Below are 44,062 nucleotides of genomic sequence, written 5' to 3'. Positions count from 1 at the left end.
TTGTAATCGTTAAAAGTCTTTGGAAGGGGGGCCCGGGGGGAAACTTTTCTACAGAAAAGTTTCCCCCCGGTTTCCTTTTCAAAGCTCTTTTTGCAGTAAGCGCAGCAGGAGGCCGTCGAGGGTGTCGGTCAGCGCGGCGCACAGGCCGCCGCCGCCCGGTCCCTGGCCGAAGAGTTCCCGGCGTTCGGCCACGAGGTCGGGATCGGCCGTGGCCGGGCCGTCGACCAGGGACAGGGTGATTTCGAGGCGTCGGGCCGGGAAGAACGTCTCCAGCCGCGTGGCGAAGTCCTGCATATGCGCGGCGAAATCACCGCCGACCTCGCGCCAGTAGGCGAGGGCTGCCTCGGTCGGGGGCAGGGCGGCCGCGCCGGCCAGCATGGCGGCCAGGTTGGACAGGGGAAAGCCGGGCATACCCGGTCGCCAGCCGAGCAGCCAGGTGTTTCGCGCAAAAAGGAACCGTGCCTGCCGGCCGGCCAGGATGGCGGCGGCCATGGCCTGCCTGGCCTCGGTCAGGTGCTGGTCATCGAAGCGCGCCGGAGCGGCTGCCGGGTCCCAGGCCGGCACGACGCGGCCAAAGGCGTCGCCGCAGGTGAAAACCGTGAGCAGATGGGACAGCCAGGCATTGGCCTGGGGCGAATCCGGCGTTTCCAGGTGGGCATGGGACAGGACGTAGCGCCCCTGGCCATAGCGGCCTGAGAGCATGCAGGCCCCGCCCTCGAGAAAAGCCGGGGTGAGGGTGACGCCGAAGCGCTCGCGGCACTGGTCCAAAAGCGCCTCGGACATGCCGCCAAGGGCGATGTCGGCCAAAAGCAGGTCCGCTTCGGCCCCGGCATAGGCGGCGACCACGGCCACGTCCGGGTCCGGGCCGTCTTCCGGCGGACAGAATCCGGCCGGCCACCAGACCGGGGCGGCCAGAGCCGGGGGAACGTCGGGCGGGGTCAGGCGCGAATCCGGGTCCAGGCGCAGCCGCACGTGGCCGCTGACCAGATGGTCGAGGCGGTCGGTGAAGGCCCGGCGCGTCCAGGAGCAAAGGCCCAACCCGTCGGGATGGGACAGGGCCAGCCCGGCCCCGCCGCAAAAGCCGCAGTAGACGCCGCCTTTGGCCACGTAGTCGCGGATGGCCGCCGTGCCGGCCGGACCCAGGGCGGCGAACTTGCGCCGGGCGAATCCGCCGGGGACGAAGAGCGCGGTCGGCCGCTCGCGCCAAAGCGCCCCGGCGGCGACCTGCGCGCAACTGACGGGACGCGCGTCGGCCCCCAGGGCGGCAAGCCCTCGGCATAACAGCAATCCCCACAAGTACGAATGGTCCCACAGGACCAGAAAGCGCGCGGCCATGGGGCAACCTAGCGTCTCGGCGCGTGGGCGGCAAGACGGTCGGCCGGACGCGGGCGCGGGACAGTGACAACAGCGGCGATCTTTTGTATCCAAGGCCGCTTGAGCGGCGCTTTTGCGCCGCCTTTTTCCAAGGAGCGCAGCATGACAAGCGAGGCCCTACCCAAGGGATACGAACCGGCCGATGTCGAGGCCCGGTGGATCAAATATTGGCAGGAAGACAAGACCTTTACCCCAGACCCCGACGGGCCGGGCGAACCGTACAGCATCGTCATCCCGCCGCCCAACGTGACCGGGGCCCTGCACATGGGCCATGCCTTAAACATCACCATCCAGGACATCCTGTGCCGGTATCATCGCCAGCGGGGCCGCAAGGTCCTGTGGGTGCCGGGCACGGACCATGCCGGCATCGCCACGCAAAACGTGGTGGAGCGCTCCCTGGCCGCCAAGGGCGTCTCGCGCGAGGCCATCGGCCGCGAAGCCTTCATCGAGGAAGTCTGGAAGTGGCGCGCGGAATACGGCGGCAAGATCCTCAACCAGATCCGGCGCCTCGGCGCGTCCGTGGACTGGACCCGGGAACGCTTCACCTTCGACGAGGGCCTCTCGCGCGCCGTGCGCGAAGTGTTCGTGCGCCTGTATGAGGAAGGGCTCATCTACCGGGGCGACTACATCATCAACTGGTGTCCGCGCTGCCATACCGCCCTGGCCGACCTGGAAGTGGAGTACGCGCCGCATATCGGCAAACTCTACCACATCCGCTACCCGGTGGAGGAAATGCCCGACACCTTCCTCACCATCGCCACCACCCGCCCCGAAACCCTGCTTGGCGACACGGCCGTGGCCGTGCATCCCGAAGACGAACGCTACAAGGAATTCGTGGGCAAGCACGCCATCCTGCCGCTGGTCGGCCGGCGTTTGCCGATCATCGCCGACGCCTATGTCGAGCGGGAATTCGGCACCGGCTGCCTCAAGGTCACGCCGGCCCACGACATGAACGACTTCGAGCTCGGCCGCAAACACCACCTCGAAGTCATCGCCGTGCAGGACGAGGCCGGCAACATCAACGAGAACGCGCCCGAGAAGTACCGCGGCCTGGACCGCGCCGAGGCGCGCAGGATCATCATCGAGGACCTCAAAGAACAAAAGCTCCTCGACGACATCCGCGACTACGAGCACAACGTGGGCGAGTGCTACCGCTGCCGCACGGTCATCGAGCCGTATGTGTCCAAGCAGTGGTTCGTCAAAACCGGCCCCCTGGCCAGGGCGGCCCGCGAGGCCGTGGAACACGGCCGCACCACCATCCTGCCCGACCAGTGGACCAAGACGTATTACGACTGGCTGGACAACATCCGCGACTGGTGCGTGTCGCGCCAGATCTGGTGGGGGCACCGCATTCCGGCCTGGACCTGCGAGGCCTGCGGCGAGCTGATCGTTGCCCGCGAGGACCCGACAACGTGTCCGAAGTGCGGCGCGACGACCCTTACCCGGGACCCGGACGTGCTGGACACCTGGTTCTCGTCGGCCCTGTGGCCGTTTTCCACCCTGGGCTGGCCCGACCAGACCAAGGAACTGAAGACGTTTTACCCGACCACGGTCCTCAGCACCGCCTTCGACATCCTCTTTTTCTGGGTGGCCCGCATGATGATGATGGGCCTGCATTTCATGAAGGACGTGCCGTTTAAAGAGGTCTACATCCACGCCCTGGTGCGCGACGCCGAGGGCCGCAAGATGAGCAAATCCCTTGGCAACGGCATCGATCCCCTGGCCATGATGGACCGCTACGGCACGGACGCGCTGCGGTTCACCCTGGCCGCCTTTGCCGCCATGGGCCGCGACATCAAGCTGTCCGAGGAGCGCATCGAGGGCTACCGCCATTTCGTCAACAAGATCTGGAACGCAGCCCGGTTCGCGCTCATGCACATCGGCGAAGGCGCGCCGGATATTTCTTTGGAAGAGGCGGCCAAGGCCGGACTGTGCCATGCCGTGATCCTGTCGCGCCTGGAGCGGCTCAAGGCGAAGGTGTCGGCCTCGATCGAGAGCTACCAGTTCAACGATGCGGCCCAGGAGCTCTACGGCTTTTTCTGGCGGGAATTCTGCGACTGGTATCTGGAGATGGCCAAGGTGGACCTTGGCGGCGAGGATGCGGCCAAAAAGGGCGCGGCCAAGCGGGTGCTGTACGCGGTGCTCTCCGAAGTGCTCACCCTCATGCACCCGTTCATGCCCTTCGTCACCCAGGAGATCTGGAGCAAGCTGCCGGGCGTGGCCGATCCCAACCTGGCCCGAATGCCCTATCCCGAGGCGCGGCCGGGGCTGGTTTCCGAGACGGCCGAGGCCGACATGGAGCTTTTGAAGGCCGTTGTGGTCGGGGTGCGCAACATCCGGGCCGAGCTCAACATCAATCCGGGCGTGAAGCTGACGGCCTTGGTCCATGCCGACAGCGACAGCGAGGTCGCTTCGCTTACGGCCAATACGGCCATGATCGTCTTTCTGGCCAAGCTCGAATGCTTCGAGGCCGGGCTTACGATCACCGCGCCCAAGGCGTCGGCCTCCACGGCGGCCGGGACCTGCGCCCTCTACGTGCCGCTTTCCGGGGCGGTGGATTTCGACGTGGAGTTTCTGCGTCTGTCCAAGGAAGAGGTGAAGACGGTCAAGGAACTGACCATCGTGGAGAAAAAGCTCGGCAACGAGGACTTCGTGTCGCGCGCGCCGGCCGAGGTGGTGGCCAAGGAGCGGGAGAAGCAGGAGGCGCTGGGCGAACGGCTGGCGCGGCTGCGGGAGCTCAAGGACCGCATCAGGAAGCTCATGGCCGAATAAATGGCCTTGCAGGATAGCGCAAAAAGCGGGCGGCCCCCGAAAAGGACCGCCCGCTTTTTTGGGGGGGCCGACGGCAGCTACGCTTCCTTGTCGAGCATGCGCTCCACAGCCTCCCCGGCGATGGGCCGCGAGAAAAGAAACCCCTGCCCGGACTCGCAGGCGAAATCGTTGAGCACCGCCGACTGGGTCTCCAATTCGACGCCCTCGGCCACCACGTCGAGGCCCAGGCTGTGGGCCAGGGCCACCACCGCGCCGACGATCTTGCGGTTCTCGTTGGCCTCGATCTCGCTGACGAAGGTGCGGTCGACCTTCAGCGTATCGATGGGAAAGCGCTGAAGATAGGACAGCGACGAGTATCCGGTGCCGAAATCGTCCACCGACAGGCGCACGCCAAGCTCCTTGAGGCGCTTGAGCCGCAGAATCGACACCTCCGGGTTGTCCATAATGACCGTTTCCGTGATTTCGAGCTTGAGCGCGCGTGGATCGAGTCCGGTGCTCCGCAGGATGCGCTCCACGTCCTCGACCAGGGTCGGCTGGGTGAGCTGCTTGGCCGACAGGTTCACGCTCATGGACATGGCCCGCACCTGCGGGAAATTCGTCTGCCAGCCCACCATGGTCCGGCAGGCCTCTTCCAGCACCCACAGCCCCAGCGGCACGATAAGCCCGGTATCCTCGGCTACGGGGATGAAATCCTTTGGCGAAGCCACGCCTTTGCCCGGGCGCTGCCAGCGCACGAGGGCCTCGAAGCCCTGCAGGCTGCGATCACGAAGCGACAGGATCGGCTGGTAGTCGAGGAAGAATTCCCCCCGGTCAAGCGCCAGGCGCAGCGCGCTTTCCAGGTCCATCAGCCGGATGGCGTCTTCGAGCATGCGGGTGTTGAAGACCTTGAAGCGGTTTCTGCCCTCGCCCTTGGCCCGGTGCAGGGCGATGTTGGCGTTGCGCAGGAGCTCCTCGGGCTTGTCGTAGAGGCAGGGGCTGATGACGATGCCCATGGAGCAGGTGACGTGGATGTCGTGGTCGCAAAACTGAAAGACTTCCCCGACGGCGCTGCGGATGCGTTTGACGATGCGCACGATCTCCCGGTAGGAGCCGGTTTCCTCGAGCAGCACCACGAATTCGTCGCCGCCCAGGCGCGAGACCGTGTCGAGCCCGCGCACGCATTCCCGAAGCCGCTTGGACACGCCCTCCAGGAGCCTGTCCCCCATGTGGTGGCCCAGGCTGTCGTTTATGACCTTGAACCGGTCGAGGTCGAGGAAGATCACGGCGTACTGGTAGTTGTCGCGGCGTTTGGAGCGCTCGATGGCCTGCCGGATGCGGTCCAGGCACAGGGAGCGGTTGGGCAGGCCGGTCAGCGGATCGTGGAAGGCCATGTGGGCCAGCTGGCTTTCCAGGCGTTTGCGGTCGGTGATGTCCGTGACGAGTCCGCCGGCCAGGCGCGAATCCTCGTCGTGGCCCATGGGAAAAAGCGCCAGCAGCAGCGTCTTGTCCGCGCCGCCGATGGATACGGTTGCTTCCTTTTTGACCGGCTCGTTCCAGGCAATGACCCGGCTGGCGTCGCGCGACAGGGCGGTGGCCAGCTCCTCGGGCAGGACCTCGGACACGGGCGCGCCATGGGCCGGCGGGCCGCATAGGCCGAAAATGCCCCAGGCGGCGGCATTGGCCGCCAGCAGCCGGTCCTCGGCGTCGAGCACGAAAAAACCATCGGGACAACGTCCCAGCTCCAGGTCCGGCTGGTCCGGCCGCAGGCCCAGGGCGCGGGCGTGACCGGCCTCGAGCAGCAGCCGGGGGCCGTCGCCGGCGGGCAGGGGGACGAAGGTGAGGGCCAGGGGGATGGCGCGGCCGTCCGGCAGACGGCCCAGGACGCGGGCGCGGGTCGTTTCCCCGCCAAGGGCCGCGGGGAGCAGCGGCGATACCTGGCTCCAGGCCTCCGGGCCCAGGACGGCCTCGAGGGACGCGTCGGTCAGGCTTCCGGGCAGGCGGGCAAAGAGCTTTTCCCCGGCCGGATTGGCGTCGAGCAGCCGGCCGTCCGCGTCGAGGAGGAACTGGGCCGTGGTCGCGGCGGCGAACACGGCGCGGCTTTGGGCCTTGCCCTTGGCCAGGGCCCTGTCCAGTCGCTGCCGAGCCAGGCTCGTTTCCACGGCGGCCAGGAGCGTCTGCTCGTCCGGGGGATGGGACAGGAGGAAGGTGACCTGGGCCCGGCGCGCCGGTTCGAGCCGGCAGGCGTCGCCGTTTCGGGCCAGGAGAATAACGGGGATGCCGTGCCCTTCGCGCAGCAGCCCGGCCGCGTCCGCGCCGTCGCAGGCCCCTTCGAGGTCGAGGCGCAGGACGGCCAGATCCGGCCGGTGGGCGTCCGCCTGCTCCAGGGTCTCCCGGCAGGACGCCGTGGGCCCGAGCGGCACGTAGCCGTTTTTATCGAGGAGCCCGGCCAGATATGCGGCCGCGGCACGGTCCTGCTCGCCGATCAGAATGCGGGGAGGCGTCATGAAAACTCCCTGCCACGCAAAAGCAGCGTGTTATGATGCCGCCGGGGAGTCCGGCAACGTCATAACGGCATGGTAGCGCAGGAAGGTTTCTTCACGCAACCGCCATGAAGGGTGTTCGCCGGGCGGTCGCTAATTGGTGGGGTACCACAACTTGATGGACGAGCCCTTGTCCCCTGGCTTTTGGGCCATGCGGAATTCGTACCGGGCCGTGTCGTCGGTGAGCCGGAAGATGGCCGTGCCCACGTTGCCCTTGACCATGCTTTGAAAATGCAGGGACTGGCAGTCGTCGTCGAGGGCTTTGCCCGTGGCGTCGAAGCGGGACATGCAGATGCGAAGCAGCGGGTTGGCCTGGTCGCTTAAAAGCGAATCCATGCTGGAGGGCGGTTTGCGCCGCAGTTCCGCCGTAACGATGACTTCCTTGTACGGCACCTTTTGCAGCGTCACCTTGTCGCCGGTGGGCACGTATTTTTCCTCGGTGCGCACCCGCTCCTCGATGTCCGTCACCTTGACGAAGTCGCTGCGCAACTCCTTGTAACGCGTCAGGTCGGATGCGTCGGCCGGGCGGGGACACAGGGCCGCCGCGAAAAGCAGGGTCAAGACCAGGACGGGCAGGTGACGCAACGGGGTCATGGGGGGACACCTCCGTTTGGCTTGCGACCGGGCGCGCCGTTACGATGCGTCGCGCCGGGGAGCGATGGGGAAAATGGCGAGTTTGAGAAAATCGGTTTCCGTGATGATGCCGACCAGCCGGTCGTTCTCGACCACGGGCAGACAGCCGAACTTGTTGTAGATCATGGTTTCGGCCGCCGCGCGCAGGGCCGTGTCCGGGGAAACGGTCACAAGGTCCGTGTGCATGACGTCCCTAAGCGCCGTGACCGGGTCTTTCCTGTTTTCCAGGGACAGCATGTCGCGCTGGGTCACGAGCCCCACGAGTTGTCCGTCTTCGTCCGTGACCGGGATATGGCGGACGAAAAGCTCCTGCATGAGGGACATGGCGTCGGCCAGACTGTCCGACTCGCGCAGGCAGCGCAATTGGCTGGTCATCAGATCGGCTACAAGCATGGGGTGACTCCGAAAAACGGCGACAGGAACCGTTTTCCGGAATCCTTGCCGAATCAAGGCGGCAAGTCAAGGCGGCCGGCCGCCGCGCTTCGGCAAGGATTCCGGTGAGCCGGCATACGGCATCCGGGAAGGGCCGTACGCGCCCGCGCCCGGCCTAGCTTCGGCCCGGACGTCCGACCAGACAAAAAAAGGCCGGGGAAAGCCCCGGCCTTCTCGCGGCCCGAAGGCCGCATCAAGACAAACCGGCGCCTAGTTGGCCGGGGTGGTGGCCTTTTTGGCCTTCTTCTTGGCCTTCAGCATTTCGACGACAGAGTAGCTGTCGCTCTTGGTGGGCTTTTTATGCTTCTTCTTCTTGGTGCCGGCGAAAGCCATGGAGGTGGCGAGCAGGCAGGAAATGACGGTGAAGACGATGATCTTTTTCATGATTGCGCTCCTTAAGCGACGTTCGAAAATCTGGCGAATCCCCCCCAGCCGACGAGGCGGGCCCCCACATGGGCCGGTGCCCCCGCGTCGACCGGGCGACATGTTTCCCGAGTCGACACCTGGGGTCTAAGCCCGGACCCCTTTCCGGCCACTTACGCCAGCATTACAGCCATGAAAGATGAAATATACAATATTCCGGCAGGTTGCTGCGGCCTTGCCGGGCGATTACAGATGTGAAAAACAAGTGAAATCTGTGGCGCTCCCGCCCACTGGCCTTTATGAGCCGTACCATGTACACCATGCCAAAAGAACGTGCGGGAAAAGGGTGCGCCATCCCCGCGCCCCCTGATGTACGGGACAAGGAAAAACGGTCCATGCGGATTCTGCTCGTTGAGGACGACGAGAAAATCGCGTCGTTTATCATCGGCGGCCTGCGCCAAAGCGGATTCGCCGTGGACCATGCCGCCAACGGGCTGGACGGGCTGCACCTGGCCGCGACCGAACCGTACGCCGTGGCCGTCATCGACGTCATGCTGCCGGGACTCGACGGGCTCAAGGTCATCGAGGAACTGCGCCGGCGCAAGGTCAATACGCCCATTATCATCCTGTCGGCCAAGCGCTCGGTCGAGGACCGGGTGCGGGGACTCGAAACCGGCAGCGACGACTACATCTCCAAGCCCTTTTCCTTTTCCGAACTGCTGGCCCGGGTCCAGGCGCTCATCCGCCGCTCCTCCAGCGTGTCCGAACCCACCCGGCTGACCGTGGGCGAGCTGTCCATGAACCTGCTCACCCGGGAGGTGCATCGCGGCGAAACCGCCGTGCAACTCCAGCCGCGCGAGTTCGCCCTGCTCGAGTACTTCATGCGCAATTCCGGCAAGGTGCTGTCCAAGACCATGATCATGGAGCATGTCTGGGACTACCATTTCGATCCCCAGACCAACCTGGTGGACGTGCTCGTGTGCCGGCTGCGCAACAAGATCGACCGGGACTGGGACAAGAAGATGCTGCATACCCTGCGCGGGGTCGGGTATGTCCTTAAAGAGTAGGGCGCTGTTCCGTTCCACCACCGTTCGTCTGACCGTCCGTTATTCCCTGATTTTCATTTCCAGCGCGCTGATCCTGTTTCTTTTGGCCTATTCGCTGCTCTCCGACGCCGTGCGCGAGGGCGACCGGGTGGCCATGGCCCAGAAGCTGCGCGAATACGCCTCCATCGGCCTCAAAAAGGGGCTGACCGGGCTTTTGGAATTCGTGCGCACCGAGCGCGAGAATTACGACTACGACGAATACTATCTGCGCATCGTGGACGCCGACGGGAAGCAGTTGCTCAACCTTTCCCCGTCCGACCTGCCGCCTTTGCCGGAAAAACTCGAGAACGACGCCCCGAGCGCCGGCATCCAGTGGTTTTTCCTGCCCCAGAAAAAGGATGCCGCCTTGCTCGAAGTGGCCTCCCGGGCGCTTCCCGGCGGCGGCGTGGTGTACATGGGCAAGGACGCCAGCGACCGCGAGCGGCTGCTGCGGCAGTTCCGGGTGATTTTCGCCGGCATCATGGCCCCGGTGGCGCTGATCGGCCTGGCCGCCGGCTTCGTGCTGGCCCGGCGCGTGCTCAAGCCCATCCAGAACCTCATCGACACCGTGCGGGCCATCGACACCGGCCGTATGGACGCCCGCGTCCCGGCCGTGGGGTCCGATGACGAACTCAACGAACTGGCGCTGCTTTTCAATGCCATGCTTGACAAGATCAAGGCCCTTCTAGCCGGCATGCGCGAGGCGTTGGACAATGTGGCCCACGACCTGCGCACCCCGGCCACCCGGACCCTGGCCGCCGTGGAGGTGGCCGCCACCAAGACCGATCCCGACGCCCTGCGCGAGGCCCTGCTCGACTGCGCCGAGGAGACCCGTCGCATGGTGTCCATGCTCGATATCCTCATGGACATTTCCGAGGCCGAGACCGGGGCCATGCGCCTGCACCTGGGCCCGATGGACATGGCCACCTTGATCGGGGAGACGGCCGAGCTGTACCAGTACGTGGCCGAGGAGAAAGGAGTTGCCGTGGTCGTTGATACGACCGGGTGGCTGCCGGTGGTGGCCGACGTGGACCGCATGCGCCAGGTGCTGGCCAATTTGCTGGACAACGCCGTCAAATACACCCCGGCCGGCGGCCGGGTGGAACTTTCCGGCCGGCTGCACGACGGGGCTGTGTCGGTGTGCGTGGCGGACACGGGCGAGGGGATAGGCGCCGAGGACATCCCCCGCATCTTCGAACGCCTCTACCGGGCCGACAAGAGCCGGTCCCGGCGGGGGCTTGGGCTTGGGCTGTCGCTGGTGCGGGCGGTGCTCTTCGCCCATGGCGGGGTCATCGACGTGCAGAGCACGCCGGGTAAGGGCAGCCGCTTCACCTTCAGCCTGCCGGCGGCGACGGAGGGCGAACTTCCCGTTTTGTGACGCCGTCGCCGGTGTAACGCGCCGCATATTCGGGAAAAGGCGTTGTCAAGGCCGGCCGGCTCGGGCATGATTACGGCAGGGTCGGGGACCGAAGGTGTTCGCCCGGACGCACCGTCAATCACGGGGAGACCGCCATGACCGAAACGGAAGCTACCAGCGCCACGCCGTTTTTTTTCGCCAAACAGGCCCTGTTCGACGTCAAGCGCAAGCTGTGGGGGTATGAGATCCAGGGCGGCTCGGACGCCTGCGAGGTCCTGGCCTGCTTTGCCGACCGCGAACAGGTGGCCGACTCCCTGGCTTCTTCCTCGTACATGGGCGTGCAGCATGCCGTGGAGCGGGGCAAGAAGGTCGTGGCCCCCTTTGACGAGGTCGGGCTGCTCGCCAAGGCCCCGTACGCCCTGCCGCCGGCCCACGGCGTGGTCAAGGCCGTGGGGGCGGTGACGCAGCCCGAGGCGCTTACGGCCGCCGTGCGCCAGTTGCGGGCCGACGGCTACGTCCTGGCCCTGGATTCCGGGCCGGGCATGGCCTCCACGCCCGGCTTGGCCGAACTGGCCGACGTGCTCTGCTTCGACGCCGGCTCCGGGGCCGATCCCCGCGATTTTCTGGACGCCGCCCGGGGCCGCCAGGTGATCCTGCTCGCTTCCAGGGTGCAGGGGCTCGAGCAGTTCGAGGCCCTCAAGGCCGCCGGCTTCACCCTGTTCCAGGGGCGTTTTTTCAAGGAACCCGAGATCATCGCCGAGCGGCGGCTCACCTCGCACCAGATGAGCCGGTTCACCCTGCTGCGCCTGATCGAGGCCGAGGACCCGGACGTGGACGCCCTGGCCAAGGGAATCTCCGCCGACGTGTCCGTGAGTTTCCGCCTGCTGTCCTACCTCAACAGCGCCGCTTTCGGCTTTCCGCAAAAAATCCAGTCCATCCGCCAGGCCATCATGCTCCTGGGCTCGATCACGATGCGCAACTGGCTGCGGGCCGTGCTTTTGGCCGACATGGCCCAGCACGGCGACATGCCGCGCGAGCTGGCCGAACTTTCCCTAGGACGGGCGCGGTTTCTGGAGCTTGTGGCCACGCGCTACGACTACTGGGACTTCAATCCGGGCTCGCTGTTCCTGTTGGGGCTTTTTTCCCTGCTCGACGCCATCCTGGGCATGCCCATGGCCAAGGTGACCGAGCATCTGCCCCTGGAAGAAACGCTCAAGGCGGCGCTTCGCCGCGAAACCCAGAGCGAATACGAGCCGCTGCTCGACCTCGTGGCCTGTATCGAGGACGCGGACTGGGTGCGCCTCGACGACCTGACCCGCAAGCTCGGCTTCGACCTGGAAACGGTCAAGACCTGCGCCAGCGAGGCCATGGCCTGGAGCAGCGCCTTTTTCATCACCCAGCATGCGGCCGGGCCGGCGTCCTGACAGCCGCCGGTTTCGGGAGTCCGTCTTTGCAAAACGATGCCCCGTGAACGGGAATGCCGTTTCCGCCCGGGGCGGCGCGGCCGTTATGGCGACTGGGGCGGCGGGGGAATCAGGCCAAGCTTGGCCAGTTCCGCCAACAGCGTTTCGCGGCGCAGGGGCTTGGGCAGGTAGGCCTCGGCCCGGCCGTGAAAGAAGGATTCGCTGACGTTTTTGGTGTCCGTCAGCACCGAAATCATGATGAGCTTGAAGCGTTCGGCCGGGTTGTGGGCGTCCTCGATGCGGCGCAGGGCCTGGACCACTTCATTGCCGTCCATGCCGGGCATGAGGATGTCCATGAAGACGGCGGTAAAGGGCCTGTCCTCCTCCAGGGCGGCCTCGAAGGCGGAGAGGGCCTCCATGCCGTCGCAGGCGGTGAGGCATTCGGCGTAGGCGGAAAGAAAGGTCCGCAGGAAAAGGATAATGCTTTCGTCGTCATCCACGATGAGAAAGCGCATGATGGAGCCCCCGGTCCCGGCGGCAGGGCCGGTTGAAATATGTTAGGGGCTTTTTTTGGCGGAAGCAACCGTCGCGTCCTTGGTCGGGGCCGCGACGAATTCGATGTCCGTCTCGTGGAAATAGCGGGCCAGGGCGGCGATAAGGCGGCCGGCTGCGGCAAGGTCGGCGCGGGCGACGGTTTCCTCCAGGGCCAGGGCCATGTCCGCCGCTTCCGGGAGCTGGAAGGTGGCGGCCGATCCCCGGATGGTGTGGGCCAGCCGGCAGAGGGCTTCGCCGTCGCGGGCGGCCAGGGCGCTTTCGAGTTCCGCGATGTGCTCGTTCTGTATGGCCAGAAACCGGGCGAAGATGGGGCGCAGTTCCGCCGAAACGGCCACGGTTCTCGGGGGGATGTCGTCGGGGGGGGCGGCGCTCATGCCGGCCGGATCTCCTTGTTTGTGCCTTGACGGGGTGCCGTTTGGGCAATTAAGGAAGGTTCACGCGCCCGTAGCTCAGCTGGATAGAGCGTCGGACTTCGAATCCGCCGGCCGGGGGTTCGAATCCCTCCGGGCGCGCCAGTAATCATTACAAATGGTTACACAACAAAATCACCCTGGTCACATAACCTTCTTCACCCGTCCCAAACACCTCTCAGTCCCGGAATAGTCCCGGAACAAAAATATTCCCTCAAAAACCTCTAGGGGGCGGCATTGTCTACAGGCAATGTCGATACCCATTTCAGGTCTCCTTTCATTGTTCACGAGGGGAGAGGCAACCGGTGTGGTCACGATCCGGACCTGCCTAAATTAACGCCGGCTGTTCCCATCCGCAAGGGCAAGGGCGGGCTTCCGCGTATCCTCTCCCTGGCCGCCGAGCGAACCAAGGTCTGGTATGATCATCCCAAAAAATGTCCCCCCCTGCTGACCAAGGGCAACCGCAAAATCCGGAGCGAACGCCGCGAGGCCTGTCTCGTGGTTTTGGAGACGCTACTCTCCCACCTCGACTTAGCGTCCCTGTGCCTTGGCCTGCCCACCCTGGCCAATGGGTTTATCGACATCGATATGAAGACCATCGTTCGCGACTCCGGGTTGGAGCAGCGCCGTTGCGAACGCGCCATCAGGCAGATCAGAGAGGCCAGCCGGCTTCATGGCGGTGACTCAGCCGAGGGGCCTGAGCGACGAAGGCCGGTACTTCGGCTGCCGGGCCATCCGCGTTATCACTACAGCCTTTTTTGAATGGCTGGGATTGGGACCGATGCTGCGGCGGGAACGGGCTTATATTTCGAGCCGGTGTTCGACTATGAGCAGGTGCTGGTCGTCGGGCCGAACCACCCCTTGCGCGCAGCGAGCCATATTGAGCCGGAACAGCTTGCAGTGGAAATCTTGATCACCTACCCGGTCCACATTGATCGGCTCGATATTTATTCCCGATTCCTCACGCCTGCCGGCATCATCCCCAAACAGCACAAGCGGATTGAAACCACTGAGATCATGCTCCAAATGGTGGCCAGCGGCCGGGGCGTGGCCGCCTTGCCGCGTTGGCTGGTCGAAGAGAATGCCGGCAAATTTGCCGTGTTCCCGGTGCGCTTGGGAGCGCAAGGCATAGACAAGAAAATATTCCTCGGTATTCGCGAGGCAGACGTCGACATCGATTACCTGAGGGCCTTTGTGGATTTGGCGCGTGCGTATCGTGATCGATAGACCCTCGGTAGTGTGTTCCTGATTGGCTACGAAGGTTACACGCTCCTATACTCTTGGCAGCGCTGGTGCCCGTCCCCTCGGGAGAGGGCGCAAGAGGGAATCCGGCTTGACAATATCTGTATGAGCCGGGCAACTACTCTGCATTATTGAACTCGCAGGTCCGCATCCGCGATGCGGCTAAATGGGAAGTCCGGTGAAAAACCGGCGCTGGCCCGCAACCGTGAAAGGGGACGAAAACCGCACTCAGCCACTGTCCGCGCAAAAGGCGCGGATGGGAAGGCGCGGTGAGTAGGACGATCCTTGAGCCGGGAGACCAGCCTGCGAGAAGTCATGGCGGGCTTCGAGGCAGAGCCGACCCATGGGCAACATCTCATCTGATTGGTGGGATGTCGTGTCTGTGTTTCCTCGAGCCCTCCTCTTCTTTCACGAAGCAGGAGGTTTTTTTATGCGTTGCGCACTGGCTGCGCTGGCTGTTGTCATGGTCTTGCCCTGTCTGGCCCTGGCGGCTGAGAACCAGGAAGAAACGTTCGACCTTCCCGAAATGCTCGTCACGGCCACGGCTACCCCGGCTCCGGCCAGCGAGGTCCCCGTCCATGTCGAGATGCTCAGCCGGGATACAATCAACCAGCTTGGCGTGGACACCTTGGGCGAACTGATCGCCCAGAAATCGCCGGGCACAACCATTCAGTACCCAGGCGCTTACACGAGTTTTCGCCTGCGAGGGTTCGACACCTATGTTTCGCCAGGGGCGAACATGGATGCCAAGACCCTGGTGCTGGTGGACGGCAACCCCTTCGGCTCGGGCAATCTTGCGCTGATTCCCCTGGATAACGTGGAACGCGTGGAGATCATGCGCGGTCCCGGATCGGTCCTGTACGGGGCTTCGGCCATGGGCGGCGTCATCAACATCATCACCAAGCGGGGCAACGGCCCCCCCTCCGGTTCCGCCGAAGCGGAATACGGCAACTTCAATCGGTTTCAGCCCAGAGCTTCTTTGCAGGGCGGAAGCCCGGACGGCAGACTGGGCTTTTCCCTGGCCGGCCGGGTGACCACCGTGGAACAGTACGACGCCGGCGGCGGCTGGCAGTACCGCAATACCGATTACCATGACGGTGCCGCGTCGGGAACCGCGACCCTGACCCCGGTGGAAAATCACACCTTCCACATCTTCGGGAATTATTTCAACGCCTGGGACGTGGGCGATCCCGGCCCCACCTATGCGCCCACCCCCACGGCCAGAATCCAGGACGCCATGAAGAACTTCGCCGCCATCTACAACGGAGCCACCCCGTTGCATGATGTGGAGTGGCGAGTGGCAACCTGGGTCAACCAGCACGACTACGCTGATACCGATACGCCCTATTACCAAAAAAGCGCCTTCGTAACGAATCAAGCGGGTGTGGATGGACGCGTCACCGTCCCCACCTTTTCAGTGGGGCGTTTCACCCTTGGCGGGCAATACCGGAACATCCACGAGCACCGATACGGGGACGGCGTGTACGCCCCGGATTCCAACTACGCGAACTGGTCCCTTTACGGTGAGGAAAAAGTCGACATCGACGCATTCACCTTTCTGGCCGGTCTGCGCTACGACAATTACGACCTGCGCATTCTCGACAATGATGCCTTCACCGATGTAGCCGGCCAGTCGCGCACCATGGACCATGCGAGCTGGCGGGGCGGCATCACCTGGCGGGCGCTCACCTGGCTTTCCCTGCGCGCCTCCGCCGGCTCCGCCTTCACCCCGCCGGACGCCTATAAATTCTGTGGCCTCTACCGGAATTCCGGCACCAACTCCATCGGCAACCCAAGCCTGCTTCCCGAGACCAGCACCACCTGGGAAGGCGGATTCGATATCGATTGGAAAGGCCTTAAGTTCTCCGGAACCGGCTTCTACACGTTCTACACCAACGCGATCACGACTACCACGACCACGGTTGGCGGCGAAACCAACTGGCAGACCTGGGTCAATTCCGCCGGTTGGCGGCTGGCCGGCCTGGAGGCGTTCACACGTTACACCACTTCCTGGTCCGTCGGATCACACAGGCTTACGGTCACGCCGTCTCTCAACGCCATTTGGTACCTGGAACGCCGTGAAGAAGACGATGCCTTGGTCAATGCACGCGGCACGGACACGGTGCTCAACCTGTCCGAATATAGCCTGACTCCCGGTGTGCAGTTCGGGTTCGACTCCTGGGTCACGCTCAATCTGAATGGACAGTGGCAAGGTCCCCAGAAGGTGATCGACTGGAACACGAACAGCGCCCGTTACGGCTCGGTCGTAAACAAGGACCCGTTTTTCGTCATGAACGCCAGGCTTTCCTTCAAGCCCGTCGCAAAATTGGAACCATATGTCTTCGTTAACAATCTCGGGGATGAACGGTACAGCTACGTTGACGGCTACCCTATGCCGGGAAGGACGATTGGCGTTGGCCTGCGCTACGAGTTCTGAGCCGGCTTGCCGACGGTTGGCGGAGCTTCCTGGCGCGCCGCCGGAACTGGCGGGCTTTGGTTTGGAACGTACGCAGCGCCATGCACGCTTGATACTGCCGGACGCTTGGCGGGCTTGCGGTTGGTCTCCGCTTGGTGGGGGGCTGGCCAGGGCGCGGCACATGTTCATTGTCCGCGTCCACGAGGATGGAACGCGTACCCCGGCCGAGTATCCGCCTCCCGAGACGACCCTTGGCCGCTACGCTCGTGACCGCCGCTGGCCCGGTCCGGCCATGGGCATGATGACCGCCGCCTCCATGGCCTCCTGCCGGGTCGCCTGGCGTAGCGAGTCTGGCGTGGCTGTTTGCGTCGTATTGACGGCCGGGCTGGCCAATGCCAGACGGGCCGGAGACAAGGCCGATTGCCGGGATGGAAACGCCGGCGCATTGCCGGCGGGAACCATCAATATCCTGGCGGCCACCAATGCCGCGCTCACGGACGCCGCCTTGCTGGAGGCCCTCATGATCATGACTGAAGCCAAAGCCGCAGTCTTGTCCGAGCACGGCATCGTAAGCCCAGTCAGCGGGCTTGTGGCTACCGGCACAGGCACCGATTGCGCGGCCATGGCCTGCGGGGAGGGGCCTTCACTGCGCTTTTGCGGCAAGCATGTCCTTTTCGGGGAGATGCTGGCCAGGGCGGTCATGGAGGCGCTTTCCTCCTCCATTTCCTGGGAGGCGGGCCGATGAAGAGCTGTCGCCGCCTTTTCCTGGGCGTCCTGCTCGCCTGCTGCGTCGCTTGGCTGTTTCCACCTCAGGCAGCGGCGGAGCCTCCCGAGGCGCAGCCTTCCCCCCGGTATCCCGCCCGTATCGTCACCCTGGCACCCAGCCTGACGGAAATCGTCTACGCCCTGGATCGCGGAGAACTGCTCGTGGGGGCTTCCACCTACAGCGATTTTCCGGCGGTGGCCAAAAGTCTCCCCAGGGTAGGGTCGTATGCCCGGCCCGATCTTGAACGCATTGTGGCCCTGCGCCCAGACTGCTGCCTGGCCGTGGCCGGCATGACTCCGCCGGAGGCCATTTCAAGGCTGCAAGACTTGGGGGTTGCGGTCCATGTTCTGGATACCGCGAGCCTTGAGGCCGTGCTGGCCTCTATTTTGAAAATCGGGCGTCTGCTTGACGCCTCGGACAGAGCGGCCAGCTTGGTCGGGGACATGCGCCAGACCATAGAACGCGTCGCCCGGGAGCGCGACAACGGCCCAAGGCCGGCGGTGCTCTACCAGATCGGGTTCGCCCCCATGCACGCCGCTTGTCGGGGGACCTTCATCAACGAACTTCTTGAACTGGCCGGCGGCAGGAATGTGTGTGCCGCCATGCAGGGGTATCCGCAACTGACCAATGAGCAGGCGGTCGCTTTCCGGCCCGAGGTGATCCTCATCCCGACCATGGGCACTGACGCCTTTGACGCGGCCAAGGCCCAATGGAACGCCTGGCCTGAAGTGCCCGCCGTGCGCCAAGGGCGAATCTTTTTTCTGGATTCAGACTTGTTCGACCGCCCCGGCCCCAGGTTGACCCAGGGGCTGGAAGAACTGGTCCGGTTGCTGCGCCAGCCGCCTACCCCGGCGGCCGGGAAACAGCCGTGAAATATTCCGAGGCCGGCTTGCCCTTCCGGCTGGCCCTGGTCTGTCTGCCCCTTGCCGGGCTGCTCGCGGCGGCCTTGACCACCGGCCTTGTCGTGGGATCAAGTTCCCTCCCTCTGCACGAAGTGCTGCGGGCGCTTGCCCAAAGCGACGCCTGCGACCCAACCGTCCTGGCCATCGTCTGGAAGTTGCGGCTGCCCCGGAGTCTGCTGGCGGCCCTGGCCGGCGGCGCGCTTTCCCTCAGCGGCCTGGTCTTCCAAACGCTGGTGCGCAATCCCTTGGCCGATCCCTATATCCTCGGCGTGTCCGGTGGAGCCGCCCTGGGGGTGGTCGGAGGCATGTTGCTCGGTTTGCCCGCGTTCCTGGGAGCCGGACCGCTCGCCTTTTTCGGGGCAATGGCAGCCTTTGGCGTGGCCGTGACCCTGTCGCTACGGGATGGGCACGTGGCAACGCCCTCCCTTGTCCTGTCCGGCGTCATGGTCAATGCCTTCTGTTCGGCCGCCATCATGTTTTTCCTCTCCATGACCAGGGCTCATACCTTGCACGCCACACTGGTCTGGCTCATGGGCGACACGTCTTCGGCCACGCTGGGCTCTTTGCCGGTCCCCGCCCTGTGCGTCGTTGCCGGGGCCATGCTGGTCTTCGCCTTGTCCCAGACGATGAACCTGCTCCTTCTCGGCGACGAGGCGGCCGCAAATCTCGGGGTGCGGGTGCGTCTTGCGCAGGGCGTGCTCGTCACCACTGCTGCGACCATGACCGCCGCCGTGGTCAGCCAGACCGGACTTCTCGGGTTCGTTGGCCTGGTCTGTCCGCACATGCTGCGCCTGACTTGCGGGCATGACCAGCGCGTGCTGGTACCGGCTTCCCTGCTGTTTGGAGCATGGTTTCTCGTAAGCTGCGATCTTATCGCCCGGCTGCTCTCTTACGCAGGGGCCATGCCTGTGGGCGTGCTGACCGCCATGATTGGTGCCCCCATTTTCCTGTATTTGCTACGAAGGAGCGGGGCATGACAGCTGCCTACACGGTGGAAGACCTGCGTATCGACTACGCAGGCCGACGCATCCTCGGTCCCCTCGACCTGTCCGTGAACAAGGGGGAATGCTTTCTTGTCGTCGGACCGAACGGTTCGGGCAAAACCACGCTCCTGCGCACCCTGGCCGGGCACGTCCGACATTACCAGGGCCGGATAGCGCTTTGGGGTATCGACCTCTCCGCCATATCCCCGATGCGATTCGCCAGAACTGTCGCCCATCTGCCGCAATTCCCCGAGTTCGCCGTTCCGTTTACGGTAGAGATGACGGTCAGGCTGGGGAGGGCCCCCCGCCTGGGCTGGCTGGGGATGGAATCCCCGCAAGACAAGGAGGCCCTCCGGCAAGCCATGGCAATGACCGGTGTGTCGCATCTGGCGCAAAGAGGACTGGGAACCTTAAGCGGCGGCGAGCGCGCCCGCGTTCTGCTGGCCCAGGCCCTGTGTCGCGAACCGGAGGTGCTGCTGCTCGACGAACCCACGGCCAGCCTTGATCCCGGCCATCAAATGCGCGTGATGGACCTGCTGGACCGTATCCGTCTCGAACGCGGTTTGACCGTGATCATGGTGTCCCATGACCTGAATTTGGCGTCGACCTACGCAGAGAGGCTGCTGCTTGTCCGGGAAGGATGCGCCGTCGCGCTGGGGAGTCCGGCCGAGGTGCTCAAGGAAGCGCATCTGGTCGAGGCCTATGACTGGAATCTGGCCGTTGACCGCAATCCGTTCACGGGAACGCCGCGCGTCACGGCCCTGCCGGGAGGCCAGCCGGAGCCTTGATCGGCTTGCGCCTGACCGGACGGGCCGTGGCGGCCGCCAAACAGCTCAAGGATTTCATGATGGACCGGATCGACGGCGTTTATGGTGCGGATGCCGCTTTCAAGGAGCGTGCATCGCAGCAGAACGTGCAGGTCCAGACGCTATACATAAACTTTTTGGAAGAGCCCATGAGCCACAAGGCCGAACAACTCCTCCACACGCATTGGGAAGATCGCTCGAAAAACATCAAGAAATTGATTGTAGCCGGGCAGTACCCCAATCCCCGGGCTAAGGAATTCGCCGGGACAACCTACCCCTACGAATAACCTGCTGCCGCTGTGACACTTGAACCTGCGGCAAGGGCGCACCTGACCCTAAGGTTCGATTGTTGCGTAATTCTCCAACCCCCGTTCTTACTCGTGGGGGTGGATACAAATAGAAAAAACACCGTGCGAGTAAGCATCTGGTCTATACCCACCCCCGTCACCTGATCGGTAGAATATCCTCTGGGCAAGAAAATAATCAGTGATTACGATCGTGAGTTTCGGCAGCATGCCCCTCGTGTACATGATCATGAGAGCCATGTTCTTCGCTATGGTCATGATCGTGAACATCTTCGCCCGCCGCATGCTCATGGGGGTGCTTGTGTTCATGTTCGTGTTCATGGGTATGGACGTGACTATGCTTGTGACTGTGCTTTCCTATGCCGGAGTGCTCGTGTTCATGGGTATGCTCGTGGGCATGGTCATGGTGGTGTTCGTGGTCGCCTTTCATAGCGTCCTCCTTTTTGCCATATCATAATACATTTTTCGATCCCGCTTAGACTGCATCTTCTTTTCCCGTATCGCACAGGTACTGCGTAACATTCTTGAGTTTCCCTGTTGTCGCACACGGAAACACATCTCGTGCGCGGCCTTGGTCCCGACCTGCCGGAATCAGCGGCCGCGATGACGACATAATTCCCTCCGATGTCTCGACCCCAATCATGAACTGGACTTCCAGGCCCACAGGCTGGATGACGCTCAAAACAGCATACTTTACTGCCTCTTGACATACTATTTTTATTTTCATAACCGAAAGTGTTATTTATTTAGATTTTCAACGTCTTAAAAAGATATCGATTTATTTTTAGTAATTAACAAGAATATCCAACCCGTTACCCGAAAGGAGCGAGCATGATTCCCCGTCGTTTCTCCCGAGCTGCCCTTCTTGCACTTGGCCTCGTTTTCGCCGCCTCGCCGTCGTTGGCAGCCGATCCCCCCAAAACGGAGAAAGCCGACGAAACCATGCTCGAGGAAGTCAAGGTCGTCTCCTCGCCCATCATCGAAGGGAACCGCGTGGACAGCTTCGCCAATGAAACGACGACGGTTTCCAAGGAGCAGATATGGGACCTCAATGCGCCCGACCTGACCTCGGCCCTGCGACGCACCCCCGGCGTGACGATCTCCCGCTTTGACAACATCGGTTCCTTCGGCGGCGCGGAAGGCGGCGCCATCTTCATCCGGGGCAAGGGGGCCAGCCGGCCCGGCGCGGAAATTTCGGTCATGATCGACGGCGCGCCGGCCTATATTTCGGTCTGGGACCATCCACTGCTGGACTATCTGTCCGTGGACCCGGCCGCCGCCGTCACCGTGTACAAAAGCCCGCAGCCCATGAACTTCGGCAATGGTCTGGCCGCCGTGGATATGACGCCCAAAAGCCGGGGCAAGGAAGGCTTCGAATCGCGGGTCACGGCCCAATACGGTTCCTACAACACTCCCCAGGAAACGGCGGAAACGGGCGGCAAGATCGGCCGTTTCGACTACTACGCCGCCCAGAGCTACCGCTATTCCTCGGGATCGCGAGCCATGTCCGACGGCATGTTGACGAGCTATTACGGCCGCCTGGGCTACGGCCTGACCGACAATTGGAACGCCCACGCCACGGTGATCCGCACGGACAACTACGCCATGGATCCGGGGCCGGAAGGACAGCCGGAGGAACGCGACGGGAAATACGTCACCCGCGACTGGCACATGGTGGCTACGCTCGCCAACACCTACGATTGCGCGGAGGGGACCCTCAAAGGCTATTGGAACAGGGGCGAAGGCAACTGGTTCAACCAGTCCGGCACGGATAACGACAACACGAACGATTCGGACCTGTACGGCGTGCGGGCCAAGGAAAAGTTCCGCCTCTGGCAGGGCGGCGAGATCGCTTTCGGCGCGGACATGGACTGGATCAGCGGCCAGGCGGAATTCACCACCGACCCCGAGCTGACCATCAATTCCCTGACGGACTGGTCGTTCACGCCGGGCGGGGTGACGCATTTCGACCGCATGACCTGGTCCATCTTCTCGCCCTTTCTCGGCGTCTCCCAGATGATCGGCTCCAAGGAAGGCTTTTACGCCACGCCCTCGGCCGGACTTCGCTACTACGGCCACAGCCAGTTCCAGTCGGAATGGTCGCCCCAGGCCGGCTTGCTGCTCGGCTACAAGGACCTGGAGTTGCACGGCACCTATTCCCGGGGCGTCAACTATCCGGGACTCAACGTGGCGGTCTTCTCGCAAAACGTGATCTCCTCCCTGGGCCAGAATTGGCGCAGCCTCAAGGCCGAGACCATGGACCACTTCGAGGCGGGCGCGTCCTACAAATACGAGAATCTGCTCAAGGTCGACGTGACGGCCTTTTCCGACAACGGACACGATCGTTACGTGATGTATCCCTCCTCCGGGAGACCGACCGGGTTCGAAAATTACGGCTCCTACTCCATTTGGGGCCTGGAAACCACGGCGACGTATACCCCGGTCAAGGATCTGTCTTTCTTCGCCGGCTTAAACGCCATGGGGCATACGCCGCAGTACCTGCCCTACGTGCCGAACCTGAGCGTCAGCCTCGGCGGGAACTACCGATTCCTGGAACATTATAAGATCTCGGCCGACGCCCAGTACGTGGACGAGATGTATGTGCTCTCCGAGACTCGGCGCGTGGGTACCCGCAATACGGAAAAGGTGGACGGCTACTGGCTGGCTAACGCCAAGTTTTCCTATTTCTTCACCATCCCCAAACCCAAGGTCGAGACCGAACTCTTCGTGGCCGTGCAGAACCTGACCAATACCTTCTACAAATACAAACCGGGCTACCCCATGCCGGGAACCGGTGTGTCGGCCGGCGTGGCCCTGACGTTCTAACTTCGGAGGTCGTATGGAAGAAACCGTTTCCACAGCCTTCGGCCGACGCGAGGTCTTTACGAAGCTCCGGGCGCATGACCGCATGTGCCATGGGACGGCCTACGCCTGGCTGGAAGGATTTCTGGCCGGGCGGGGCCAAAGCGGCGGGCTGCGCCTGCTCGACCTCGGCTGCAACGATGCCCGTCACATGGCGCGCGTCCTGTCCGCCGGCGACGTGGCCGCCTACACGGGTGCGGACACCGACACGGAGTGCCTGGCCGGGGCGCGGAAAAATCTCGTCGACAGCCCGGCCGCCGTGAATCTCGTCGCCGCCGACGGCCGAGAGGTCCTTGGTGGCCTACGCGAGGCCGTGGATGTCATCTGGATGGGGCTTTTGCTCCACCATTTCCCGCAGGGGGAAAAAGCCCGGCTCTTCGCCATGGCCAAAAAAGCCCTGCGCCCGGGCGGAGTGCTCCTCACCCATGATCCCATGCCAGACGTCGGAGAAAGCGCCGAAGCGTATCTGGAGCGCTACAATCGGGAGATCGAAACCCATTGGGCGGAGCTCGCGCCGGAGGAACGGCGCGTGCTCATCGACCATTTTCGCCGCCATGGCCGCCATGATCCTATCGACGTTGTGGAGCGTCTGGCCCGGGAAGCGGGATTTTCCCAGGTGGTTCGCAAGCGCCTGGACCCCGCCGGCTTCTACGTGTTGTTGCGCTTCGCGGCCTGAGCGGGCGCGCAGGAGGAGAATACAGCATGCAAATGCAAAATAAATCCGATCCCCGGGCCGCCTTCTTCGACGTCCGGGCCGTGAACTGGGAAGCCAACTGCTATCCGCCGCCGGTGCGGGAAAAGCTGCCCTCCCTGGTCGCGTCCTTCCATCTGCCGCCCGGAGCAACGGTTCTCGACATGGGCACCGGCCCGGGGACGCTGGTGCCCTATCTCCGCAAGGCCCTTGGCCCCTCCGGCAGGGTCTTTCCCTTCGACCTCTCCCTGGAGATGCTGCGGCAGGTCCGGTCCAAGCTCGGACCGGCCGACCCGCCGCCGGTCCTGGCCACGGCCATGCGCCTGCCCTTTCGCGACGAAAGTTTCGACGCCGTGGTTTGCTTCGCCGCATTCCCCCATTTCGAGGACAAGGGCCGGGCCCTGTCGGAAATGGCCCGGGTGGCCAAGCCGGGAGCGGCGGTCATCATCAGCCATTTGCTCAGCCGCGCCGAGTTGTTGGCCCACCACGGCACGCACTGCGCCGTGGCCGGCGACGCCCTGCCGGTGGAAGCGGACATGCGAAGACTTTTCCTGCTCGCCGGCCTGCCCGATCCCGACATCATCGACGCCCCCGGCCACTACCACGCCGTCTGCCGCAAGCCGGCCGGCACACCGGGAGGCCGGGCATGACACGACTTTCGCACGCCTTGCGCCATCTCGTGTTCGCCTGCCTCTGCTTCGCCCTGCTCACGGCTTCGGCCCTGGCGCAAACGCAAGCGACGCCGATCGTCATCGCCGCCGGCACCACGCTGGTGGCGGACATCGTCGGCGATCTGGGCCGGGGATTCCTCACCGCCGCCCCCATCGTGCCCGCCGCCTCCTGTCCGGGACACACCGACCTGCGAGCCTCGGATATGCGCACGCTTGCAAACGCCAAGGCCATCATCCTCCACGACTGGCAAACCCACTTTGACAGCGTCATGGGGCCGATCCGAAACGACCCGGCCCTTATCCCCAAAGTGCGTGTTGTCGCAGCCCCCGGCAACTGGATGGTGCCCGACCGCCAAAAAGCCGCCACCCTGGCCGTGGCCGGGATACTGGCCGCGATTGATCCGCCGCATGCCGCCCTCTACGGGGAACGGGCCAAGGCGCGGGTGGCCGAGGTGGACGGGATCGCGGCCGCGCTCTCGGTCAAAGCCAAGACGCTCGCGGGATTGCCGGTGATGGCCGACTGCCAGCAGGAACCTTTTCTCCAATGGCTGGGCTGCGACGTGGCCGCCCAATACGGCCGGTTCGAGGAAAGCGGCCCGCAACAGCTGGCCCAGGCCGTGGCCAAGGCCAGAAACGCCCACGTCCGGCTCGTGGTCGACAACCTGCAAAGCTCGGGAGGTTCGGGCAAGACGTTCGCCGAGGAACTGGACGCGGCATTTGTCGTGCTGAGCAACTTCCCGGGAGGGTTCCCCAACACCCCGACCTGGGCCGAAGCCGTGGCCGCCAACACGGACCGCTGCCTTGCCGCGCTCAAGCGTCATGGAAAGTGACGCCGCCCTTTCCCTGCGCGACGTCGTGGTCAAAAGGCGCGGTCGCATCGTCTTGCACATCGAGACCCTGGACGTGGCCAAGGGGGGGGTACTCGGCGTCATCGGCCCGAACGGGGCCGGCAAAAGCACACTGCTTGCCGCCATCTGCGGGATGTTGCGCCTGGCATCGGGCGCGGTGCGGCTCTTCGGGAACAGTTTGACCGGCCCCGGCGCAAGCAAGGCAAGAAGGGATATCGCCCTGGTCATGCAGGCCCGGGATGCGGACCCGCGTCTGCCCATAAGCGTCCAGGAATCCGTCATGTCCGGCGGCTATGCCAAGCGCGGCTGGTTCAGGACGCCGGGCCGGGAACTCGCCCGGCGGGCATCGCAAATGCTGGAGCTTGTGGGCATCGGCCACTTGGCCGACCGTCCCCTGGGGCAACTTTCCGGAGGCGAACAACAACGCGCGGCCATTGCCAGGGCATTGGCCCAGGAACCGCAGGTCCTGCTGCTTGACGAGCCCACGTCGGCGCTGGACTGGCGCGCCCAGCGCGACATCCTCGGCTGCATTGCCGGGCTGCGCGACCGGCTCGGACTGACCGTGCTGCTGGCCACCCACGACCTCAACAGCCTGGAGAGTCTGTGCAACGAGGTGCTTTGCCTGGAATCCGGCCGCTCTCTCTGGCGCGGTCCGGCCCGGGAAGCCCTCGACGCCGACCGGCTCGGCCGACTCTACCGGGCCGAGGTGGCTGTGGTGTCTCACGCAGGCCGGCGCGTGGTGCTTTTTTAAGGATTCACCATGGAAACTTTTTTGGATGCGGCGTTCATGCGCCATGCCGTTCTGGCCGGGTTGTTCGCCGGCGTGGCCTGCGCTGTGGCCGGCGTATTCGCTGTGCTCATGCGACTGACGTTCATCGGCGTCTGTCTGGCCCATGCCGCCTTTGCCGGCGGGCTTCTGGGGCTGCTTTTCGGCTTGGACCCGCTCACGGGCGCGTTGGTCGCCAGCCTGGCGGCGGCCGCGGTCATCGGGCCCGTGGCCGACCGGGGTGAGCTTTCCCCGGATACCGCCGTGGGCGTCGTGTTCTCGGCCATGCTCGGCCTGGCCATTTTCTGCCTGGGCCTGCTCCCTGGTCCCAAGACGGCCGGCCTCAACCTTTTTTGGGGCAATATCCTGACGGTCAGCCCGCGCGACCTTTGGCTCCTCGGCGGGGTGGCCGTGACGGCGAGCCTGCTCATCGTCGCCTTCTTCAAGGAGATCCAGGCCGTCGCCTGCCATCGCTGGATAGCCCGGGCCTGCGGCCTGCCGGCCACGGCCATTTTCTACGGCATCCTCTTTTTCACGGGCCTGACCGTCACCGCCTGCCTGCCGAGCATCGGGGGGCTTCTCGTTTACAGCCTGCTCATCAATCCGGCAGCGGCAGCCTACCAGCTCACCTACCGCCTGGGACGCCTGTTCTTTTTGGCGGCGCTGTTCGGGGTCGTCTCCTGCGAGGGCGGCCTGTTCATCGCCTGGAAACTCGACGTGCCGGCCGGCGCGTCCATCGTCCTCGTGTCCAGCCTGATCTTCCTGGCCGCCGTGGCCTGCTCTCCCAAAAGAAAGGCCGGGGCCAGGGCCGAGGCATAACGGCCATGGCGGACATGCCGTCTGTTCTGCCCGAGTGGCAACACTCCACGAGTTCCTATCGCCGCGCCTGGCTGGGATGGCTCTTGTCCGTGGCGCTCCATGCAGTCGCCCTCGTCGTCCTTGTCTTTTTCTACCGATTCCTCGTGATCCATCCTGCCGGCGGGGGGGGAGGCGGGACCGGCGGCGGTGGCGGGTCCGTTCTGGCTGTCGACCTCTCAGGGTTGGGCTCGGATGCAGGCGGTCCTCTTGCCGGACCGGATGCGACAGCAAGCGATGACGAGATGCCGGCTGAAGAAACCGCGTCCCTTCAAACCAGGCAGGAGGCCAGGCCAGAGGAGGCGTCGGTGGTCAACCAGGAAAAGGCGTTGCCTGTTTTGGCGAAACCCTCCGCAAACGCTGTCACAACCAAAGCCAAGAAGATAAAGCGCCTCGCCCGAAAAAAACGACTTCCCCAAGCTGCCGCAGTCGCCACGGCTCCCGCATCCGTATCGGGGCGTAGATCGGAGGGGCCCGACACGAGTGACGCTTCCCAAGCCGGACCATCGGGGAGTGGGCCGGGCATGACCGGAGGAGCGTCCGGCCAGGGCGGCGGGACCGGCGGCGGCAGCGGTGGCGGCGAGGGCCCCTCTGTCGGGGCGGGGCAGGGCATGGGCGAAGACGGTGGCATGAGCCTGGCCGCCGTTGATGTGAAGCCGAGGATCATGCGACAAGTGGAGCCCGCTTATCCTGCGGATGCCCGACGGCATGGGATCGAGGGACGGGTTGTCGCACGACTCCTGGTCACCGCTGACGGCGGGGTAAACAAAATCAGCATTGTTTCCGCAAAGCCGCCGCAGATATTTGAGCAAGCCGTTATTGCGGCCCTTGAAAAATGGCGGTTCCATCCTGCCCGGTACAAAGGGCGTGAGGTGGCTACCTGGGTCATGCTGCCAATCAGGTTTAATTTGAAGGACTGAGGTGTTGTAAGGCGACAGATTTTTCGAGATGCGGCATTGTTACAATGCAAGCATCGAGTGAGATAGTCGGATACTTCTCATGCGTGGGCACACTGCAGGGCGAGCTGAATAAGCCGTCGCCCCGAGGAGGCCATCACGTAGTAGTCCCGCTTGGGCGTGGCCGTGGCCACGATTTCGATCTGCCGGGCATTGCAGCCCATGCCGGTGTAGAGTTCCCGCTGGCCGTCCTGCCTGGCCGTGAGATTGGGCAGGAGGATCTTGGTGGGGCAGGACTCGACGAGCACGTCCATGATGCCCGAGCGCACCGCGTCGGAAAGGTTCTGGGTGGCCAGGACCACGGCGCAGTTGGCCTTGCGCATGACCTTCAGCCACTCCCGCACCTTTTCCCGAAAGACCGGATACCCGAGCCTGATCCAGGCTTCATCGAGAATGAGCAGCGCTGGCTGCCCGGCGAGCGCCGTCTCGATGCGGTGGAAGAGATAGAGGAGCCCCGACCAGATGCTGGCCAGGGGGAGCAGGTCGGCGAGATTGAGCGTGTTGACCAGGGGACGCCGCAGGTTGGCAAACCCGTTGCCGGGGTGGGTGCCGAGCCAGGCTTCCAGGGCGTTGATGGACTCGATGCGGCAGCCGAAGCCCAGGGTCTGGATGACGCGGCGCTGCTCCCGCGCCCAGTCGTGAAGCGGCTCCGGGGATTCATGCAGGAGCACGATGCAGGAAGTGAGGTAGCCTGCGCCGACGTACCCGGACTGCACCTCCACCAGGGCTTCCTCGGCGTCTTCGGCCATGAGCTGGGCGTCACGGTTCGCCCTGGCGCTGGGGTTGTTGAAAAACTGGTCGAAGAACCGGAACACCTGCTGCTGCCAGGTCTTGCGGTAGACCGTGATTTCCCTAGCGTCTGGTCCGGATTGACCATGATTTCGATCACGTCAGGATCGCTAAGCGCCGCCATGATGGTCGGACCGAGGTTGTGCGTGAGGCATGCCTGCAACCTGTTCATGGCTACCCCCGCGTCCGCAAGACGAAGACGGTCACGTTGACCAAGGCGGAGATGATCACGATGGCCGCAAGCCAGGTGAGATTTTGGCGAAAGGCAGCGAGCGCTGAGACGTGCCCCTGGAGGATGGTTCGGATGTTCTCCACCGAGGCGGCGGAGGAATCCTTGGCTAGCCCCTTGGTGGCCGAAAGAACGCCGGACACGTAGCCGTCCGTCTTCTCGGCCAGCATGGCCGTCAGGGCCTTGTTGTGGCGGTCGAGGAGCTTTTCGTATTCGGCCAGAAAGGCGTTTTGCAGCGTGACCAGCATGAGCACCGGATCATCCGGATCGACCACGGTTGCGTGCTTTTGCGTCAGGAGGGTCCGGACACTTTCCAGGTCCAGGCCGATCCCGTCAGGGACGGTAGGCGGAGAGTCGACGTCGTGCGGGTGCTGCTCGCTCATGGCCGATCCTCAGCAAAGCCGGGCCTGGTCTATCTCGGCCACGGCATCCCGCCAGAAGCTGGTCAGCCGTTGCCGGACCATGATCGGGAGGTCGGAGTGCACTGCCTCGGTGAAGGTCTGGCGTCTGGCGAAGAGTTCTTCCAGGTCCCGCCCGAAGGTGGCCTGTTTGCGGTGGGGGAGGGAAACGACGGCATGGAAGCTGGAGGCGCATTCCGCGTAGATCTTGAATTCCTCAAACCGTTTCCCGTCGAGGGTGATGTCGCCGAAGTAGCGGTTGAGCCAAATAACGATGGGCGTGGCCGGGAAGTGCGAAACCAGGGATTTGAGTCCGGACAAGGTGTCCAGGAGGGCTTGGCCGCCAGTGACCACCGTATGGAGCATGGCGGAATGGCCGTGCTCTTCGAGAACTTCGAGGGCCTGGTTTTCCAGCAGGTAGGACCCAAGCGGCACAAAGGAGGACGCGCCGTTGTCCACCACCACATGGGCTTCGGCAGGCAACTCGATGATCGCATCCATAAGTTGGTCGAAACGGCGGGGGTCGATATCATCGCCGCTCATGATGTCGAGCGCCACGGCGTCCAAAGCCTCATACCCGGCGAGGGTGGCATTGATCGGATCGGTGTCGAAGCAATGCACCTCAAGGTTTCAGCCTTGCAGGTATTGCGCAAGCAGCGCGGCGATCAGGGATTTTCCAGCGCCGCCTTTGCCCTGCAATATAAAATGAATCATCGCCATAGTTTTTCTACCTAAATCCATTGCTGTCCGGTTAAGAAAAGGCTTGACGCCCGAAAGAGCCAATTGGGCTGGACTATGGATGCCTTTCCAACTCGGAGATCAATTTTAGAAAATTAGCACCTGTCGCCATGAGACCAAGTTCAAAAACCCCTGCACAACGGCATCCATGGGCACCAGTGTGCGCCATGGAGCCTATTTTAGAGAAGATAGAGCTTTTTTGATGTCTTTATAACTATGCGGAATCGCTCCTGTTGCTGTATGGTAGAGTTCCGAGGCTCACCTACAAACCGACAAGAGGATTCCGCACGTGCAAAGCTTTACCACCGTCTTCGCCCAACTTCTATCAGTCGTGCCAAAATACGTGTTTGTCAAATTATCCAAGGATCATAGAGGAAAACGCTCGCCCCGAACATTTCTCAGGTGGGACCAGTTTGTCCACCTTCTGCATATCCAATTGGCCGGATGCAAGAGTCTTCGAGACGGGATCATGGGCATGAACGCCGCCGCCAAGCGGCTCTACCATCTCGGAGTCAAACCCGTGGCCCGGTCGACCTTTGCCGACGCCAACAACGCGCGGCCGTACGCCTTTTTCGAAGCCCTGTTCGGCGAACTCTACACAAGGTGTCTTTCTCAAGCGCCAAAACATAAATTCTCTTTTAAAAACAAATTGTTCAGTCTCGACGCCTCGGTTGTTGACCTGTGCCTGACCCTGTTCCCCTGGGCCAAGTTCCGAACCACCAAGGCCGGTATCAAGCTGCACACGCTCCTTGACCATGACGGCTATCTCCCGGCGATGGTCACCGTCACCGAAGCCAAATGCCACGAGGCCAACATCGCCAAGCTGTTCCGACTGCCCAAGGGATCGATTGTGGTCTTCGACCGGGGCTATATCGACCATGCCTGGTTCCGGCAGTTGTGTAAATCCGGGGTGTTTCTTGTCACCCGCCTCAAGAGCAACGCCCGTTTCCTCGTCCTTGAGCGCAACCTCGTGGACCGGGCAACGGGTGTCACCTCCGATCAGATCATCCAGGTCGCCGATGGGGAGCAGACCTTGGTTCTGCGCCGCATCGGCTATCGGGATAAGGAGACCGGGAAGCGTTTCAAGTTCCTGACCAACCACATGACCCTGCCTGCCCGCACCATCGCCGACATCTACAAGGATCGCTGGCAGGTCGAAATCTTCTTCCGGTTCATCAAGCAGAACCTCAAGATCAAGCCGTTCCTCGGAAACTCGAAAAACGCCGTCCTCTCCCAGGTCTACGTGGCCCTGATTGCGTACCTGCTCCTGGCCTACCAGAAGTTCATGTCAAAGATCGGCCTGAGCCTGCACTATCTGGCCAGGCTGATGCAACGAAATCTGTTCCAGCAATGTGAAATCCTCGACCTCCTCGACCTACGACGGCAGCGCTTAAAACTAAACAATTCTAACAGACTATCGCTTTTAGTTTAGCCGGACAGAAATGACCTAAATCATTTTATCTGAGGATGGAGTCTTGTTCACTGAGAATCCGTGATCGTTATATCCATGTTGCTTGAATATTGTTTGCGTATAGACCTGTGTGGGATGATGTCCGGATTGTTCTTGCCTTTCTCGAATTTCTTTGAGAAAGCGCACCATGTGATAGCAAAATGTCGCATAGGACATGGTGACTTTGCCTTTCCTGACCAGCGCAGCATGGATTTTTTTGTTGTCATAGCCCTGCACCCGCATGGCATCGATCATGTCGTGACAGGCGATGAACTCAATGCGTCCCATGTTGCGCGGGATACGTTTTTTCTTACGAGCCATGCTATGACCTCATTCCAGAGGCCGGGGCCGCGTCCCCACCAGTCGCCAACGAGGGCTTAAATAAATTGATGGAATTTCCTTGGATAAGTTGACTTTTTACGATGATAAACATCTCCACACGCGGATGGAGCTTCTCGTCATCCTCAACTTTTTTCCTGATATTCCGGTACTGTCTTCCGGTGTAGCCCAGAGCCCTGGCTACGGCCGCGTGCGAACCCATCCGACGAAGAAGTAAATCGAAGAGATCTTTCATAGGGTTATCCTTGAGGAGAATTTATAAGAATTTCCTTCTTTACACAACAAGAATTTTCCACTAGACAAGGAAGGAATTTCCGCTAAAGTTAAAGGACCGGAGGCAATCATGGACGATTTCGCAACCTTACTGGAGCGGTCCTTTGTGGAACTCGTCGCCGAACGGGCTTATGCCCGAGGTTGGAGAAAGGGCGAGTTCGCCAAGATGGTCTGGCCGGATGCCCCCGCAAAAGCGGCGGCGGCAAAATGGTCGGCCATGCGCGGAAAGGCGACGAACACAGGCAAGCCACAAGGCGTACTGATATCCGATGCCCAGCGTATGGCGGAAATCCTCGGGGAGGACCTGACGTACCTTCTCGCCGTTGCCAAGGAAAACGCCAGGCGCCAGGCTGCGTAACGTATCGCTTAGGCTGACAGTGACTGAGGCCGTGCGTCGTTGGCTTGCCCCCAACGCCGAGGTGAATGCGTGTCTCGATTGGACGTGCAGGAGTTTGAAACGAAAGCGCAAGAACTGGTGAGTCAGGCGTTGTCGATGTGCGAACTCAAAGTCGCAAATGGCACAGAGCCACCGTCGCCTCGCGAGGCAGCGCTATGTGCGGCCGCGCTTTCGCTGAAGGAGACCCTCAATACGTTTGTCGCATTGCTGAAGGCAGGATGATTTGCCCCGGTAATTCCTGCCTGGCAGGGAGGTAATGACTCCGCACTTTCACCGGAATTTATGCTATTCGTTTGCAAAAATAATAAGATATTCCGGTGAAAGTGCGGAGGGGGAAAATAATCGTCACTTGTGCCCATGCCCACCAGATCGAGATGGGAACCGTGCAGCTCTTAAGCTCCTCGTGCGGAGCGGGCTCAAGAGTGGCTTCATATGCCGCCCCGAAGCCTCAGGTGGTGTCGGTGGCTCCAGATGGGAACAAGGCCGGCGGAATCACTTTCGGTGAACTCTCGAAGATGGATTTAACCCTGAAGACGGACGATTAAATCAATCAAGTCAGCATGACGTAGACATCTGATTTTTTGGTTCCGATATCACGTATTGAAAGGGCCAATTCTGTCCCTACAAAGAATAGAATTCCACCAAGTATGGACGCCAGGAAGACTTTAAAGGGCCATGTTCGCCAATGTCGCGGACTTGGCATCGGCGTCGAAGTTCATGGGGCACTCGACGGCGACGATGGCTGCTGATGTCTTATCTACCTAAAAATTGTGCGTAATCAAAAAAAATTATTGCAAAAAAAAGCCGCCAACTGGACGCCGGCGGCAAATTGTGAATGAAGAGAGGTCGATTAGAAGGTGTAAAGGAAGCCGAGGGAGCCCATGAAGGCGTTTTCGGCCTGGTTCGTGAATCGGAGTCCCCAGATGCTGGTCTTGAGCCCTTGGGGCGAGGCGAAGCCGGTCTGCATGGTGAGGCTCAGCTGTTCGGTGATGGCGTAGGAGTTGTCGAAGTTTATGCCGAGCACACCCATTCGCCTTCGGCGAGGTTGCGGCCCATGGCCACGTATTCGCCCACGCCGCCGGTGGCGACGACGGCCTTGCGCAGGCCGGCGGCGCTGTTCGTGCCAGCGATGACGGCCACGGTCAGGCGGCTTTTGAGCGCCTCGATGAAGCTTACGCGCGCAGGCTCGCGGCCAGGCCCCAGGTGCCGGTCGGGTCCACGCCGATGCTGTTGTTTCCGAATTCCTGGTCGCAGTCGAAGAGAAACGACGTGCCCGGGCCCCATTTGGGCGTGATGACGGGCAGGCGCTCGCTGCCGTTGCTTAGGCTCGAATCCTCGCCGCTGGCCACCCAGCCGAAGAGCCCGGGCAGCATCCAGTCGAAACCGGAGTAAGTGATGCCGGCGTCAATGAAGTAGCCGCGGCGGCGGTTGCGTTCCCGGTCGCCCGGGGCGGCGTCGCCGTATATGGCGTCGGCGTAAAACTTGACGGGGTCGAGCGCTTCCACGGTAAGCGCAAGGCCGCCCCACCACATGGCGTTCTGGTTGTCCTTGTAGGGATAGCCCGTGGTATTTAAGTAGCTGCCGGCCGAAAGCAGGCCGGCATTGAACAGGCCGTCCGGGTCGGCCCCCTTGCCGTAGACGCCGACCAGGCCCCAGGGCGTGGCCGCAAAGCCGTCCGCGGTCACGGGCAGGGCGAGCTGGTAGACGTCGAAGGCGTCGCCGACTTGGGGCGTGGTCTGCTGGTAGGTCCGGTTGGCGGAGAGCAGCCGGCCGTAGGCGGCCTGGACCGAGAGGTTTTCACTGACCGGGATGTTCACGTGCAGCGCGGCGCTCGACTGGTCGCCGTCGTCGGCGGCGAGCACGATGCTGTCGTAGAAGACCTCGGTGTGGGGCACGGACAGGGGCTGGTAGCCGGCCGTCAGTTCGATGTCGGTGCCGGGGAACTTGAATTGCAGGTACGCGAGGTAGGGCTCGATGGCCACGGTCGGGTTGGCCGCGGTCAGGTAGCCGTGGCCCCAGGCTTCGTCGTCGATGCGCATGCCGAAGCGGAACTTGAGGTTTTCGTTGGCAACGAAGTCGCTGCGCAGCCGCAGGCGCTGCCAGATGGTCAGCCTCGGCGTCGCCGACATCCTGGCCGAAACGGATGACCCGGACACGATAGCCGCCCGTCTTGAGGCGCATCCAGGCAACACGCGGCATTTCCTCGACGCCCTGGCCGCTCTGGGCCTGACCGAAAAAAACAAGGTCGTTATGCCAATACCCCGCTTGCCCAACTGACCGGGGAACGCACCAAGCCCCCCTTCTATATCCTTTCCCGGGTATCGCTGGCCCTTGAGGGGCAGGATGTGTCTTTCGAGGCGGGAGAGATCGCCAGGGCCGCCTTGGATGCCGGGTTCCTCTCCCTTGAAACGAGAACCTGCGACACCCCAATGGGCGAGGTCCGCGTCGACATTTTGCGCAAGGCCGGCAGCCTCGGGGAGGCTGCGGCATGACGCGCCGCCAATTCCTGCAGACACTGGCGGCCTTGTCCCTGGCGGCGCCGGCTTTTGCCGCGAAGTCCTCCTCGGTCCGGGTGTCCGGTCCGGCCGTGGCCATCCCGGCCAGAGTCACCTACAACATGTTTTTGGGCATGATCGAATCGCTGGAAAGCCAGTACATCAGTTTTGCCGGCCTGCTGCTCAACCGGCTGCGCCACGATGCCTGCACGTACCCGCAGGGCATGGAACTCGCCGCGCCTCGAACGCAGGTGTGTTCATGAGCGCCGGCGGCAGGGGGAGACGCTACTCTTCCGACATCAATGTCACGCCGTTTGTCGATGTCATGCTGGTCCTGCTCATCATCTTCATGGTCACCGCCCCCATGATGACCGAGGGTCTGGATGTCGATCTGCCTCGGACCAAGACCGTGGAGGCCTTGCCCGTCGACGATGATCACCTCGTTGTCGGGGTCGACCCGAAGGGTGCGATTTTTCTCGACGAGCAGAGCGTCTCCCTGGAGGATTTGGCGGACAGGCTGCGCAATTGGGCTTCCTTGGGGTCAAAGGCCGTTTTTTTGCGCGCCGACAGGGGGGTGTCCTATGGACGTATTGTCGACATCATGGGCCGCATCCGCGAAGCCGGCATCGACCATTTCGGCGTGGTGGCCGAACGGCCGGAACAAGGAGCACGGTAACCGTGCGAAGCGCCGACATCCTCATTTCCGTAAGTGCCCATGCACTGTGCCTTGCCCTTCTGTTCCTGTGGCCGGCGGCGCAACCGGCTCCCGTCTCGAAGACATTCACGGTGGGGATGGTGGAGCTTGTCAGGCCAAGGGCCATCGAGCCCCCCGCCAGCGCTCCGGCCTCGGCCGAACCGATCGCGGAGGCCCCGGCTCCCGAAGTGCCCCCTCCTCCGGCGCCGGAGCCGCTCCCCAAACCGGTCGTGGCGGCCAGGCCCGCGCCTGTTGCGGTCAAAAAGATAAGCCCGAAAAAAAGGCCGGAGCCTTCCACGGCAAAATCATCTCCTTCTCCCGTGCGGCAACCGGCGGCTTCGCAGCCGCAGCAAACAGCAGCGCCCCAAGAGCCTTCCGGCATGGGAGGCGGCATGGGCAAGATCGCCGGGCCTTCCCATATGATTGGAGGAATGGGTGTCTACGACGCCGCGGTCGTGGATATCCCGCCCAAAATCATCAATCGGGAATTGCCGCAATATCCTCCGAGCGCCAGGCGATTGCGCTTGGAAGGGACCGTCCTTGTGAGCATGATCATCGACAGCCAGGGGAAACCGACCCATTGCGCCATCCGGAAAGCGGAGCCGAAAGGTGTTTTCGAGGAGTCGGCCCTCGCCGCTGCGAACAGCTACCGGTTCGTTCCGGGCAAGGTCGGCGGTCAAAGCGTCGCCACTCTTGTTCTTGTGCCTTTTCATTTCAAGATGGCAAACTGACTTGCGGGGAAACGCCGCAGTCCGGGCAAGCTGCGGCCCGAGACGATGCTCGCGAAACTCCCAGCTTGGGGGTTGACAACTTGGTTTAGCAGCTTTACCTTTCAACCCAACCTGAAACCGTCTGGAAACGGGCAAGGGGCAGCAGTCGGCTTTACGAGGCGATATGGAAACAAAGGACGATCTCATCCTGGGCACGGTGCGCCAATTCCAGCGCGTGGCCGCCAAATACGCCCGCATCGAGGAGCTGCCGATCCTGGTCGAAGACGGCATCGAGGTCACGACCCGGGAGGCCCATACCATCGAGGCCGTGGGCAACCGGAAGCAGATGAGCGTCACCGACGTGGCCAACGCCTTCGGCATCACCAAAAGCGCGGCCTCCCAGATGGTGTCCAAGCTGTGCGACAAGGGATTTCTCGAGAAAAAGCAGGCCCCGCACAGCAACAAGGAATTCCAGCTGACGCTCACGCTCCTTGGCCGAAAGGCCTTTGAGGCCCATGCGCGTTTTCATGGAGAAGACAAGGAGGCCTTGATGGAACGGCTTCGTGGCTATTCCCTGTCCCAGATCGCTACGATTTCCGTGTTGCTCGAGGCCATCGGGGAAGTCATGGACAATCGCCTGTCCCGGTAGGCGATTTTTTTTTCACTTTAAGGTTAAGTTACTTAACTAAATGGCACAGGAGTATCCCATGAAAGGATTTCGGACCGCGCTCGTGAACTTCGCGGTCGAGCATTCCAAACTGGTCGCTTTGGGGCTTTTGGCGATCATGGTCTTTTTCGCCGCGTTCTTTCCGAACATGACCATGGACACGGATCCGGAAAACATGCTCATGCCCACGGAACCCGCGCGGGTCTTCCACAATGCCGCCAAAAAGCGCTTTGCCTTAAGCGACACCATCGTGGTCGGCGTCATCAAGGAAAACGACCCAAACGGGGTGTTCAATCCCGAAACCCTGGCTCATGTCCATGCGCTGACCCGGTTCGCCAAGACCCTGCGCTACGAGGACCCCAAACACCCGGGCAAAACCACGGGCGTTATCGCAGTGGACATGGTCGCCCCCTCGGTGGTGGACCACATGCACCAGGCCGGGCCGGGAACCATCGCCTTCGACTGGCTCATGCAACGACCACCGGCCACGGAAGCCGAAGCCCTGGTCGTGCGCGACAAGGCACTGTCCAACCCGCTCCTCGTCGGACAGATGGTTTCGGCCGACGGCAAGGCGCTGTGCCTGTACCTGCCGCTGACGGACAAGCTTTTAAGCTACAAGGTCTATACGGCGTTGCAAGAGAAAATACGGGAATTTGGCGGCACCGAGGACTGGCACATCGCCGGGCTGCCCGTGGCCGAAGGGGCCATCGGCGTCGAGATGTTCAGCGAGATGGTCATCGCCTCGCCGCTGACCATGGCGCTCATTTTCGGCATGCTCTACGCGATGTTTCGCAAATGGAGCCTGGTCATCCTGCCCATGCTCATCGCCACGGTGACGGTGGTGGCCACTCTGGGGGCCATGATCGCCCTGGGCTTTCCGGTGCACATCCTCAGTTCCATGCTGCCCATTTTCCTGATGTCCATCTCCATCTGCGACTCCATTCACGTTCTTTCGGAGTTCTTCGATGTCTACACCGCGAAGAAAGGGCGCAAGGAAAGCATCAAGGAGGTCATGAACACCCTTTTCATGCCCATGTTCTACACTTCGCTGACAACGGCCGCCGGCTTTTTCTCCTTCGTCACCACGGACATTCCCCCGGCCAGGATTTTCGGCGCGTTCGTCGGTGTCGGCGTCCTGTTCGCCTGGATCATCACGATCCTGTTTGTCCCCGCCTACATCATGCTGCTGCCGGAGCGCGTGTTGGGCAATTTCGGTTTGGCGATGCATCAGGGGGACAAGGAATCCTTGCTCACGCGAGCGCTGCATCGTTTGGGAGACCTCGCCTGCCGACGGTCCAAGACGGTTCTGACCTTGTTTGTGGCCTGCGCCGCCCTTTCCGTCTGGGGCATGTCGCAAATCAACATCAATGACAACTACGCCAAGCGCTTTGCCGTGGGACATCCCATCCGCGAAGCGGACACGGCGCTCAACAGGCATTTCGGCGGCACGTACACGGCGTCCCTCGTGTTGGAGGGGCAAAAGGGACAAGAGGTTTTCAAGCGCCCGGACGTCCTCAATTATATGGCGTCCATGCAGGCTTGGCTGGTCAAAAACGGCTATATCGGCAAAAGTACGTCGCTCGCCGACATCGTGCGCAAGGTGCACCAGGAGCTCATCGACGGCCGGCCAGAGAACTTTCGGATACCGGCGAGCGCTCCGGCTGTCGCCGAGTGCGTGATGCAGTACCAGCAAAGCCACAAGCCGCACGACATCTGGCACTTCGTGACGCCGGGGTTCGATGCGGCCAACATCTTCATGCAGTTTCAAAGCGGCGACAGCACGCGCACCGGGGAGGCCGTCAAGGCGATCGGACGCTATATCGAAGCCCATAAGCCGCCTGTCGACCTCTCGTACAAATTCGCTGGTCTGCATTACATCAATTACATCTTCCAGTGGAAAATGTTCTGGGGGATGCTCGGTTCGCTGTCTGGAAGCTACCTCATTGTGCTTGTCATGATGATCGTGCTCTTCCGTTCCTTTATTTGGGGATTGCTCTGCATGATTCCCCTGACGCTGACCATCATGTTCATCTACGGCACCCTTGGTTTCCTCGGCCTGGACTACGACATGCCCGTGGCCGTGCTTGGGGCCATCTCGCTTGGCATCGCCGTGGATTTCGCCATCCATTTCCTGGAACGCAGCCGGCAGATGACCGCGGAAACCGGTTCCTGGGAGAAGGCCGCGCCCCGGATGTTCGGCGAGCCGGCCCGGGCCATCAGCCGTAACGTCATCATCATCGCCATCGGCTTTTTGCCCATGCTGGTTGCTTCGCTTGTGCCCTACAAGACGACCGGCCTCCTGCTTTTCTCCATCCTGACCATTTCCGGATTCGTCACCTTGGCGCTGCTGCCGGCGATTTTGACGATCGCCCGGGAGCGGCTGTTTCGGGCCAAGCGGTTCCGTGTCCAGGACGAAGCCGGCACGCCGCGCACCGATCCTGTTCCGGCCTTGGCCCGAATAGGTGGTCCGGGGCGCGACGGAAAAGACGGCATCGGGCGACAATAGCGGCGCAGGCCACAAGACGAGAAGAACGTCAACGCAACGACAATGCGGAGGAGATTGATCATGAAAACGGCATTCACAATCTTGTTGCTGTCACTGATGCTCTTTGGCGCTCCCTGTCAAAGCATCGCTGGCAATGAAGAGCCGTCCATCGAAACCATCATCGCCAGATCGAACCATGCCTCCCTGTACCAGGGAGCGGACTGCCAGGGGACGACGACCATGGCGATCACCGACAGCCAGGGCCGGGTGCGCAAGCGCCAGTTCAACATGCTGCGCAAAAACGGCGATACTGTAGACAAGGAACAGAAGTACTTCGTCTACTTCATCGAGCCGTCCGATGTGCGCAAGATGGTCTTTATGGTGCACAAGCATGTCGGGGAGGGAAAAGACGACGATCGCTGGCTCTATATGCCGAGCCTTGACCTGGTCAAACGCATCGCGGCCAGCGACAAGCGCACCAGCTTCGTCGGTTCGGATTTTCTCTATGAGGACATCTCCGGCCGCAGCCCCGAAGAGGATACCCATGCGCTGCTCAGGACAACCGACAAATACTATGTCGTGAAAAACATTCCCCAAAATCCGGAGGCCGTGGAGTTCGCCTTCTATGTTGCCCATATCGACAAGACGACCTTCACCCCCATGAAAATCGAGTACTTCAAGGAGGAGGGCAAGCCGTATCGAACCATCGAGGTGTTGGAAGTGCTGTCCGTCGGGGCCACGGAAAACGGCAAGCCGGTCACCTATCCCACGGTGGTGCGATCCGTGGCCAAGGACCTGGAAAGCGGCGGCCAGACGGAAATGGTGTTTGCCAACCCGCGCTATAATGCCGGACTGGCTGACGATCTTTTCACCGAACGCTATCTGCGGCGCGCGCCCAAAGAGGTCATGCGATAATGGATGTGCCCGTTTGGGCCGGGACTAGGCAGGGCGTTGTTTCCTGCCTGGCCCTGGCGGCCCTTATGCTGGCTTTTGCCGGCGACTGCCTGGGGGCGTCCTTTTGGGACCGGTTCAGTACGCCCGAGGTGCATGGGTTCCTGGAGGTTCGGGCCGGCTGTCGTACCCAGCCCGATCCATATGAAAGGGACGCTTCCGTCCTGGAGACGCGGTTGCAGGCGGAAGTGTCCACGCGGACGAGCTGGGCGCAGTTCAAATACAAAGGGGACGTCTGGTACGACGGCGTCCTGGAACAGGCGCGCTACGACACCCGCGAAGCCTGGATGTTCCTGCGCCCGGCCGATTTTCTCGATATCAAGCTCGGGCGGCAGGTGCTGACCTGGGGCACCGGCGACCTGGTCTTCCTCAACGACCTGTTTCCCAAGGACTGGCAGTCCTTTTTCATCGGCCGGGACGCCGAGTACCTCAAGGCACCCTGTGACAGCGTCAAGGTCAGCCTGTTTTTTGACATTCTCAACGTGGATTTCGTGTTCACGCCGCTTTTCGCCAGCGACCGTTTCATCACGGGCCAATATGTCTCGTACTGGAACGGCGCCTTGGGGCGTCTGGCCGGCAACGAATCGGAACTGGACTTCGACAAGCCGGACCGGTGGTTCACGGACGCCGAATACGCGGCCCGCCTGTACCGGACCGTCGGCGCCTACGAGCTCGCCCTCTACGGCTACTTCGGCTTCTGGAAGAATCCCGGAGGCATTGCCGCTTCCGGCGAATACATCTTTCCGCGCCTGCACGTGTACGGCGCAAGCGCCAGGGGGCCGGTGGCCGGAGGCATCGGCAATATCGAACTGGCCTACTACGATTCCATCGAGGACCCAGACGGGCGCGATCCGAACATCAACAATTCCGAGATGCGCTATCTCGTCGGGTTCGCCCGGGAGATCTGCCGGGATTTCAACGGAAGCGTCCAATACTACGTGGAGCAGTTGCTGCGCTACCAGGACTACCGGGCCACCTTCGAGGGCGACCATCCCCGGGACGAGTTGCGGCATGTGCTGACCCTGCAACTCACCAAACTGCTCATGAACCAAAATCTGGAGCTTTCCCTTGCCGGCTACTGGTCGCCAAGCGACCATGACGCCTACTTGCGCCCGAAAATCCTTTACAAGTGGACAGACCACATCAGGCAGGAGGTCGGAGCCAATATTTTCTTGGGGCAGCGAGACGATACCATGTTTGGCCAATACAAGGCCGACACGAATATCTATATGGCGCTACGGTACAGCTTTTAGGCACAATAAACCAAAACGACAGTCAGTTAGCGCTGCCGCGACAAGGGGAGGTTCACCATGCGGACATGTCCTCATTGCGATTCGACCACCGGCAAACGCCGCCACCCGTCGAGTTACGACATGCAGGCTTCGCAAATCGTCTTTGCCGGTCTGGACCTGCAACCGGGGGACGTCTTTTTGGACGCCGGCTGCGGACTGGGGGAGTACGCCCTGGAAGCCGCGCGCCGCGTCGGGCCGGCGGGCATGGTCCATGCCTTTGACGTCGACACCGGCTGCATAAAGGACTTGGCGAGCCAGGCCGCCGCGCTCGGCCTTTCCCACCTGCATGCCGCTGTCGCGGACATCACCCGGCCGCTGCCCTTGCCCGACGCCTCGGTCACGGTCGGCCTGCTCGGCACGGTGCTGCACATTCCGGCGGTCACCCGGGCCATGGCCACGGTGTTTACGGAGATGCGCCGGGTGCTGCGCCCGGAGGGGCGGCTGGGCGTCGTCGAATGCAACCAGCATTTCTTTCACGGTCCGCCGCTCCCGTTGCGGCTGGCCGCAGGGCGGATCACCAGGGAATTGGAGTCGTGTGGCTTTCAGTCCCTCGGGACCACGGACATGGGGTACAATTACCTCTCATTGTATCGGAAAATGACGCCATGATCCAAAGCCGCTTACGAAGCGAAGGCCTTTTATCCATTCAACCGGAGGTGTTTATGAAGACGCTCGTTTTCTATGATTCCCTTGGCGGTAACACCGAACGCGTGGCGCGGGCCATCCATGACGTCGTGGCCACCACCTGGGGTGATGCGGAAATTCTCAAGGTCCGCAAGGACACCGCCGTCCGCTTCACCGACTATGACCTGATCCTGATCGGCTCGCCGGTCATTGACTGGTTACCGACCAAAAAGCTCATGGACCACGTCATGGGATTCATGAAGTCCGAAAACACCGCCGGCCGCATCAGGCCGTCCTCGCCGCTGGCGCCCGGCAAATTCGGCGTGTGCTTCGGCACCTTTGGCGGGCCACATATCGGCCAGACCGAGGCCGTGCCCATGACGGCCTGGCTTCGGGCCTTTCTGGAGCACCTCGGCTATCTCGTGCTTGATGCCTGGCATGTGCCCGGAGCCTTTCAAAACCGCGACGAACTCAACCGCTCCGGGCGCTTGGGCGACATTCGCCATCGCCCGAACGAGGCGGATATCGCTGATGTCAGAAACCGGACCGCCGGCTTGCTGGCCTCCCTCGAGGCCTTCCGGAACTCATATTGACCGAGCGCGTTCGGTCGCTTCCACCGTGTTGCTCAACGCGGTGGCGGGACCGATTCAAGACCGGGGCTTGAGGCAGCTGTCGGAATTGGTCCAAAGAGACGTGGGCAGGATGATGGCAGCTGCTCGTAGCTACAACGATTCCATTTCATTTTGCCAACGGAGGCGATACGCATACCTTGAATGTCGTAGAGGCTATGTCCATGTATTAAATATACTGGTAAGGTTCCGTCATAGTCCTGAGGTCATCTTGCGAGAACCTGCTCAAGCTGTCTTACTAGCGTCGCACGCTTCTCCTTGCCGATGCTATCGAGGTTTTGTTCGCGCCATCGTACCGCCGGCAACCCTGCCGCATCCTCCAAACCAAGGGAGGACCACATGGGTTCACCTCGTTCGAACGCCAGAAGAAACTCACGGTGGGCATCGGGCATTGATCCGATAATTTCGGTCACCATGACTTCGCGTGCGGTCAAGAGGTCCTCAATGCCAATGGCTTCGCGGGTCATGCCAACAAAACCTCGATGCGAAACATTCTTCCGCAGCGATAGAGGGCAGAGTACGGATCAGGAGTGTGACCTGACGATGATAGGGCTCGGTGAAGGCCATCAGCGCACCTCGTCCAGATCTTTCGGCACGGTGATTTGGTAGGTTTGATCGAGGCGTCCTTCTTTGACAAGCATGCGCTTGCCCGATCCCAAGGCGATCGTTGTGCGATCAAGGCGCTTGAGCCAAGCATGCTGGTGTCTATCGGCGAAGAAAAAGAAAAGCCGCTTAACCTTCACACTCCGGCAGCGTGTGAGCAAGGCCTGAAGCCGGCGTGGGGCAAGGTCGCTTAGGCCCTCCATCAGCATGTCAGCCTGATGGAAGCTCTCGTGGTCGGGTAATTCATCGAAAAGTTCTAGAATAGCCCGTTCGGGTGCTGAGATCGTCAAAGGCCAATCCCATTGCCCCCAGGAAAGCGTACGCAGG

At 62.3% G+C, this 44,062-nt stretch carries 47 protein-coding genes, 1 tRNA gene, 2 pseudogenes and 1 riboswitch (1 of these 51 only partly in view); of the genes and pseudogenes, 33 read left to right on the top strand and 17 right to left on the bottom strand.

Annotation, left to right across the window (positions count from 1 at the left end; genetic code table 11):
- Positions 1 to 78: 78 nt before the first annotated feature.
- On the bottom strand, positions 79 to 1,335 hold the full coding sequence (locus tag ACMZ6R_RS04780) for a BPL-N domain-containing protein (protein ID WP_416109739.1): 1,257 nt from the start codon (positions 1,333 to 1,335) through the stop codon (positions 79 to 81).
- 141 nt (positions 1,336 to 1,476) lie between these two features.
- On the opposite strand from ACMZ6R_RS04780, the gene ACMZ6R_RS04775 reads away from it, so the two are divergent.
- Complete coding sequence (locus tag ACMZ6R_RS04775) at positions 1,477 to 4,146, top strand: valine--tRNA ligase (RefSeq protein WP_416109738.1); 2,670 nt, start codon at positions 1,477 to 1,479, stop codon at positions 4,144 to 4,146.
- Positions 4,147 to 4,223: 77 nt separating this feature from the next.
- Here ACMZ6R_RS04775 and ACMZ6R_RS04770 read toward each other — a convergent pair whose 3' ends face one another.
- The 4 genes from ACMZ6R_RS04770 to ACMZ6R_RS04755 all read right to left on the bottom strand — a co-directional run bounded on the left by ACMZ6R_RS04770 (position 4,224) and on the right by ACMZ6R_RS04755 (position 8,114).
- Entirely contained in the window at positions 4,224 to 6,629 is a 2,406-nt protein-coding gene (locus ACMZ6R_RS04770) for an EAL domain-containing protein (RefSeq protein ID WP_416109737.1), read from the bottom strand.
- 129 nt (positions 6,630 to 6,758) lie between these two features.
- A complete protein-coding gene (locus ACMZ6R_RS04765; protein WP_416109736.1) occupies positions 6,759 to 7,259 on the bottom strand; it encodes a hypothetical protein in 501 nt (166 codons plus the stop codon).
- 39 nt (positions 7,260 to 7,298) lie between these two features.
- A complete protein-coding gene (locus ACMZ6R_RS04760) occupies positions 7,299 to 7,691 on the bottom strand; it encodes a CBS domain-containing protein (RefSeq protein ID WP_416109735.1) in 393 nt (130 codons plus the stop codon).
- A gap of 249 nt (positions 7,692 to 7,940) precedes the next feature.
- Positions 7,941 to 8,114, bottom strand: a complete 174-nt coding sequence (locus ACMZ6R_RS04755; RefSeq protein ID WP_416109734.1) for a hypothetical protein — start codon at positions 8,112 to 8,114, stop codon at positions 7,941 to 7,943.
- Positions 8,115 to 8,488: 374 nt separating this feature from the next.
- Here ACMZ6R_RS04755 and ACMZ6R_RS04750 point away from each other — a divergent pair, with 374 nt between their 5' ends.
- From ACMZ6R_RS04750 to ACMZ6R_RS04740, 3 genes are all read left to right on the top strand, one after another.
- The gene (locus tag ACMZ6R_RS04750) at positions 8,489 to 9,160 is read left to right on the top strand and encodes a response regulator (RefSeq protein ID WP_416109733.1); all 672 of its coding nucleotides are present in this window, start codon (positions 8,489 to 8,491) and stop codon (positions 9,158 to 9,160) included.
- On the top strand, positions 9,144 to 10,556 hold the full coding sequence (locus tag ACMZ6R_RS04745) for a sensor histidine kinase (protein WP_416109732.1): 1,413 nt from the start codon (positions 9,144 to 9,146) through the stop codon (positions 10,554 to 10,556). Before ACMZ6R_RS04750 ends, ACMZ6R_RS04745 begins: the two co-directional genes overlap by 17 nt.
- A gap of 134 nt (positions 10,557 to 10,690) precedes the next feature.
- Positions 10,691 to 11,959 carry an EAL and HDOD domain-containing protein gene (locus ACMZ6R_RS04740; RefSeq protein ID WP_416109731.1) on the top strand — a complete coding sequence of 423 codons (1,269 nt, stop codon included), beginning with the start codon at positions 10,691 to 10,693 and terminating at the stop codon, positions 11,957 to 11,959.
- 83 nt (positions 11,960 to 12,042) lie between these two features.
- Here ACMZ6R_RS04740 and ACMZ6R_RS04735 read toward each other — a convergent pair whose 3' ends face one another.
- A complete protein-coding gene (locus tag ACMZ6R_RS04735) occupies positions 12,043 to 12,453 on the bottom strand; it encodes a response regulator (protein ID WP_416109730.1) in 411 nt (136 codons plus the stop codon).
- A 42-nt stretch (positions 12,454 to 12,495) separates the two neighbouring features.
- Positions 12,496 to 12,867 (bottom strand): Hpt domain-containing protein, encoded by a 372-nt coding sequence (locus tag ACMZ6R_RS04730; RefSeq protein ID WP_416109729.1) that lies wholly within the window; start codon positions 12,865 to 12,867, stop codon positions 12,496 to 12,498.
- Between the two features lie 64 nt (positions 12,868 to 12,931).
- Between ACMZ6R_RS04730 and ACMZ6R_RS04725 the strand changes: the two genes are divergently transcribed.
- The 17 genes and pseudogenes from ACMZ6R_RS04725 to ACMZ6R_RS04645 all read left to right on the top strand — a co-directional run bounded on the left by ACMZ6R_RS04725 (position 12,932) and on the right by ACMZ6R_RS04645 (position 27,936).
- A tRNA-Arg gene (locus ACMZ6R_RS04725) sits at positions 12,932 to 13,008 on the top strand.
- Between the two features lie 132 nt (positions 13,009 to 13,140).
- Positions 13,141 to 13,665 carry a hypothetical protein gene (locus ACMZ6R_RS04720; protein WP_416109728.1) on the top strand — a complete coding sequence of 175 codons (525 nt, stop codon included), beginning with the start codon at positions 13,141 to 13,143 and terminating at the stop codon, positions 13,663 to 13,665.
- Positions 13,666 to 14,130 carry a LysR substrate-binding domain-containing protein gene (locus ACMZ6R_RS04715; RefSeq protein ID WP_416109727.1) on the top strand — a complete coding sequence of 155 codons (465 nt, stop codon included), beginning with the start codon at positions 13,666 to 13,668 and terminating at the stop codon, positions 14,128 to 14,130. It abuts the gene before it with no gap.
- A gap of 139 nt (positions 14,131 to 14,269) precedes the next feature.
- Positions 14,270 to 14,467: riboswitch (cobalamin riboswitch) on the top strand.
- A 108-nt stretch (positions 14,468 to 14,575) separates the two neighbouring features.
- On the top strand, positions 14,576 to 16,582 hold the full coding sequence (locus ACMZ6R_RS04710; protein WP_416109726.1) for a TonB-dependent receptor plug domain-containing protein: 2,007 nt from the start codon (positions 14,576 to 14,578) through the stop codon (positions 16,580 to 16,582).
- Positions 16,482 to 17,306: an adenosylcobinamide amidohydrolase gene (locus tag ACMZ6R_RS04705; RefSeq protein WP_416109725.1), complete on the top strand. Its 825-nt coding sequence runs from the start codon at positions 16,482 to 16,484 to the stop codon at positions 17,304 to 17,306. The genes ACMZ6R_RS04710 and ACMZ6R_RS04705 overlap by 101 nt, the downstream gene beginning before the upstream one ends.
- Complete coding sequence (locus ACMZ6R_RS04700) at positions 17,303 to 18,199, top strand: ABC transporter substrate-binding protein (RefSeq protein WP_416109724.1); 897 nt, start codon at positions 17,303 to 17,305, stop codon at positions 18,197 to 18,199. Before ACMZ6R_RS04705 ends, ACMZ6R_RS04700 begins: the two co-directional genes overlap by 4 nt.
- On the top strand, positions 18,196 to 19,206 hold the full coding sequence (locus tag ACMZ6R_RS04695) for a FecCD family ABC transporter permease (protein WP_416109723.1): 1,011 nt from the start codon (positions 18,196 to 18,198) through the stop codon (positions 19,204 to 19,206). Before ACMZ6R_RS04700 ends, ACMZ6R_RS04695 begins: the two co-directional genes overlap by 4 nt.
- A complete protein-coding gene (locus ACMZ6R_RS04690) occupies positions 19,203 to 20,000 on the top strand; it encodes an ABC transporter ATP-binding protein (protein ID WP_416109722.1) in 798 nt (265 codons plus the stop codon). The genes ACMZ6R_RS04695 and ACMZ6R_RS04690 overlap by 4 nt, the downstream gene beginning before the upstream one ends.
- Positions 19,994 to 20,305 (top strand): annotated as a pseudogene (locus ACMZ6R_RS04685) (iron hydrogenase small subunit); the annotation flags it as partial. The gene ACMZ6R_RS04690 and the pseudogene ACMZ6R_RS04685, both read left to right, overlap by 7 nt.
- A gap of 199 nt (positions 20,306 to 20,504) precedes the next feature.
- Positions 20,505 to 20,780, top strand: coding sequence for a hypothetical protein (locus ACMZ6R_RS04680; protein WP_416109721.1), 276 nt, complete (start codon positions 20,505 to 20,507; stop codon positions 20,778 to 20,780).
- Positions 20,781 to 21,154: 374 nt separating this feature from the next.
- A complete protein-coding gene (locus ACMZ6R_RS04675) occupies positions 21,155 to 23,149 on the top strand; it encodes a TonB-dependent receptor (RefSeq protein WP_416109720.1) in 1,995 nt (664 codons plus the stop codon).
- A 13-nt stretch (positions 23,150 to 23,162) separates the two neighbouring features.
- Positions 23,163 to 23,861, top strand: coding sequence for a class I SAM-dependent methyltransferase (locus ACMZ6R_RS04670; protein WP_416109719.1), 699 nt, complete (start codon positions 23,163 to 23,165; stop codon positions 23,859 to 23,861).
- A 26-nt stretch (positions 23,862 to 23,887) separates the two neighbouring features.
- On the top strand, positions 23,888 to 24,526 hold the full coding sequence (locus ACMZ6R_RS04665; protein ID WP_416109718.1) for a class I SAM-dependent methyltransferase: 639 nt from the start codon (positions 23,888 to 23,890) through the stop codon (positions 24,524 to 24,526).
- Entirely contained in the window at positions 24,523 to 25,377 is an 855-nt protein-coding gene (locus tag ACMZ6R_RS04660) for a metal ABC transporter substrate-binding protein (RefSeq protein ID WP_416109717.1), read from the top strand. The genes ACMZ6R_RS04665 and ACMZ6R_RS04660 overlap by 4 nt, the downstream gene beginning before the upstream one ends.
- Positions 25,349 to 26,146 carry a metal ABC transporter ATP-binding protein gene (locus ACMZ6R_RS04655; protein WP_416109716.1) on the top strand — a complete coding sequence of 266 codons (798 nt, stop codon included), beginning with the start codon at positions 25,349 to 25,351 and terminating at the stop codon, positions 26,144 to 26,146. Before ACMZ6R_RS04660 ends, ACMZ6R_RS04655 begins: the two co-directional genes overlap by 29 nt.
- Before the next feature lie 9 nt (positions 26,147 to 26,155).
- Complete coding sequence (locus ACMZ6R_RS04650; protein ID WP_416109715.1) at positions 26,156 to 26,980, top strand: metal ABC transporter permease; 825 nt, start codon at positions 26,156 to 26,158, stop codon at positions 26,978 to 26,980.
- 5 nt (positions 26,981 to 26,985) lie between these two features.
- Positions 26,986 to 27,936, top strand: coding sequence for an energy transducer TonB (locus ACMZ6R_RS04645; protein ID WP_416109714.1), 951 nt, complete (start codon positions 26,986 to 26,988; stop codon positions 27,934 to 27,936).
- 95 nt (positions 27,937 to 28,031) lie between these two features.
- Here the strand turns inward: ACMZ6R_RS04645 and ACMZ6R_RS04640 are convergent.
- The 3 genes and pseudogenes from ACMZ6R_RS04640 to ACMZ6R_RS04630 form a co-directional block, all read right to left on the bottom strand.
- Positions 28,032 to 28,826: pseudogene (locus tag ACMZ6R_RS04640) on the bottom strand (hypothetical protein); the annotation flags it as partial.
- 109 nt (positions 28,827 to 28,935) lie between these two features.
- Positions 28,936 to 29,373: a hypothetical protein gene (locus ACMZ6R_RS04635; RefSeq protein WP_416109713.1), complete on the bottom strand. Its 438-nt coding sequence runs from the start codon at positions 29,371 to 29,373 to the stop codon at positions 28,936 to 28,938.
- 9 nt (positions 29,374 to 29,382) lie between these two features.
- Positions 29,383 to 30,009, bottom strand: coding sequence for a conjugal transfer protein TraL (locus ACMZ6R_RS04630; RefSeq protein WP_416109712.1), 627 nt, complete (start codon positions 30,007 to 30,009; stop codon positions 29,383 to 29,385).
- A gap of 406 nt (positions 30,010 to 30,415) precedes the next feature.
- Here ACMZ6R_RS04630 and ACMZ6R_RS04625 point away from each other — a divergent pair, with 406 nt between their 5' ends.
- Complete coding sequence (locus ACMZ6R_RS04625) at positions 30,416 to 31,558, top strand: IS4 family transposase (protein WP_416109711.1); 1,143 nt, start codon at positions 30,416 to 30,418, stop codon at positions 31,556 to 31,558.
- A 15-nt stretch (positions 31,559 to 31,573) separates the two neighbouring features.
- Here ACMZ6R_RS04625 and ACMZ6R_RS04620 read toward each other — a convergent pair whose 3' ends face one another.
- Both ACMZ6R_RS04620 and ACMZ6R_RS04615 read right to left on the bottom strand, forming a co-directional pair.
- Complete coding sequence (locus ACMZ6R_RS04620; protein WP_416109710.1) at positions 31,574 to 31,897, bottom strand: TraK family protein; 324 nt, start codon at positions 31,895 to 31,897, stop codon at positions 31,574 to 31,576.
- Position 31,898: 1 nt separating this feature from the next.
- Entirely contained in the window at positions 31,899 to 32,150 is a 252-nt protein-coding gene (locus ACMZ6R_RS04615; RefSeq protein ID WP_416109709.1) for a hypothetical protein, read from the bottom strand.
- A 108-nt stretch (positions 32,151 to 32,258) separates the two neighbouring features.
- On the opposite strand from ACMZ6R_RS04615, the gene ACMZ6R_RS04610 reads away from it, so the two are divergent.
- Positions 32,259 to 32,546, top strand: coding sequence for an immunity protein (locus ACMZ6R_RS04610; RefSeq protein WP_416109708.1), 288 nt, complete (start codon positions 32,259 to 32,261; stop codon positions 32,544 to 32,546).
- A gap of 889 nt (positions 32,547 to 33,435) precedes the next feature.
- Here the strand turns inward: ACMZ6R_RS04610 and ACMZ6R_RS04605 are convergent.
- Genes ACMZ6R_RS04605 through ACMZ6R_RS04595 form a run of 3 tightly spaced genes read right to left on the bottom strand, consistent with a single transcriptional unit; the run spans position 33,436 to position 34,741 of the window.
- Entirely contained in the window at positions 33,436 to 33,609 is a 174-nt protein-coding gene (locus tag ACMZ6R_RS04605) for a hypothetical protein (RefSeq protein WP_416109707.1), read from the bottom strand.
- Complete coding sequence (locus tag ACMZ6R_RS04600) at positions 33,597 to 33,725, bottom strand: hypothetical protein (protein ID WP_416109706.1); 129 nt, start codon at positions 33,723 to 33,725, stop codon at positions 33,597 to 33,599. Before ACMZ6R_RS04600 ends, ACMZ6R_RS04605 begins: the two co-directional genes overlap by 13 nt.
- Positions 33,726 to 33,757: 32 nt before the next feature.
- Entirely contained in the window at positions 33,758 to 34,741 is a 984-nt protein-coding gene (locus ACMZ6R_RS04595; RefSeq protein ID WP_416109705.1) for a hypothetical protein, read from the bottom strand.
- On the opposite strand from ACMZ6R_RS04595, the gene ACMZ6R_RS20515 reads away from it, so the two are divergent.
- The 10 genes from ACMZ6R_RS20515 (at position 34,689) to ACMZ6R_RS04550 (ending at position 43,096) form a co-directional block, all read left to right on the top strand.
- Positions 34,689 to 34,862 (top strand): methyltransferase family protein, encoded by a 174-nt coding sequence (locus ACMZ6R_RS20515; protein ID WP_420884218.1) that lies wholly within the window; start codon positions 34,689 to 34,691, stop codon positions 34,860 to 34,862. The genes ACMZ6R_RS04595 and ACMZ6R_RS20515 overlap by 53 nt on opposite strands.
- Positions 34,863 to 35,073: 211 nt before the next feature.
- The gene (locus tag ACMZ6R_RS04590; protein WP_416109704.1) at positions 35,074 to 35,343 is read left to right on the top strand and encodes a twin-arginine translocation signal domain-containing protein; all 270 of its coding nucleotides are present in this window, start codon (positions 35,074 to 35,076) and stop codon (positions 35,341 to 35,343) included.
- Positions 35,340 to 35,756 (top strand): ExbD/TolR family protein, encoded by a 417-nt coding sequence (locus ACMZ6R_RS04585; RefSeq protein ID WP_416109703.1) that lies wholly within the window; start codon positions 35,340 to 35,342, stop codon positions 35,754 to 35,756. Before ACMZ6R_RS04590 ends, ACMZ6R_RS04585 begins: the two co-directional genes overlap by 4 nt.
- Positions 35,757 to 36,166: 410 nt before the next feature.
- Positions 36,167 to 36,505 carry an energy transducer TonB gene (locus tag ACMZ6R_RS04580; protein WP_416109702.1) on the top strand — a complete coding sequence of 113 codons (339 nt, stop codon included), beginning with the start codon at positions 36,167 to 36,169 and terminating at the stop codon, positions 36,503 to 36,505.
- Between the two features lie 163 nt (positions 36,506 to 36,668).
- Positions 36,669 to 37,133 carry a MarR family winged helix-turn-helix transcriptional regulator gene (locus tag ACMZ6R_RS04575; RefSeq protein WP_416109701.1) on the top strand — a complete coding sequence of 155 codons (465 nt, stop codon included), beginning with the start codon at positions 36,669 to 36,671 and terminating at the stop codon, positions 37,131 to 37,133.
- 58 nt (positions 37,134 to 37,191) lie between these two features.
- Positions 37,192 to 39,657, top strand: a complete 2,466-nt coding sequence (locus ACMZ6R_RS04570; protein WP_416109700.1) for an efflux RND transporter permease subunit — start codon at positions 37,192 to 37,194, stop codon at positions 39,655 to 39,657.
- Between the two features lie 60 nt (positions 39,658 to 39,717).
- The gene (locus tag ACMZ6R_RS04565; protein WP_416109699.1) at positions 39,718 to 40,551 is read left to right on the top strand and encodes an outer membrane lipoprotein-sorting protein; all 834 of its coding nucleotides are present in this window, start codon (positions 39,718 to 39,720) and stop codon (positions 40,549 to 40,551) included.
- A complete protein-coding gene (locus ACMZ6R_RS04560) occupies positions 40,551 to 41,840 on the top strand; it encodes a hypothetical protein (RefSeq protein WP_416109698.1) in 1,290 nt (429 codons plus the stop codon). Before ACMZ6R_RS04565 ends, ACMZ6R_RS04560 begins: the two co-directional genes overlap by 1 nt.
- 57 nt (positions 41,841 to 41,897) lie before the next feature.
- Positions 41,898 to 42,488, top strand: a complete 591-nt coding sequence (locus ACMZ6R_RS04555; RefSeq protein ID WP_416109697.1) for a class I SAM-dependent methyltransferase — start codon at positions 41,898 to 41,900, stop codon at positions 42,486 to 42,488.
- A gap of 53 nt (positions 42,489 to 42,541) precedes the next feature.
- A complete protein-coding gene (locus ACMZ6R_RS04550; RefSeq protein WP_416109696.1) occupies positions 42,542 to 43,096 on the top strand; it encodes a flavodoxin family protein in 555 nt (184 codons plus the stop codon).
- Between the two features lie 242 nt (positions 43,097 to 43,338).
- Here the strand turns inward: ACMZ6R_RS04550 and ACMZ6R_RS04545 are convergent, their stop codons facing one another.
- The gene (locus ACMZ6R_RS04545) at positions 43,339 to 43,599 is read right to left on the bottom strand and encodes a hypothetical protein (RefSeq protein WP_416109695.1); all 261 of its coding nucleotides are present in this window, start codon (positions 43,597 to 43,599) and stop codon (positions 43,339 to 43,341) included.
- Positions 43,600 to 43,698: 99 nt separating this feature from the next.
- Positions 43,699 to 44,062, bottom strand: partial view of a type IV toxin-antitoxin system AbiEi family antitoxin domain-containing protein gene (locus ACMZ6R_RS04540; RefSeq protein ID WP_416109694.1) — the final stretch only. It continues 485 nt past the right edge of the window; the window shows 364 of its 849 coding nt (coding positions 486-849); its start codon lies off the right edge, out of view — the gene reads right to left on this strand; its stop codon occupies positions 43,699 to 43,701.

The organism is Solidesulfovibrio sp. C21, from assembly GCF_047785625.1.
Taxonomy (GTDB): Bacteria; Desulfobacterota; Desulfovibrionia; order Desulfovibrionales; family Desulfovibrionaceae; genus Solidesulfovibrio.
Note: the sequence above shows the minus strand (reverse complement) of the source record. Positions and strands in the feature narration are given on the sequence as shown.

What these genes read in the sequence shown, in the direction of transcription:
- ACMZ6R_RS04780 (WP_416109739.1), bottom strand. Translation starts at nt 1,335, where the DNA reads ATGGCCGCGCGCTTTCTGGTCCTGTGGGACCATTCGTACTTGTGGGGA.
- ACMZ6R_RS04775 (WP_416109738.1), top strand. Translation starts at nt 1,477, where the DNA reads ATGACAAGCGAGGCCCTACCCAAGGGATACGAACCGGCCGATGTCGAG.
- ACMZ6R_RS04770 (WP_416109737.1), bottom strand. Translation starts at nt 6,629, where the DNA reads ATGACGCCTCCCCGCATTCTGATCGGCGAGCAGGACCGTGCCGCGGCC.
- ACMZ6R_RS04765 (WP_416109736.1), bottom strand. Translation starts at nt 7,259, where the DNA reads ATGACCCCGTTGCGTCACCTGCCCGTCCTGGTCTTGACCCTGCTTTTC.
- ACMZ6R_RS04760 (WP_416109735.1), bottom strand. Translation starts at nt 7,691, where the DNA reads ATGCTTGTAGCCGATCTGATGACCAGCCAATTGCGCTGCCTGCGCGAG.
- ACMZ6R_RS04755 (WP_416109734.1), bottom strand. Translation starts at nt 8,114, where the DNA reads ATGAAAAAGATCATCGTCTTCACCGTCATTTCCTGCCTGCTCGCCACC.
- ACMZ6R_RS04750 (WP_416109733.1), top strand. Translation starts at nt 8,489, where the DNA reads ATGCGGATTCTGCTCGTTGAGGACGACGAGAAAATCGCGTCGTTTATC.
- ACMZ6R_RS04745 (WP_416109732.1), top strand. Translation starts at nt 9,144, where the DNA reads ATGTCCTTAAAGAGTAGGGCGCTGTTCCGTTCCACCACCGTTCGTCTG.
- ACMZ6R_RS04740 (WP_416109731.1), top strand. Translation starts at nt 10,691, where the DNA reads ATGACCGAAACGGAAGCTACCAGCGCCACGCCGTTTTTTTTCGCCAAA.
- ACMZ6R_RS04735 (WP_416109730.1), bottom strand. Translation starts at nt 12,453, where the DNA reads ATGCGCTTTCTCATCGTGGATGACGACGAAAGCATTATCCTTTTCCTG.
- ACMZ6R_RS04730 (WP_416109729.1), bottom strand. Translation starts at nt 12,867, where the DNA reads ATGAGCGCCGCCCCCCCCGACGACATCCCCCCGAGAACCGTGGCCGTT.
- ACMZ6R_RS04715 (WP_416109727.1), top strand. Translation starts at nt 13,666, where the DNA reads ATGGCTGGGATTGGGACCGATGCTGCGGCGGGAACGGGCTTATATTTC.
- ACMZ6R_RS04710 (WP_416109726.1), top strand. Translation starts at nt 14,576, where the DNA reads ATGCGTTGCGCACTGGCTGCGCTGGCTGTTGTCATGGTCTTGCCCTGT.
- ACMZ6R_RS04705 (WP_416109725.1), top strand. Translation starts at nt 16,482, where the DNA reads ATGTCTTCGTTAACAATCTCGGGGATGAACGGTACAGCTACGTTGACG.
- ACMZ6R_RS04700 (WP_416109724.1), top strand. Translation starts at nt 17,303, where the DNA reads ATGAAGAGCTGTCGCCGCCTTTTCCTGGGCGTCCTGCTCGCCTGCTGC.
- ACMZ6R_RS04690 (WP_416109722.1), top strand. Translation starts at nt 19,203, where the DNA reads ATGACAGCTGCCTACACGGTGGAAGACCTGCGTATCGACTACGCAGGC.
- ACMZ6R_RS04675 (WP_416109720.1), top strand. Translation starts at nt 21,155, where the DNA reads ATGATTCCCCGTCGTTTCTCCCGAGCTGCCCTTCTTGCACTTGGCCTC.
- ACMZ6R_RS04670 (WP_416109719.1), top strand. Translation starts at nt 23,163, where the DNA reads ATGGAAGAAACCGTTTCCACAGCCTTCGGCCGACGCGAGGTCTTTACG.
- ACMZ6R_RS04665 (WP_416109718.1), top strand. Translation starts at nt 23,888, where the DNA reads ATGCAAATGCAAAATAAATCCGATCCCCGGGCCGCCTTCTTCGACGTC.
- ACMZ6R_RS04660 (WP_416109717.1), top strand. Translation starts at nt 24,523, where the DNA reads ATGACACGACTTTCGCACGCCTTGCGCCATCTCGTGTTCGCCTGCCTC.
- ACMZ6R_RS04650 (WP_416109715.1), top strand. Translation starts at nt 26,156, where the DNA reads ATGGAAACTTTTTTGGATGCGGCGTTCATGCGCCATGCCGTTCTGGCC.
- ACMZ6R_RS04645 (WP_416109714.1), top strand. Translation starts at nt 26,986, where the DNA reads ATGGCGGACATGCCGTCTGTTCTGCCCGAGTGGCAACACTCCACGAGT.
- ACMZ6R_RS04635 (WP_416109713.1), bottom strand. Translation starts at nt 29,373, where the DNA reads ATGAGCGAGCAGCACCCGCACGACGTCGACTCTCCGCCTACCGTCCCT.
- ACMZ6R_RS04620 (WP_416109710.1), bottom strand. Translation starts at nt 31,897, where the DNA reads ATGGCTCGTAAGAAAAAACGTATCCCGCGCAACATGGGACGCATTGAG.
- ACMZ6R_RS04615 (WP_416109709.1), bottom strand. Translation starts at nt 32,150, where the DNA reads ATGAAAGATCTCTTCGATTTACTTCTTCGTCGGATGGGTTCGCACGCG.
- ACMZ6R_RS04610 (WP_416109708.1), top strand. Translation starts at nt 32,259, where the DNA reads ATGGACGATTTCGCAACCTTACTGGAGCGGTCCTTTGTGGAACTCGTC.
- ACMZ6R_RS20515 (WP_420884218.1), top strand. Translation starts at nt 34,689, where the DNA reads ATGGTCAGCCTCGGCGTCGCCGACATCCTGGCCGAAACGGATGACCCG.
- ACMZ6R_RS04590 (WP_416109704.1), top strand. Translation starts at nt 35,074, where the DNA reads ATGACGCGCCGCCAATTCCTGCAGACACTGGCGGCCTTGTCCCTGGCG.
- ACMZ6R_RS04585 (WP_416109703.1), top strand. Translation starts at nt 35,340, where the DNA reads ATGAGCGCCGGCGGCAGGGGGAGACGCTACTCTTCCGACATCAATGTC.
- ACMZ6R_RS04580 (WP_416109702.1), top strand. Translation starts at nt 36,167, where the DNA reads ATGGGCAAGATCGCCGGGCCTTCCCATATGATTGGAGGAATGGGTGTC.
- ACMZ6R_RS04575 (WP_416109701.1), top strand. Translation starts at nt 36,669, where the DNA reads ATGGAAACAAAGGACGATCTCATCCTGGGCACGGTGCGCCAATTCCAG.
- ACMZ6R_RS04570 (WP_416109700.1), top strand. Translation starts at nt 37,192, where the DNA reads ATGAAAGGATTTCGGACCGCGCTCGTGAACTTCGCGGTCGAGCATTCC.
- ACMZ6R_RS04565 (WP_416109699.1), top strand. Translation starts at nt 39,718, where the DNA reads ATGAAAACGGCATTCACAATCTTGTTGCTGTCACTGATGCTCTTTGGC.
- ACMZ6R_RS04560 (WP_416109698.1), top strand. Translation starts at nt 40,551, where the DNA reads ATGGATGTGCCCGTTTGGGCCGGGACTAGGCAGGGCGTTGTTTCCTGC.
- ACMZ6R_RS04555 (WP_416109697.1), top strand. Translation starts at nt 41,898, where the DNA reads ATGCGGACATGTCCTCATTGCGATTCGACCACCGGCAAACGCCGCCAC.
- ACMZ6R_RS04550 (WP_416109696.1), top strand. Translation starts at nt 42,542, where the DNA reads ATGAAGACGCTCGTTTTCTATGATTCCCTTGGCGGTAACACCGAACGC.
- ACMZ6R_RS04545 (WP_416109695.1), bottom strand. Translation starts at nt 43,599, where the DNA reads ATGACCCGCGAAGCCATTGGCATTGAGGACCTCTTGACCGCACGCGAA.